Source organism: Specibacter sp. NPDC078692 (assembly GCF_040686835.1).
Taxonomy (GTDB): domain Bacteria; phylum Actinomycetota; class Actinomycetes; order Actinomycetales; family Micrococcaceae; genus Specibacter.
Genome location: NZ_JBFBLV010000024.1, coordinates 1 through 54,282 on the forward strand (window position 1 = coordinate 1; position 54,282 = coordinate 54,282).

General features: G+C 59.5%; 62 protein-coding genes (1 of these 62 only partly in view). 27 read left to right on the forward strand and 35 right to left on the reverse strand.

What is annotated here, in order from left to right; genetic code table 11:
* Positions 1 to 154 precede the first annotated feature (154 nt).
* The 3 genes from AB0O97_RS15015 to AB0O97_RS15025 form a co-directional block, all read right to left on the reverse strand.
* Entirely contained in the window at positions 155 to 286 is a 132-nt protein-coding gene (locus tag AB0O97_RS15015; protein WP_363844578.1) for a putative transporter small subunit, read from the reverse strand.
* 9 nt (positions 287 to 295) lie between these two features.
* On the reverse strand, positions 296 to 1,987 hold the full coding sequence (locus tag AB0O97_RS15020) for a sodium:solute symporter family protein (protein WP_363844581.1): 1,692 nt from the start codon (positions 1,985 to 1,987) through the stop codon (positions 296 to 298).
* A gap of 433 nt (positions 1,988 to 2,420) precedes the next feature.
* Positions 2,421 to 3,269: a PHP domain-containing protein gene (locus AB0O97_RS15025; protein WP_363844584.1), complete on the reverse strand. Its 849-nt coding sequence runs from the start codon at positions 3,267 to 3,269 to the stop codon at positions 2,421 to 2,423.
* A gap of 159 nt (positions 3,270 to 3,428) precedes the next feature.
* Here AB0O97_RS15025 and AB0O97_RS15030 point away from each other — a divergent pair, with 159 nt between their 5' ends.
* Positions 3,429 to 5,003 carry an aminopeptidase P family protein gene (locus AB0O97_RS15030; protein ID WP_363883777.1) on the forward strand — a complete coding sequence of 525 codons (1,575 nt, stop codon included), beginning with the start codon at positions 3,429 to 3,431 and terminating at the stop codon, positions 5,001 to 5,003.
* Between the two features lie 114 nt (positions 5,004 to 5,117).
* Here AB0O97_RS15030 and AB0O97_RS15035 read toward each other — a convergent pair whose 3' ends face one another.
* The 3 genes from AB0O97_RS15035 to AB0O97_RS15045 form a co-directional block, all read right to left on the reverse strand.
* Entirely contained in the window at positions 5,118 to 5,405 is a 288-nt protein-coding gene (locus tag AB0O97_RS15035) for a transcriptional regulator (RefSeq protein ID WP_363844590.1), read from the reverse strand.
* Positions 5,402 to 5,893 carry a hypothetical protein gene (locus tag AB0O97_RS15040; RefSeq protein ID WP_363844592.1) on the reverse strand — a complete coding sequence of 164 codons (492 nt, stop codon included), beginning with the start codon at positions 5,891 to 5,893 and terminating at the stop codon, positions 5,402 to 5,404. Before AB0O97_RS15040 ends, AB0O97_RS15035 begins: the two co-directional genes overlap by 4 nt.
* A gap of 210 nt (positions 5,894 to 6,103) precedes the next feature.
* Positions 6,104 to 7,027, reverse strand: a complete 924-nt coding sequence (locus tag AB0O97_RS15045) for a general stress protein (protein ID WP_363883779.1) — start codon at positions 7,025 to 7,027, stop codon at positions 6,104 to 6,106.
* 255 nt (positions 7,028 to 7,282) lie between these two features.
* Here AB0O97_RS15045 and AB0O97_RS15050 point away from each other — a divergent pair, with 255 nt between their 5' ends.
* The 3 genes from AB0O97_RS15050 to AB0O97_RS15060 are packed head-to-tail and all read left to right on the forward strand — an operon-like array spanning position 7,283 to position 10,343.
* The gene (locus tag AB0O97_RS15050; RefSeq protein ID WP_363883781.1) at positions 7,283 to 8,566 is read left to right on the forward strand and encodes a CBS domain-containing protein; all 1,284 of its coding nucleotides are present in this window, start codon (positions 7,283 to 7,285) and stop codon (positions 8,564 to 8,566) included.
* 37 nt (positions 8,567 to 8,603) lie between these two features.
* Positions 8,604 to 9,203, forward strand: coding sequence for a DUF1003 domain-containing protein (locus AB0O97_RS15055; RefSeq protein WP_363844784.1), 600 nt, complete (start codon positions 8,604 to 8,606; stop codon positions 9,201 to 9,203).
* 12 nt (positions 9,204 to 9,215) lie between these two features.
* Positions 9,216 to 10,343, forward strand: coding sequence for a P-loop NTPase (locus AB0O97_RS15060; protein WP_363883782.1), 1,128 nt, complete (start codon positions 9,216 to 9,218; stop codon positions 10,341 to 10,343).
* A 156-nt stretch (positions 10,344 to 10,499) separates the two neighbouring features.
* On the opposite strand, the gene AB0O97_RS15065 is transcribed toward AB0O97_RS15060, so the two are convergent.
* Entirely contained in the window at positions 10,500 to 10,931 is a 432-nt protein-coding gene (locus AB0O97_RS15065; protein ID WP_363883783.1) for a Sec-independent protein translocase TatB, read from the reverse strand.
* Between the two features lie 110 nt (positions 10,932 to 11,041).
* Positions 11,042 to 11,689 (reverse strand): RNA polymerase sigma factor SigE, encoded by a 648-nt coding sequence (gene sigE, locus AB0O97_RS15070; protein ID WP_363844607.1) that lies wholly within the window; start codon positions 11,687 to 11,689, stop codon positions 11,042 to 11,044.
* A 198-nt stretch (positions 11,690 to 11,887) separates the two neighbouring features.
* Between sigE and AB0O97_RS15075 the strand changes: the two genes are divergently transcribed.
* On the forward strand, positions 11,888 to 12,520 hold the full coding sequence (locus AB0O97_RS15075; RefSeq protein WP_363844610.1) for an O-methyltransferase: 633 nt from the start codon (positions 11,888 to 11,890) through the stop codon (positions 12,518 to 12,520).
* Between the two features lie 71 nt (positions 12,521 to 12,591).
* Here the strand turns inward: AB0O97_RS15075 and AB0O97_RS15080 are convergent, their stop codons facing one another.
* The 5 genes from AB0O97_RS15080 to AB0O97_RS15100 form a co-directional block, all read right to left on the reverse strand.
* Positions 12,592 to 12,759, reverse strand: coding sequence for a DUF3117 domain-containing protein (locus tag AB0O97_RS15080; protein ID WP_082634113.1), 168 nt, complete (start codon positions 12,757 to 12,759; stop codon positions 12,592 to 12,594).
* A gap of 152 nt (positions 12,760 to 12,911) precedes the next feature.
* Entirely contained in the window at positions 12,912 to 14,156 is a 1,245-nt protein-coding gene (locus AB0O97_RS15085; RefSeq protein WP_363883784.1) for a hypothetical protein, read from the reverse strand.
* A 42-nt stretch (positions 14,157 to 14,198) separates the two neighbouring features.
* Entirely contained in the window at positions 14,199 to 14,810 is a 612-nt protein-coding gene (locus tag AB0O97_RS15090; RefSeq protein ID WP_363883785.1) for a DNA-3-methyladenine glycosylase I, read from the reverse strand.
* The gene (locus AB0O97_RS15095; protein ID WP_363883786.1) at positions 14,810 to 15,319 is read right to left on the reverse strand and encodes a DivIVA domain-containing protein; all 510 of its coding nucleotides are present in this window, start codon (positions 15,317 to 15,319) and stop codon (positions 14,810 to 14,812) included. The genes AB0O97_RS15090 and AB0O97_RS15095 overlap by 1 nt, the downstream gene beginning before the upstream one ends.
* Positions 15,320 to 15,376: 57 nt before the next feature.
* Positions 15,377 to 16,150 carry a TIGR00730 family Rossman fold protein gene (locus tag AB0O97_RS15100; RefSeq protein ID WP_363844623.1) on the reverse strand — a complete coding sequence of 258 codons (774 nt, stop codon included), beginning with the start codon at positions 16,148 to 16,150 and terminating at the stop codon, positions 15,377 to 15,379.
* Between the two features lie 120 nt (positions 16,151 to 16,270).
* Here AB0O97_RS15100 and AB0O97_RS15105 point away from each other — a divergent pair, with 120 nt between their 5' ends.
* From AB0O97_RS15105 to AB0O97_RS15120, 4 genes are all read left to right on the forward strand, one after another.
* Complete coding sequence (locus AB0O97_RS15105) at positions 16,271 to 17,029, forward strand: amino acid ABC transporter ATP-binding protein (RefSeq protein ID WP_363883787.1); 759 nt, start codon at positions 16,271 to 16,273, stop codon at positions 17,027 to 17,029.
* A 155-nt stretch (positions 17,030 to 17,184) separates the two neighbouring features.
* Positions 17,185 to 18,033, forward strand: a complete 849-nt coding sequence (locus tag AB0O97_RS15110; RefSeq protein ID WP_363844787.1) for a glutamate ABC transporter substrate-binding protein — start codon at positions 17,185 to 17,187, stop codon at positions 18,031 to 18,033.
* Between the two features lie 92 nt (positions 18,034 to 18,125).
* Positions 18,126 to 18,776, forward strand: coding sequence for an amino acid ABC transporter permease (locus AB0O97_RS15115; RefSeq protein ID WP_363844629.1), 651 nt, complete (start codon positions 18,126 to 18,128; stop codon positions 18,774 to 18,776).
* A complete protein-coding gene (locus tag AB0O97_RS15120; RefSeq protein ID WP_363844632.1) occupies positions 18,773 to 19,615 on the forward strand; it encodes an amino acid ABC transporter permease in 843 nt (280 codons plus the stop codon). The genes AB0O97_RS15115 and AB0O97_RS15120 overlap by 4 nt, the downstream gene beginning before the upstream one ends.
* A 102-nt stretch (positions 19,616 to 19,717) precedes the next feature.
* Here AB0O97_RS15120 and dapE read toward each other — a convergent pair whose 3' ends face one another.
* Entirely contained in the window at positions 19,718 to 20,902 is a 1,185-nt protein-coding gene (dapE, locus tag AB0O97_RS15125; protein WP_363844635.1) for a succinyl-diaminopimelate desuccinylase, read from the reverse strand.
* Positions 20,903 to 21,100: 198 nt separating this feature from the next.
* Here dapE and AB0O97_RS15130 point away from each other — a divergent pair, with 198 nt between their 5' ends.
* The 6 genes from AB0O97_RS15130 to AB0O97_RS15155 all read left to right on the forward strand — a co-directional run bounded on the left by AB0O97_RS15130 (position 21,101) and on the right by AB0O97_RS15155 (position 26,918).
* Complete coding sequence (locus AB0O97_RS15130; RefSeq protein WP_363883789.1) at positions 21,101 to 21,787, forward strand: fasciclin domain-containing protein; 687 nt, start codon at positions 21,101 to 21,103, stop codon at positions 21,785 to 21,787.
* A 76-nt stretch (positions 21,788 to 21,863) separates the two neighbouring features.
* Complete coding sequence (sigK, locus tag AB0O97_RS15135) at positions 21,864 to 22,445, forward strand: ECF RNA polymerase sigma factor SigK (protein ID WP_363844790.1); 582 nt, start codon at positions 21,864 to 21,866, stop codon at positions 22,443 to 22,445.
* Complete coding sequence (locus tag AB0O97_RS15140; protein ID WP_363844641.1) at positions 22,445 to 23,227, forward strand: anti-sigma factor; 783 nt, start codon at positions 22,445 to 22,447, stop codon at positions 23,225 to 23,227. The genes sigK and AB0O97_RS15140 overlap by 1 nt, the downstream gene beginning before the upstream one ends.
* A 107-nt stretch (positions 23,228 to 23,334) precedes the next feature.
* Entirely contained in the window at positions 23,335 to 24,918 is a 1,584-nt protein-coding gene (locus AB0O97_RS15145) for a molybdopterin-dependent oxidoreductase (RefSeq protein WP_363883790.1), read from the forward strand.
* A 74-nt stretch (positions 24,919 to 24,992) separates the two neighbouring features.
* A complete protein-coding gene (dapD, locus tag AB0O97_RS15150; RefSeq protein ID WP_363883792.1) occupies positions 24,993 to 25,985 on the forward strand; it encodes a 2,3,4,5-tetrahydropyridine-2,6-dicarboxylate N-succinyltransferase in 993 nt (330 codons plus the stop codon).
* Between the two features lie 63 nt (positions 25,986 to 26,048).
* Positions 26,049 to 26,918, forward strand: coding sequence for a hypothetical protein (locus AB0O97_RS15155; protein WP_363883793.1), 870 nt, complete (start codon positions 26,049 to 26,051; stop codon positions 26,916 to 26,918).
* A gap of 22 nt (positions 26,919 to 26,940) precedes the next feature.
* Here the strand turns inward: AB0O97_RS15155 and AB0O97_RS15160 are convergent, their stop codons facing one another.
* From AB0O97_RS15160 to fdxA, 6 genes are all read right to left on the reverse strand, one after another.
* Positions 26,941 to 27,552 carry a hypothetical protein gene (locus AB0O97_RS15160; protein ID WP_363844793.1) on the reverse strand — a complete coding sequence of 204 codons (612 nt, stop codon included), beginning with the start codon at positions 27,550 to 27,552 and terminating at the stop codon, positions 26,941 to 26,943.
* A gap of 140 nt (positions 27,553 to 27,692) precedes the next feature.
* On the reverse strand, positions 27,693 to 28,316 hold the full coding sequence (locus AB0O97_RS15165) for a TetR family transcriptional regulator C-terminal domain-containing protein (RefSeq protein ID WP_363883795.1): 624 nt from the start codon (positions 28,314 to 28,316) through the stop codon (positions 27,693 to 27,695).
* A 56-nt stretch (positions 28,317 to 28,372) separates the two neighbouring features.
* Positions 28,373 to 28,558, reverse strand: a complete 186-nt coding sequence (locus AB0O97_RS15170; protein ID WP_363844655.1) for a hypothetical protein — start codon at positions 28,556 to 28,558, stop codon at positions 28,373 to 28,375.
* Between the two features lie 192 nt (positions 28,559 to 28,750).
* On the reverse strand, positions 28,751 to 30,034 hold the full coding sequence (locus tag AB0O97_RS15175) for a citrate synthase (protein WP_363883797.1): 1,284 nt from the start codon (positions 30,032 to 30,034) through the stop codon (positions 28,751 to 28,753).
* 219 nt (positions 30,035 to 30,253) lie between these two features.
* Positions 30,254 to 31,393 (reverse strand): succinyldiaminopimelate transaminase, encoded by a 1,140-nt coding sequence (gene dapC / locus AB0O97_RS15180; RefSeq protein ID WP_363844661.1) that lies wholly within the window; start codon positions 31,391 to 31,393, stop codon positions 30,254 to 30,256.
* Positions 31,394 to 31,454: 61 nt separating this feature from the next.
* A complete protein-coding gene (fdxA, locus tag AB0O97_RS15185) occupies positions 31,455 to 31,778 on the reverse strand; it encodes a ferredoxin (RefSeq protein WP_203313656.1) in 324 nt (107 codons plus the stop codon).
* Positions 31,779 to 31,887: 109 nt separating this feature from the next.
* Here fdxA and AB0O97_RS15190 point away from each other — a divergent pair, with 109 nt between their 5' ends.
* The gene (locus tag AB0O97_RS15190; protein WP_363844664.1) at positions 31,888 to 32,121 is read left to right on the forward strand and encodes a hypothetical protein; all 234 of its coding nucleotides are present in this window, start codon (positions 31,888 to 31,890) and stop codon (positions 32,119 to 32,121) included.
* A 151-nt stretch (positions 32,122 to 32,272) separates the two neighbouring features.
* Here AB0O97_RS15190 and AB0O97_RS15195 read toward each other — a convergent pair whose 3' ends face one another.
* From AB0O97_RS15195 to typA, 7 genes are all read right to left on the reverse strand, one after another.
* A complete protein-coding gene (locus AB0O97_RS15195; RefSeq protein ID WP_363844667.1) occupies positions 32,273 to 32,623 on the reverse strand; it encodes a hypothetical protein in 351 nt (116 codons plus the stop codon).
* A gap of 77 nt (positions 32,624 to 32,700) precedes the next feature.
* Positions 32,701 to 33,630, reverse strand: coding sequence for a PIG-L family deacetylase (locus tag AB0O97_RS15200; RefSeq protein WP_363883799.1), 930 nt, complete (start codon positions 33,628 to 33,630; stop codon positions 32,701 to 32,703).
* 139 nt (positions 33,631 to 33,769) lie between these two features.
* A complete protein-coding gene (locus AB0O97_RS15205) occupies positions 33,770 to 35,584 on the reverse strand; it encodes an ABC transporter ATP-binding protein (protein ID WP_363883801.1) in 1,815 nt (604 codons plus the stop codon).
* A 7-nt stretch (positions 35,585 to 35,591) separates the two neighbouring features.
* Entirely contained in the window at positions 35,592 to 36,599 is a 1,008-nt protein-coding gene (locus AB0O97_RS15210; protein WP_363844675.1) for an ABC transporter permease, read from the reverse strand.
* Positions 36,592 to 37,518, reverse strand: a complete 927-nt coding sequence (locus AB0O97_RS15215; RefSeq protein WP_363844678.1) for an ABC transporter permease — start codon at positions 37,516 to 37,518, stop codon at positions 36,592 to 36,594. The genes AB0O97_RS15210 and AB0O97_RS15215 overlap by 8 nt, the downstream gene beginning before the upstream one ends.
* A gap of 232 nt (positions 37,519 to 37,750) precedes the next feature.
* On the reverse strand, positions 37,751 to 39,391 hold the full coding sequence (locus AB0O97_RS15220) for an ABC transporter substrate-binding protein (protein WP_363844681.1): 1,641 nt from the start codon (positions 39,389 to 39,391) through the stop codon (positions 37,751 to 37,753).
* Positions 39,392 to 39,680: 289 nt separating this feature from the next.
* Positions 39,681 to 41,597, reverse strand: a complete 1,917-nt coding sequence (typA, locus tag AB0O97_RS15225; protein WP_363883802.1) for a translational GTPase TypA — start codon at positions 41,595 to 41,597, stop codon at positions 39,681 to 39,683.
* Positions 41,598 to 41,933: 336 nt separating this feature from the next.
* On the opposite strand from typA, the gene AB0O97_RS15230 reads away from it, so the two are divergent.
* A complete protein-coding gene (locus AB0O97_RS15230; RefSeq protein WP_363883804.1) occupies positions 41,934 to 42,071 on the forward strand; it encodes a hypothetical protein in 138 nt (45 codons plus the stop codon).
* On the opposite strand, the gene AB0O97_RS15235 is transcribed toward AB0O97_RS15230, so the two are convergent.
* On the reverse strand, positions 42,059 to 43,897 hold the full coding sequence (locus AB0O97_RS15235; protein ID WP_363883806.1) for an ABC transporter family substrate-binding protein: 1,839 nt from the start codon (positions 43,895 to 43,897) through the stop codon (positions 42,059 to 42,061). The two genes, AB0O97_RS15230 and AB0O97_RS15235, sit on opposite strands and share 13 nt — an antisense overlap.
* Before the next feature lie 204 nt (positions 43,898 to 44,101).
* Positions 44,102 to 44,647: a DinB family protein gene (locus tag AB0O97_RS15240; protein WP_363883807.1), complete on the reverse strand. Its 546-nt coding sequence runs from the start codon at positions 44,645 to 44,647 to the stop codon at positions 44,102 to 44,104.
* 87 nt (positions 44,648 to 44,734) lie between these two features.
* On the opposite strand from AB0O97_RS15240, the gene AB0O97_RS15245 reads away from it, so the two are divergent.
* The 6 genes from AB0O97_RS15245 to AB0O97_RS15270 all read left to right on the forward strand — a co-directional run bounded on the left by AB0O97_RS15245 (position 44,735) and on the right by AB0O97_RS15270 (position 48,507).
* Positions 44,735 to 45,124: a VOC family protein gene (locus AB0O97_RS15245; protein WP_363883809.1), complete on the forward strand. Its 390-nt coding sequence runs from the start codon at positions 44,735 to 44,737 to the stop codon at positions 45,122 to 45,124.
* 102 nt (positions 45,125 to 45,226) lie between these two features.
* The gene (locus AB0O97_RS15250) at positions 45,227 to 45,838 is read left to right on the forward strand and encodes an NAD(P)H-binding protein (RefSeq protein ID WP_363844710.1); all 612 of its coding nucleotides are present in this window, start codon (positions 45,227 to 45,229) and stop codon (positions 45,836 to 45,838) included.
* Positions 45,839 to 45,984: 146 nt separating this feature from the next.
* Positions 45,985 to 46,074 (forward strand): hypothetical protein, encoded by a 90-nt coding sequence (locus tag AB0O97_RS15255; RefSeq protein ID WP_363844713.1) that lies wholly within the window; start codon positions 45,985 to 45,987, stop codon positions 46,072 to 46,074.
* Positions 46,058 to 46,654, forward strand: coding sequence for an NAD-binding protein (locus AB0O97_RS15260; protein ID WP_363883811.1), 597 nt, complete (start codon positions 46,058 to 46,060; stop codon positions 46,652 to 46,654). The genes AB0O97_RS15255 and AB0O97_RS15260 overlap by 17 nt, the downstream gene beginning before the upstream one ends.
* Positions 46,655 to 46,741: 87 nt before the next feature.
* A complete protein-coding gene (locus tag AB0O97_RS15265; protein WP_363844719.1) occupies positions 46,742 to 47,326 on the forward strand; it encodes a DapH/DapD/GlmU-related protein in 585 nt (194 codons plus the stop codon).
* 131 nt (positions 47,327 to 47,457) lie between these two features.
* The gene (locus AB0O97_RS15270) at positions 47,458 to 48,507 is read left to right on the forward strand and encodes an LLM class flavin-dependent oxidoreductase (RefSeq protein WP_363844722.1); all 1,050 of its coding nucleotides are present in this window, start codon (positions 47,458 to 47,460) and stop codon (positions 48,505 to 48,507) included.
* 32 nt (positions 48,508 to 48,539) lie between these two features.
* Here the strand turns inward: AB0O97_RS15270 and AB0O97_RS15275 are convergent, their stop codons facing one another.
* Entirely contained in the window at positions 48,540 to 49,235 is a 696-nt protein-coding gene (locus AB0O97_RS15275; protein ID WP_363844725.1) for an alpha/beta hydrolase fold domain-containing protein, read from the reverse strand.
* A gap of 540 nt (positions 49,236 to 49,775) precedes the next feature.
* On the opposite strand from AB0O97_RS15275, the gene AB0O97_RS15280 reads away from it, so the two are divergent.
* The 4 genes from AB0O97_RS15280 (at position 49,776) to AB0O97_RS15295 (ending at position 52,304) form a co-directional block, all read left to right on the forward strand.
* Positions 49,776 to 50,165 carry a ribonuclease inhibitor gene (locus AB0O97_RS15280; protein WP_363844728.1) on the forward strand — a complete coding sequence of 130 codons (390 nt, stop codon included), beginning with the start codon at positions 49,776 to 49,778 and terminating at the stop codon, positions 50,163 to 50,165.
* Positions 50,166 to 50,250: 85 nt separating this feature from the next.
* Positions 50,251 to 50,943: a histidine phosphatase family protein gene (locus AB0O97_RS15285; protein WP_363844731.1), complete on the forward strand. Its 693-nt coding sequence runs from the start codon at positions 50,251 to 50,253 to the stop codon at positions 50,941 to 50,943.
* Between the two features lie 24 nt (positions 50,944 to 50,967).
* Positions 50,968 to 51,534 carry a DUF3090 domain-containing protein gene (locus AB0O97_RS15290; protein ID WP_363844734.1) on the forward strand — a complete coding sequence of 189 codons (567 nt, stop codon included), beginning with the start codon at positions 50,968 to 50,970 and terminating at the stop codon, positions 51,532 to 51,534.
* On the forward strand, positions 51,534 to 52,304 hold the full coding sequence (locus tag AB0O97_RS15295; protein ID WP_363883813.1) for an SCO1664 family protein: 771 nt from the start codon (positions 51,534 to 51,536) through the stop codon (positions 52,302 to 52,304). The genes AB0O97_RS15290 and AB0O97_RS15295 overlap by 1 nt, the downstream gene beginning before the upstream one ends.
* Positions 52,305 to 52,424: 120 nt before the next feature.
* On the opposite strand, the gene AB0O97_RS15300 is transcribed toward AB0O97_RS15295, so the two are convergent.
* The 5 genes from AB0O97_RS15300 to AB0O97_RS15320 all read right to left on the reverse strand — a co-directional run.
* A complete protein-coding gene (locus tag AB0O97_RS15300) occupies positions 52,425 to 52,910 on the reverse strand; it encodes a peptide-methionine (S)-S-oxide reductase (protein WP_363844740.1) in 486 nt (161 codons plus the stop codon).
* Positions 52,911 to 52,980: 70 nt separating this feature from the next.
* Complete coding sequence (locus AB0O97_RS15305) at positions 52,981 to 53,271, reverse strand: type II toxin-antitoxin system RelE/ParE family toxin (RefSeq protein ID WP_363844743.1); 291 nt, start codon at positions 53,269 to 53,271, stop codon at positions 52,981 to 52,983.
* Positions 53,268 to 53,501 (reverse strand): type II toxin-antitoxin system ParD family antitoxin, encoded by a 234-nt coding sequence (locus tag AB0O97_RS15310; protein WP_363844746.1) that lies wholly within the window; start codon positions 53,499 to 53,501, stop codon positions 53,268 to 53,270. The genes AB0O97_RS15305 and AB0O97_RS15310 overlap by 4 nt, the downstream gene beginning before the upstream one ends.
* Before the next feature lie 252 nt (positions 53,502 to 53,753).
* Complete coding sequence (locus AB0O97_RS15315; protein WP_363844749.1) at positions 53,754 to 54,254, reverse strand: GNAT family N-acetyltransferase; 501 nt, start codon at positions 54,252 to 54,254, stop codon at positions 53,754 to 53,756.
* Positions 54,251 to 54,282, reverse strand: the 3' portion of a protein-coding gene (locus tag AB0O97_RS15320; RefSeq protein WP_363844752.1) for a HigA family addiction module antitoxin. Its footprint extends 277 nt past the window's final position; 32 of the gene's 309 nt are visible here — the last part of the coding sequence; its start codon lies off the right edge, out of view; the stop codon is at positions 54,251 to 54,253. Before AB0O97_RS15320 ends, AB0O97_RS15315 begins: the two co-directional genes overlap by 4 nt.

Below are 54,282 nucleotides of genomic sequence, written 5' to 3' on the forward strand. Positions count from 1 at the left end.
GGGGATTATCCAGCACTTTTGCCGGCACCAAATAGCCCAGTAACTTAGTGGCGTAAGCCAATACTGCCGCAACCAACAGACGGAAATGCCAGGGTTTGAACTATGGCATTTCCGTCAAACGGCGGCATTTTTGTTGAGCCGTTCATCGATCGCACTAAATCAGCGGGCGGCCTTCACGTTTGGCTTCACGGATCTCCAGCCAGAGGGCCCGTCCCAACACGTAGATCACGCCGGTGACGATCACGGGACAGATGAGGACATACAGGGTCAGAAAAAATACGCTCACGGCTGGGTCCTACGCTTTCTCTTCAAGAAGTGCACCGGTGCCGTCATGGCTGGCTTCCGCTCGGTTGTCGAAGTCGCCAATGCGCTCCTGGATGCTGTCAAAATCAAAGGTTGCCTTGTTCCGGAAGCACATGAAATAACACACCAGGGTGCTGACGGCGTAGGCCACCAGCGAGCCTGAAAGTACGGCGTAGTCATGTAAGAATCCGATGGCGAATGGGGCCGCAGCCAAGATGGCAACAGCTGCCACGATCTTGGCGATCTTCAGACCGAAGAAGCCGAAAGCCATCAAGCCGAGTACAACACCTATGCCAATCACGGCGAGCATGTCGACGACGATGCCGGTAGCTCCATCCATGGCAATCCATCCGAAACGGACAGGCAGGAAGCAGGCAAGTGCGGCCAATACGGAGACGGTGAACGCCTTGTTCGTGACCTTTTCCCAGTAGAAGCTGGCAATGACAGGGAACACCAAGGCACCCCAGAGTGCTCCAACAAAGACCAAGAGGTCAAGGATGTTCAGCTTTCCGCTGGCAAAGTACAGCCCTGCTCCAGTGGCAACAACCATGGTGATGCGGCCAATGAGCAGCATGGTCTTGGGGTTCGCTTTATCCTTTTTGGCAATGTTTTGGCCATAGACGTCGGCCATCATGATCGAGGACATGGCGGAGAGGTCCGAGTCCGCGGTGGAGGACAGTGCGCTGACAATCATGATCAGAAAGACGCCCAGTAGGATCGGGCCCAAATACGTTGCAGCCATCTGCGGGATCAAGTTGTTCGAGTCCCCATCCATCGGCGCAATTCCGGCGTATAGAGCCATGACACCGAGCATGCCAACACCGATGATGGTGGCGCCGTAGCCCACTGTGGCCGTGACGAACGTCTTCTTGATCAAGTCCTCGCGTACAGCAAAGAGGCGCTGGGCAATGGTCTGGTTACCAATTGCATAGGCCAGGACTGCGGCAATGTACGGGGCACCTTGATTCAGGAAGGCCTCGGAGGAGAAGAAGTTGGACTGCTGCGGGGTCAGATTGCTAGCACCTGTGGCAAACATATCTGGGCCGCCGGCAGTAAAGAACACCACGGGAACGATGATGACGACGGCACCGAGCAGAGCGAATACCTGCACGGCGTCTGTCATGACCGATGCCCTAAAACCAGACCACAGTGAGTACAGCAAAATTCCGCCACCCATGAACAAGATGCCCTGGGTGAAGTTGAAGGGCGACAACAACGCAATGAGCGCGCCACCGGCAATGAAGTTGGAGGTGATGCTGATGAGCGAGCCAACAATGTTGGAACCTGCCAGCATCAACTGGCTGGATTTTCCGTGCCGGGCGTACATGATCTCGGCGAGCGTGTGGGCCTTGGGCGCCACGGCTCTGATTCGTTTGCCGAACGGGTAGATGAACAAGATCATCAACGCGCCCCACAAGCCGTAGTGGATGGGCCCGGAAATCCCGTACGTGTAGCCGGAGGTGGCCGAGGCATACATCGAGGATGCCCAGATCCATGTGGCCGTCATGCTTCCGGCCGAGATACCAAAACCAACCTTGTTGCCCGCTGTCATATATCCGTCAGCGTTTTCATTCTTGCGACCAATAAAGAAGGTCATCAGCAACGTGCCACCGTAAAACAGCACTAATAGTCCAATGACTGTCCAACTTCCCAGTTGGTTCAGCCCTGCGCCATCCGGCACCATATCTGTCCTCTCGCTAGGACGGAATTCACCGGCATTCCGCCAAAAAACAGCGTGCGCCGCCCAAAAAAGAGGTGCTCAAAGTAATCCGGTGAAGGACTTCGCGGCGCACTTTCCCGCCCGGGACCAGCCACCACGGCAAGCAGATGTTTCTGCGCAGGCGGCCCAAAGTGAATCGCGTACAAGGCGACTATTCACTACCGGAAGTTCAACGGCTGACGTTCAGCCGGCAACGGGACTACAACAGGTTCTAGACAAGATTTAGTTGCCCTTTCGAACCAATCAACTCTGCCTACAATAACAGGCTCCGGATGATTCAACATGGCTGTTACGTGCTTCAAGAGATAACAATGGCGCAACCATCGGCCCTTTGTAGGGCATAGGCGGGCCGTAGAAGGAGCGACTGCGAGCGCTATTGCAAGAGTTCCAGCACGAGTTATGGCAGGTAGGGCGTGCTTCCTGTTCCCAACGCCAACAACCGTTCCAGAGCCTCGGGAGAGGTAGTGTTTTCGCCTAGCAAATTGGGCTTTCCGGCTCCGTGATAGTCAGAAGAACCGGTGATGAATAGTCCCCGCTCATGAGCCAATTGCCGTAGCCAGGCGCGTCCTTCGGGAGGATTGTCCCGGTGGTCGACCTCCAAACCGAGGAGTCCGGCGTCGATCATGTCATGGAAGATTTCCGGGGCCACCACCCTCCCCCGGCTCGATGCCACGGGGTGGGCAAAGACGGGCACTCCCCCGGCTGCGCGAACCAGTTCCACGGCCAGCGCCGGCTCCACCGCGTAGTGGCTGACAAAGTAACGCGAATGGGAAGTCAGGATGCTGGCGAACGCCTCATTGCGGTCAGCCACGATGCCGGCGGCAACCAAGGCGTCGGCAATGTGCGGGCGGCCCACAGTGGCGCCGGGGGCAACATGGGCGCTGACGTCGTCCCAGTTCAGCGGATAGTCCTCGGCCAGGCGCTCCACCATGCGTTCGGCGCGGGTCAGTCGAGCGTCCTTGGCCTTGGTGATTTCCTCGAGGAGGTCCGCATTGAGCGGGTCGTGCAGATAACTCAGCAGGTGGACGCTGACGCCGCGCGAGGTTTTGCACGAAATTTCCATGCCGGGCACCAGCCCCACACCGTGGCGCCTGGCGGCCTCGAGCGCGCGATCCCAGCCATCCGTGGAATCGTGGTCGGTCAGCGCCATGACATCAAGGCGCGCGGCGGCGGCTGCGGCCACGAGTTCGGCCGGAGCCTGTGTACCGTCGGAAACATTTGAATGCGTGTGCAAATCGATCCTCACGCCCCCAGCCTACGTCCGTTCCCCAGCAACCGGCGCCACGGCGCACACAAGTGCGGCGGCAGCCACTGCGGCGTCTACGGCCGTGCCGCAGCGCCTGCCGGGAGCGAACGGCACGCCACCACCTTTGTCCCTTTGCGCAAGCGGTGGGAGACTTAAGGGGTGAATCAGACTGAGCAATCCTCCGCGAACCCCGACCACACCAGCGAACTGCCCCTTGAGGAGCGTGTGAACAACCGTTCGCATCGCCCCGACTCGGATGCTTTCCGTACCTTTATGGCCTCCAATTGGGCGCCCTCATCAGCGCAGCTGCCGGCCCGGGCCGAGGTGGCAGACCACGCCGCGCGCCGCCGTCGTGCTATTTCCGAGCAGTTCCCCGGCGAGCGCCTGGTGATTCCTGCCGGACCACTGAAGGTTCGCTCCAACGATTGCGACTACCGCTTCCGCCCGCACTCCGCCTTCGCGCATCTGACGGGCTTGGGCGTGGACCATGAGCCCGACGCCGTGCTGGTCTTGGATCCGGTTACAGAGGGTGAAGGGGACGACGGCGGTCATCACCTCGCCACCTTGTACTTCCGTCCCATGTCGGGCCGGGACACGAAGGAGTTCTACGCCGATTCCCGAAGCGGCGAGTTCTGGATTGGCCGCCGCCCCACCCTGCCCGAGTTCCAGGCTCAGCTGGGACTGCCCACCGCCGATGTCACCGACCTCGAAGTGGGCATCACCAAGAATGTTGGCGAGACGTCCGTGGGCGGCACCTCCATCCGCTTGGTGCGCAAAGTCGACGAGAACATTGACGCGCTCGTAGACACCGCCCGCTACAACACAGCAGCAAACCCTGACACCATGGACTTTGGTGCTTTGGATGCTCTCGACGCCAAGCTGACCGAGGCACTCTCCGAGCTGCGCCTGATCAAGGACGTCTGGGAAATCGAGCAGATGAAGGTTGCTGTCGCAGCGACCATCAACGGTTTCGAGGACATTGTCCGTGCCTTGCCGCGTGCAGTTTCCCACAAGCGCGGCGAACGCGTTGTCGAAGGCGCGTTCTTTGCCCGTGCCCGGGAAGAGGGCAATGAGCTGGGCTACGACACCATTGCCGCCGCAGGCAACAACGCCACGGTGCTGCATTGGAATCGCAACACAGGCACCGTCAACGAGGGCCAGATGCTGCTCGTGGACGCCGGTGTCGAAGCTGATTCTCTCTACACCGCTGACATCACCCGCACGCTGCCAGTCAACGGCACGTACTCGCCAGTTCAGCGCAAGATCTACCAAGCAGTCCTTGATGCCGCCGACGCCGCCTTCGCCGTAGCCGTTCCCGGCCGTAAGTTCCGCGACGTCCACACAGCGGCCATGGAAGTTCTGGCAGACCGTCTCGCAGCCTGGGGCCTGCTGCCCGTGACGCCCGAGGTGGCACTGTCCGCTGACGGCCAGCAGCACCGCCGCTGGATGCCGCACGGCACCAGCCACCACTTGGGCATGGACGTGCACGATTGCGCTCAGGCCCGCGCCGAGCTATACCTCGATGGCATCATCACCGAGGGCATGGTCTTCACGATCGAGCCCGGCCTGTACTTCAAGGACGAGGACCTGGCCATCCCGGCCGAGTTCCGCGGCAACGGCGTGCGCATCGAGGACGACATCCTCATCACCGCCAACGGCCCCGTCAACTTGAGCGCTGCGCTCCCCCGCACGCCCGAGGACGTCGAGGCCTGGATGGCGAGCCTGTCCAACTGATCTGTCCGTAGCCGGCTTTCGGCTATGAAGCACGACGACGGGAGATCACCTTTTGCGCAAAGGTGACCTCCCGTCGTCGTTGTTTCCAGCGCCGGCCCCTGCTGAGGTCCAGGCTCAAACTCCGGCGATCAAGGCCTTCAGCACCGCCACGTGCTCCGCGTAGGCACGGCTACCTTCCGGCGTCAACGCGGCCCAGGTCTTGACCCGGCCCTTCCCCGTTGGTTTAGTCAGCACCACGTATCCGGCTTCTTCAAGAACTTTCAAATGCTTGCTGGTCACGGAGTCTGCCACACCCAGCATGTCCCTGATGGAACCAAACTCTGCCTGCGTAACACCGCTGAGAAATGCGCAGATCTGCAGCCGGTTGCTGGCGTGGATGACCTCGTTTAGCCCTGCGCTCATAGCTTGTGCCGTAATTGGCTGCGCAGAGCCACGTCAAAACGCCGGCCAAAAACATTCACGGCAACAAAAACAACGACGCCAACCACCCATGCCGGCCAGTCGAGCCCACGTTCTGCGTGCAAATAATAGGCCCCGCCCATGCCGGCAACCATGATCAAGGCCAGGGGAAGCGTCCACCAGCTGGCCTTACCCGCTGTCAGTCCGTTGATCCACATCCCCGTCTTCTTCTTGTAGGTTCCCACCAAGATGCCGATGCCAACGAAAAATACCAGGAAAGCAACAACCATCACCACTATGCCGCCGATTGTGTAGGCAACCACAAAGGCGCCGGCCAGCAGCCCCAAGATCGGGTGGTACCACCACGGCGTGACGAGACGGTCGGCCGCATTGGCCCTAGCCCCTTCAATAGCAGCCACCGCAATTTGAGCTTCCTGAGCTTCCTGAGTTTCATGTGCGTGCTGTGCGTCCTGAGCTGAATTACTTTCCATAACGGAAAGCTAATCACTTTCCAAGCGGGAAAGTCAATAGTTGACTTGCTGCCACCTCTGATGTCCCGCCCACGGCCTGTGACCATGCCCGCCGACGATAAGCAGCAGACGCAAAATGCCACCTCTCCCGTCTATTGCCGTGGGGTTACTGGCGGCACTGTGCAAGGGGGCGGCGGCATTTTCAGCTGCTACTGAGAATCTTACGGAGAGTTACTGCTCCGGGTTAGCTCCATGAGGCGGCTTGGCCGGGGCTGCGGGCGCATCCGGGTCTACAGGGGCAGGCGCTGGCGTGGCTGACGGGGCAGGCTGCGGGGACTCCACACGAATACCATACTGTGGCCGGCCATCGGGCAGGTCAGGGAACTGACCGCGGCGCGGACCATCCAGAGGGGCCTGACCTGGGCGGTCATTCTCGGTTGGTGCATGAATCGATGGCTCGTTGCCGGCAGCTTCTGCCGCGGCCGGATCGGCTGGGGCGTAAGGATCGTGCCAGCCCTCGGGGCGGGTCGGTGCCGGCCCGGCAGCAGGCGGCTGAACCGGTGGTCGGTATCCCTGCGATCCTTGGCCCTGGCCCTGGAAGCCCTGACCTTGCGAGCCTTGGCCTTGGTAGTTCTGGGGGCGCACAGCATTGGAATTCATGGGCAGTTGCGCCAGGAGGCGCCGAGCTTCCATAGCCACATCGGGGGTGACAATGACGTCGTAGCTAGAAGCCAGCACCTGATTCGTGGAAGTGAAATCACGCTTGCCCCGCTGGGCCGCATAGCCGATGATCGCAAACAACATCCACAGCGCAGCACCCAAGAATACGGCGGTGATGACATTGATGTACGGCGCGCCGGCGTTGGTTGCCGAGTCGAAGAAGCTGAGCATCACGCCAATGAACAAGCCGAACCACGCACCTGTCATAGCCCCCGTCAGGGCTACTCGAGGGTAGCTGAGCTTGCCGGTGACGCGCTCCACCATCTTCAGGTCATTGCCCACAATGGAAACGTGCCGGACAGGGAACTTCTCATCTGCCAGGTAATCAACCGCCTTCTGGGCATCCAAGTAGGAAGTATAAGAGCCGATTGTTTCCCCAACGGGAACAATGCGGGCCTCATCCAAGGGTCGGGTCCGTCCAAAGAGGTTTGCCATAGCTTCATTCTCTCGCATGTTCCTGCACATTGGCTGGAGTATCGCTGGCAGTGAAATGAACAAAGCCTCCGCGACCCCACTCAGCGACCTAGTACAACTGCTCAATATCACCCCTCCGTTCCTGACAATATTCCGTGCAGGGGTGCGCTGCTCTGCAACGCACCCCTGCGCTGCTCCGCAATGGTTCTGCAACGCCCCACATAACGTTCACTTCAACGTTGCGTCATTGTCCGGCAGGCCAAGTAGCCTATATACGTGAGCACTCAACCAACGCGCATCTTTGTCGCCCGCCTTCTGGGCCTTGACGTCTTCGACCCCTTGGGCGATAGGCTCGGCAAACTGCGAGATGTGGTGGTCTTGGGCCGTGGCCCACAAACAGCACCGCACGCCGTGGGCATTGTGGTGGAAGTCCCTGGCAAGAAGCGAGTCTTCGTGCCCATGACCCGGCTGACCTCCATGGACCAGTCTCAGATCATCTGCACCGGCCTGGTGAATTTGCGACGCTTTGAACAACGCGGCGCTGAACAGTTGGTGTTGGGTGGCATTTTTGACCGCAAGGTCACTCTGGTTGACGGCAGCGGCTTTGCTGTCATTGAAGACATTGCCATGGACAAGCAGCGCAACGGTGACTGGCTCGTGACCAAGCTGTTCGTCCGCCGCGGTTCCTCCACCTCCCGTCTACGTGGGCTGCGTCGTGGCCACACCATGCTCATCGACTGGTCTGAGGCCCGTGCCGAAGATGTTGCGGCACCGCAAAGCGCCTCTGTTTTCGTGGCCACCCACGAGGACCTCAAGCCGGCCGACTTCGCTGATGCCCTCCAGGAGATGAGCGATAAACGCCGCGTGGAGGTGGCCAGCGAACTTCAGGATGAGCGTTTGGCTGACATCATGTCCGAGCTTCCCGAAGACGATCAGGTCACTTTGTTGTCGGCGTTGGATAATGAACGTGCAGCCGATGTGCTCGAAGAGATGGACCCCGACGACGCCGCCGACCTCCTGGCCGATCTTCCCCAAGCCAAGGCCGAGGAATTGCTGCTGCTCATGGAGCCGGAGGAAGCCAAAGACGTCCGCCGCCTGCTCCAGTACGAGGAAGGAACCGCTGGCGCCCTGATGACACCGGTTCCGGTCATCCTGCCACCGGAAGCCACGGTCGCCGAGGCCCTGGCCCATGTACGCAGTGAGGACCTCTCCCCCGCATTGGCCTCCTCCATTTTCATTTGCCGACCACCTCTGGAAACACCCACCGGCCGCTTCCTCGGCGTCGTGCATATCCAACAGCTGTTGCGCAGCGCTCCGCCGGAACAACTGGGCACCATTGTGGATAAGAATCTGGAGCCCGTGTCCGATCAGGATGACATCTCCGTGGTCAGCCACACCATGGCCTCCTATAACCTGAACTCGCTTCCTGTTGTCAACAAGGAGGGCCGCCTGGTCGGCGCCGTCACGGTTGATGACTTGTTGGATCATCTTTTGCCCGAGGATTGGCGTACCCATGAGGACGGCGCACCCATCAGAAAATTAGGAGGACGCATTGGCTGAGCGGCACCACGCCAAGGACGGCGGTCTCGACACACCTATGGAGCTGAAGTCGCGGCTCCTGCCCAACCTCGCAGGAGATCCGGACCTTTTTGGCCGCTTCGCCGAACGGTTCGCCCGTTACATGGGAACCGCCAACTTCCTGTTGTACATGACAATTTTTGTGATCGTCTGGATCGCCCTGAACGTCATTGGTCTCTTTGGGCTCAAGTGGGATCCCTATCCGTTCATCTTGTTGAACCTGTTCTTCTCCACCCAAGCCTCCTACGCTGCCCCGCTAATTCTGCTGGCCCAGAACCGTCAGGATGATAGGGACCGCGTCCAGATCGAGCAGGACCGCTCCCGCAATGAACGCAACCTGGCCGATACCGAGTACCTGACGCGCGAAGTGGCCGCCTTGCGGATTTCGTTACGTGAAGTGGCCACCCGTGACTTTGTGCGCTCAGAATTGCGCAGCCTGCTCGAGGAACTTATCGCAATCCAAGATGATGACGAGTCCGACGGCGATCTGCCCGACGGTGCCGATCATCAGAAGGAGCCAAGCGCCTCAAAACGGCGGCCCGCCACCAGCTCGTTGAAGACCGTCTCCCCCAAAAAATCTTCCAAAGGCGCCTCCGCCAAACGTTCCACCGACTTCTAAGGCCCGCATTCCATGACCACCCCGTCCGATTCCGCCTTACTCGCCGCGCTGGCCACTGTCATCGACCCCGAGCTGCGCCGCCCCATCACCGAGTTGGGGATGGTCGCCTCGGTAGCAGCGTTCGACGACGGACGGGTCCAGGCGCTCATCCGGCTCACCATTGCTGGCTGCCCCCTGCGTGAAACCATCACCCGGGATGTTAGCGCTGCACTATCAAAGCTCGACGGCGTCACGGATGTAATCGTGGACCTCACCGTCATGACAGCGGAGCAACGGGCCGAGTTGAAGGAACGTCTCAAGGGAGGCGCCGCTGAGCGCGGCATCCCGTTCAATGATGAGAACTCCCTGACCCGCGTCTATGCAGTCGCTAGCGGCAAGGGTGGTGTGGGCAAGTCCTCCGTCACCGTCAATCTGGCGTGTGCTTTAGCGGCCAAGGGGCTGCGTGTGGGCATTGTGGATGCTGACATCTACGGTTTCTCCGTGCCCGGCCTCATGGGCATTACGCAAGCACCCACGCGTGTGGACGAGATGATCCTTCCGCCGGTGGCGCACGACGTCAAGGTCATTTCGATTGGCATGTTTGTGGCCGGCAACCAGCCGGTGGCGTGGCGTGGCCCCATGCTGCACCGGGCCCTTGAACAATTCTTGGGCGATGTCTACTTCGGAGATCTGGACATCCTGCTGCTTGATCTGCCACCTGGCACCGGTGACATTGCTATTTCGGTGGGGCAATTGCTGCCCAAGGCTGAAATCTTGGTGGTCACCACCCCGCAGGCGGCCGCGGCCGATGTGGCCGAACGTGCCGGCGCCATTGCGGTGCAGACCGGGCAGAAGGTTGCCGGCGTCATTGAAAACATGTCATTTTTGACGCTGCCCGACGGCAGCACCATGGAGCTCTTTGGTTCCGGTGGCGGCGAAATCCTCGCCAAACGGCTGAGCCAAACAGTGAACTCGCCTGTGGAACTATTGGGCCAGATCCCCCTTGATGTAGCTTTGCGTGAGGGTGGAGATTCCGGGCTGCCCATTGTGCTCTCAGATCCGCGGTCCGCTGCGGCACAAGCCTTGCTGGGGATCGCCGATAAGCTGGCAGTGCGCCCGCGAGGCTTGTCCGGCCTAAAGCTAGGCGTCACCCCCCGCTAATCACGGCGCTCGCTAATCACAAGGCTGGCTGACCACAGCACTCGCTGATCACGACGCTATCGCAGCAATGGTGCCAAAAACTCAAACGCTATCGCAGCCAGGTGGGATAGCATTCCGAAAAATCCAACCATTGCTGCGAAAGCGTCTGCTGTGGGGCTAGGTTGCTTCGATGTCGAACGGGGCCAGCTGGCCTTCGGCGAGGCGTTCTATAACAGGCGCTGCTGGAAGATCAGCGGCAGGCTGAGCTGCTTTCTCTTCCTTGGAATCTTTGCCCATCATGCTGGCGATGGCCGCGCCGGGCGCGGTCTTGAGGGACTTGAGGGACTCAAGTTCGTCGTCGTCAATCAGCGCTTCGCGGATGATGCGGCGGGGATCGTACTGGCGAGGATCGAGCTTCTTCCAGTCAATATCATCGATATCAACCCCGGCCTCTTCCTTAATGGTTTCGCGCGCGCCAGAAGCCATCTTGCGCACCTCACGGATGAGGTTCTTCAGCTTGTCCACATAACCGGGAAGCCGGGTAGGCCCAATCACCAATACTGCCAACAGAAGTATCAGGAGGAGCTCAGGGGTATTGATACCAAACACGTTAGGAAGATTACCCTCTCAGTACTCAAAGCAACGATTCCTAGCGATCACGCTTGAAATTTTACGAACTTCCACTGTGTGTCCGACAGCACATCAGCATCCCAAAGAGTCTAGCGTGCGCCAGCTATGCGTGGCAGCGAGAGCAACGGCTTACGCGCTGGGCGGAGCTCCTGAGGCTGGCGCGGTGCCCGATCTGCCAGAGATTCGCGCAACATGGCCCGGCCGCGATGGATCCGCGAACGCACGGTTCCGAGCTTGATGCCCAGTGCGTGCGCCACCTCATCGTAGGACAGGCCCTCCATGTCACACAGTACGACGGCGGCACGGAAGTCAGGCGGCAGCGCCTCCAAGGCGGCAGCGATGTCCAGGTCCAGGTTATTGAACTCAAAAGTTCGCTCAGGTCCGGGATCGTTGCCCGCCAAACGTGCCGTGGCATCTTCGGAGAGGGCATCGAAACGGATGCGCTGCTTCCTACGGGCCTGGTCCAGGAACAAGTTGGTGGTGATGCGGTGTAGCCAGCCATCTAGCGTGCCGGGTTTGAAGTTGGCCAGGGACTTGAACACGCGGACAAAGACCTCTTGGGTGAGGTCCTCGGCGTCGAACTTGTTCCCTGTCAGACGGTAGGCGAGCCGGAAGACCTTGGCGGAGTGGTTGGCCACCACTTCATCCCACGACGGCGTCACCCAGTCGGCGGTGGCGGCAAGCTGGCCCGGGGCTACTTCTGCAGGACGGGCTGCCGGGGTAGTGGCTGAACTCATCGCTGCACCTCACTTCAATGGCTGTTTCGCTTCCCTATTCAAGGGAACGGCGCAAAGGAAGGTTTCCTTTTAGTCTCAACAGTCTGCCAAACAAAGCTGACATTTTGCTGAATGATGACACTGATGGCGCCCGGCCGACAGGGGGTGCAGGCAGTAGGCTATATACCAGTCAACGCAACAGTTTAGGAAACAACACCCATGAGTGCCGATAAATCCACCAGCTGGTCCTACACGGAGGGCCTTCCCGTGGAAGACGTTGTTCTGCGACGCGCCCGGGAACGTTCGCACGAGCTGGGTTTGTTCCCTGTGAGCCCCGGCGTGGCTGCTGCCCTGACCGTCTTGGCGGCAACCTCCAAGGCACAGACAGCTGTTGAAATCGGCACCGGCGCCGGCGTTTCAGGTGTGGCACTTTTGCGCGGTCTGGGACCCAAGGCCGTGCTGACCACGATCGATCCCGATGTGGACCACCTCAAAGCTGCACGCGAGGCCTTCGTTGAGTCCGGTTCCCCTGCCAACCGCACCCGAACCATTTCCGGCCGCGGCCAAGACGTACTACCCCGCCTGACCGACGGCGCCTACGATCTGGTCTTCATTGACGCCGACAAGCCCAGCTTCCCCGAGTATGTCCAGCAGGCCATCAGACTATTGAAGACCGGCGGCCTTCTCATCATCAACGATGCCCTGGATAAGGACCGCGTCTCTGACCCGGCCATCCGCGAAACCAGCACCGTTGTGTTGCGCCAAGTAGGCAAGCTGATCCGCGAGCACGACTCACTGATCTCTGCCATGCTGCCCACCGGCGACGGCCTGCTGCTGGCTGTCAAGCGCTAAGAAGCGCTAATGAAACAGGCGGGGCAGCTTTCGCCGCCCCGCCTGTTTGAAACTTAGAGTTAGTGAAAAAGCTACTCGGTCACGCCTGCAAGACATTCCTTGAGACTAACTGCCTCGTCTGCATTCATCTCTACGACGAGACGTCCGCCGCCTTCCAATGGCAGGCGCAAGATCAAGCTCCGACCTTCTTTAGTCACTTCCATTGGACCGTCTCCGGTTCTAGGTTTCATGGCCGCCATCAGGAGTTCCCCTTTTCGTAGTACAAATCCGCATCTGCAGGGATTTCCCCTGCCAAGCGTTGATGTTGTATCGCTCACAACCCATTATTCCGTATGTGAGCGTCCGGGTGCTAATCGCCACAGACACCCATTGACAAATGTCTCGACGATCCTTACGGCGGCCACGCCTGTCCGGTGCTGATGGCGGTGAGTTGCCACAGCCAGACCACCCAAACAATTTGCAGCACACTAAACATCACCAGCACGCTCACACGGTAAGCCCTTGAGGTGGAAATGAACGCCGCCGCGAGGGCCAGCGGGAACAATGGCAGCAGCATCCTGAACGTGCTCGACTGTGGATGCAACACAGCCATGAGGTACAGCAGGTACATGCCGCACCACATCTGCATCTCGACGCCCAGACGCCGCACAGCTTTGGAATTGAGGTACAGCAGGACAAGTGCCACGAAAATGAGCGGCAGCAACGGCCCCCACAACGGACCTACCAGGTCCACACCGGCGTCGAACCATGGTTTGAAGAGCACCAGTTCAGTGCCCCGCCAAGCCGTCTCAGTATCGGTGTAAGCGGTGCGCTCCCCCGTCACCCACCAGGCGATGAGCATCCAGGCAAAGGCCATCACTGCGCTGACCACCAGCAGCACCGCGCCCCACACCATCTCAGCGGCCGGGAACGGATCGCGCTTCCGGTGCCACCAGCGCAGCACCAGATGCAGACCAACGACGGCGACAAAGGGCACCCCCGTTGGCCTCGACAGGCACAGCAGGATCACCATGGGCACAGCGGCACTATAGTTCCGTTTGAGAAGTAGATGCAGGGCTGCCGCCAGGAAGAATATGCCCAGAGACTCTGCGTAGGGAACCTGCAAGACCGGGGAAACGGGGAAGCTGGCAAAAAAGACCACACCCCACAGGGCGGTCCCCGGTGCAGCAAAATTCCGGAACAGCACATACACCATGAGCGCGGCCGCCAGTCCGGCTACCGTGGCAACGATGGCGCCCGAGGCCGCCCATTCCAACCCTGTTACGGCGCTTAAACCTCGTGCCAGGACTGGAAAGAGAGGGAAGAACGCCCATTGATTGGGGTAGGCAACGCCGTTGTCGTGGCGGGGAATGGTGGTGGGGTATCCGGCGTCGAAAACCCGCTCGTACCAGCCGGCATCCCAGCGGTTGATGAACGTCAGATAGTCGGGCTGACGTCCACCCCACGGCGATTCTTCAGCATGCCAGGCCGCCCCGAGAAAGACTGCGAAGGAGAACAAACGCGTAGCGGCATAGAGCAGGCCGACTTGGAGCCACCACGGGGCCCGCTGCAACGGAGCTACCCAGCGGCGAAGTGCGGCGTAGATTTCCTCGTTGATGGAGGGCTTGGCTGCAGAGCCCGAATCGAGCTCACTCATATGTTGGGTCACTCTTGAACTGGTCACTCTTTGACTGCTCACTCAACGTTCGGGGCACTCACGGTCGAGGTTATTCGCACCAGCGGCAAGCCAGCAACCGGGTTGGTGATCGTTGACTACACCGACTGCCTGCATCATGGCGTACGCCGTGGTGGGGCCAACAAAAGAAAAGCCGAGCTTCTTTAGCGTCTTAGCTAATTGCGCAGACTCCGGTGTCTGGGACGCAACCGGTGCGTCTGGAAGCCGAGAATCTTGCGGAGCATGGTCGGCCAGTAGGGAGGCTAGCGTGATCCCCTCTGGCAGGGCCAGCAGGGCTTTCGCGTTTGCCATGGTGGCGCTGATTTTGAGCCGGTTGCGCACAATGCTGGAATCGTTCATGAGCCGTTCAAAATCGGCCTCGTCGAACGCGGCCACAGCGCCCGGGTCAAAGTTTTTGAATGCGGTCCTGAATGCTTCACGTTTTCGCAGGATCGTCAGCCAGCTCAGACCCGATTGGAATGCCTCTAGGCTCAGCCGTTCAAAGAGTTCGCGCTCCACGGTCTCCGGATCCCCGGACACAGGCTTGCCCCATTCCGTGTCGTGATAGAGCTGGTACTGCGCATCGCCTTCCATCCCGCCCCATGCGCAGCGGACCTTGCCATCACTGCTCGCCATCACAGCCAGCCGTCATTTCCATCCACGAGCCCGGAGCCCGAGCCTGCTCGTGAGTTCGAGCCCGAGCTAGACCCGGCTCCGGTGCTAGAGCCAGTTTCCGTGGCGTTGCCCGACTCGAGCCCAGCGTTTGCCGCCGTTGCAGCTAAGGGTGCGGCACCGGCGTCGTCCGCGTCTGAGCCAGTTGCCATGTCCGCAGCGGGGACGGCGGGGTTGCCGGACTCCAATGCAGCGATTCGCAAGTCCTTGGCCGCCAATTCATCGCGCAGCCGGTCTAACACCTCATCCACCTGATCCATGCGATAGCCGCGCAGTCCCAGTGAGAAGCGCAGTGTGTCTACGTCAGCCGGCTGAGGCGCGCCCGGCAGCAACACCGGTGGCAGGTTGGCCACAGGCGCACCAAGGACGTCATCGTACACCTCGATATTGGCCTGGGGCTTGTTCAGACCCACCACATAAAGCGCAGCCGCAGCAGCCACCATCACGGCAAGAAAGATCAGGAAGTAAGTCACTACACCATGGTGCCAGATGCACGGCGCGAAAGGGGGTTCATCTCCTAGAGTCAGCCCCTAGCCGCCGGCTGCAACTCTGGCGCCAGCTTTTCCTTCCATGACAAGCTGCACGGCCTCTTCGGCGGTGTCGACCAGTTGCACGATGTCCAAGTCGCCAGCTGAGACCAGGCCCTGTTCCACCATGACATCCCGGATCCAGTCCATGAGCGGGGCCCAGAACGCCTTATCCACCAGCACTATGGGGAATTGGCTGACCTTGCTGGTCTGTACCAAAACCATGGCCTCGAAGAGTTCATCAAGGGTGCCGAGCCCGCCGGGCAACACCACAAAACCCTGGGCGTACTTGACGAACATGGTCTTGCGGGCGAAGAAGTAGCGGAAGTCGACACCGAGCCCCACCCATTCGTTCATGCCCTGCTCGAAGGGGAGCTCAATTCCCAAACCAATGGAGAGCCCGCCAGCCTCGGTGGCGCCGCGGTTCGCAGCCTCCATGGAGCCCGGGCCACCGCCGGTGATGACAGCTACACCGGCTTCCACCAGCAGCCTGCCAACCTCCATGCCGGTGGCGTAGTACGGGGAATCCGGCTTGGTGCGTGCCGAACCAAACACGCTGATGGCCGGGCCAATCTCGGCCAGCGCGTCAAAACCTTGAACGAACTCGCTTTGGATGCGCATGACCCGCCACGGGTCGGTGTGCGTGAAATCGGAGCTGCGCGGTGTTTCCAAAAGTCTCGCGTCTGCGGTGTCCGTGCCGAAGCCGTTTTTGCGCCAAATCCCGAATCGTCGTAGTTCGGGGCGGATGGGGCGGTTAGATCCTGTGGGTGCACTCATGCCCCTAGGGTACGTGAAAAGGGGCAGTGGCCTGCCTCACATTGTCTCGTTACCGTTACGATCCGGGAGGATGTTGGTGATTTCGCGCACTGAGCTCCGGAATTTGGATAGGTTAAATGCATGACAAATCCCGTACCTGCTCCTGCGCTCGTGGAACTCAAGGCCGTTAACAAACATTACGGCCCGCTCCACGTGCTTCAGAACATTAACTTGCAAGTTCCCAAGGGTGAAGTTCTGGTTGTCATTGGTCCTTCCGGGTCCGGTAAATCGACACTGTGCCGCACCATCAACCGGTTGGAAACCATTGACACTGGTTCCATCACCATTGATGGCAAGGAGCTTCCCAAGGAAGGCAAGCAGCTTGCTAATCTGCGGGCCGACGTTGGCATGGTGTTCCAGTCCTTCAACTTGTTTGCGCACAAAACCATCTTGGAGAATGTCACGCTCGGGCCCATCAAGGTCAAGGGCATGTCAAAGCCCGACGCCGACAAACTCGCCTTGAGCTTGTTGGAACGCGTTGGCGTGGGGCACCAGGCAGCAAAGTTTCCAGCCCAGCTTTCCGGCGGACAGCAGCAGCGCGTCGCTATTGCACGAGCTTTGGCAATGAAGCCCAAGGTCATGCTCTTCGATGAGCCCACCAGCGCCTTGGACCCGGAAATGATCAATGAAGTCTTGGACGTCATGGTTGAGCTCGCCAAGGAAGGCATGACCATGGTGGTGGTCACCCACGAGATGGGCTTCGCTCGCAAGGCTGCTGACCGGGTCATCTTCATGGCCGATGGCCAGATTGTTGAAGAAGCGACTCCGGATGATTTCTTCACGAACCCACAAACTGACCGGGCCAAAGACTTCCTCTCCAAGATTCTCACCAACGGATAACTTGCACCCCTATTCTTCTGAACCTCGACTTTTGACCCTTGAAGTCATCATCACTCCGGCCCACACGGCCGACTATGAAAGGAAACCCCTTGAAAAATTTCTTTAGCCGAAAGAGCCTCAGCGTTGTGGCCATTATGGCTGCCGCAACGCTAGCCATGACAGGTTGTGGCGGTGGCGATTCCACCGGCGGCGATACTCCAGCCGGTGGCGATGCTGGTGCTACCGGCCTCACTTTTGAAGTAGCCAAGGATGTTGCCCTGACCGGCAGCCCCACCTTTGACAAAATCAAGGCCGACGGCGCTATCCGCATCGGTGTGAAGGAAGACCAGCCTGGACTAGGCTTCTTGGACGCCGTTACTAATGAGCGCAGCGGTTTCGACATTGAGATCGCGCGCTGGATGGCTGCTAGTTTGGGCGTCGCAGCTGACAAGATTGAATTCAAGGCCATTCCGTCCGCGAACCGCGAGTCGGCACTGGCCAACGGCGACGTTGACCTCTATGTAGGCACTTACTCCATCACCGACAAGCGTAAGAAGCTCGTTAACTTCGCCGGACCGTACTTCGTCACCGGTCAAGGCATTCTGGTAGCCAAGGACAACTCTGACATCACCAGTGAAAAGGACCTCACGGGCAAGAATGTTTGCTCGGCCACCGGATCCACGCCCATCCAGAACATCAAGGAGAACTTCCCGGGTGTCAAGACAACCGAGTTCGATGTCTACTCCAAGTGTGTAGATGCCTTGATCAGCGGAAGCGTCGACGCAGTTACAACCGATCAGGCTATCCTGCTTGGTTTTGCGTCAGAGCAGCCTGATGAGCTGAAAGTTGTAGGCGAACCCTTCACCGTAGAGAACTACGGCATTGGTTTGCCGCTCGGCGACACCGCCCTGCAGGACTTCTTGAATACGACTCTCACCGACGGTAACGCCACCTGGACCAAGATCTTCGATGCCACCTTGGGTAAGTCCGGTACAAAGGTTGAACAGCCCGCTGTTGAAAAGTAACAACCGTCCCTAGTGGGTGGTGCAGCACGGCAGTTTCTCGTGCTGCACCACCCACTTCGTCCTCTTTAATTCACTGAAAGCGACACTGCCCTGTGAATGTAATTATTGACAATCGCGATCTGTTCCTCACGGGGTTCAAGAACACCGGGATCTTGTTCATAGTCTCCGCGTTCTTTGCACTCATTCTTGGAACCATCGTTGCAGGTATGCGTGTTTCTCCCGCACCTGCCATGCGCGCTGCAGGGACTCTGTATGTCAACGCTGTGCGCAATACACCCCTGACCTTGATTTTGGCTTTCTTTGCGCTGGGATATCCCAGGCTGGGGTTGCCGCATATCGACTTCATGGTGGCCGCCATTATTGGACTCTCGCTCTACACAGCCACCTACGTTTCTGAAGCCATCCGGTCAGGTATCAACACTGTCTCAGTGGGCCAGTCCGAGGCTGCCCGCGCCATTGGTTTGCCTTTCATGCAGACCCTGACTCTGATTGTTTTGCCGCAGGCGTTCCGCTCAGTGGTGCCTCCGCTATTTAGCGTCTTTATCGCGTTGCTCAAGAACACCACCGTTGCAGCGGGCTTCTCCGTAGCTGAGGCGGGAGCCATCCGCGCCAATCTCAGTGAACGTGGTGAGGCCCTATTGCCGGGGCTGCTGTGGGTTGCCCTGATTTTCATTGTGCTAGTGCTAGGCATCATGACCCCGTTGCAACGCTACCTTGAGAAGAAGTGGAGGGTTGCGCGATGAGTGCAGTACTTTTTGATGTGCCGGGCCCCAAAGCCCGCACACGCAACGTATATTTGAACGTTCTCACCGCCGTTGTGGTGGCTGGGATCTTGGGATTTGTCATTTATCGGTTCTACGAATCGGGACAATTCACAGCCAAGAAGTGGGAGATCTTCACCTACTCGCAGGTCCAGCAGGAGTTCCTCAAGGCCATCTGGGCCACGGTGAGCGCCTTTGGAGTTGCCGCCATCGGCAGTTTGATACTAGGTATCATTTTGGCCTTTGGCCGCTTGGCACATACAAAGTGGCTCAGCGTGCCGTGCTACTGGTTCACCGAGCTGTTCCGCGCTGTGCCGCTGCTGATTCTCATGATGATCATGTACTACGGGCTCCCCTCCGTGGGTGTCGCAGGCATTACGCCGTTTATTGCCGTGGTGGTTGGTTTGATCCTCTACAACGGTTCTGTCTTAGCGGAAGTATTTCGCGCTGGCATTGAGTCGCTGCCGAAAGGCCAGGGCGAAGCTGGATTGGCTATCGGCCTCTCAACCGGCCAGGTTTTGCGTGGCATTTTGTTGCCGCAGGCAATCCGCGCCATGCTGCCGGTGATTATTGCCCAGCTTGTAGTCATCATGAAGGATACGGCGTTGGGCTTCTTGATCACGTACGACGAAATCCTCAAATACGCCAACTTCCTCGGGTCCCAGAGCCAGTATGGTTCTCCCGTGGTTCCTGGCCTCATGGTTGCGGCGGGGATTTACATCAGTTTGTGCTTGATTCTCTCCGGTATTGCCAGATTCACCGAGTACAAGATGTCCTCGCGGGTGAAGGTGGTCAAGGCTAAGGCTGGCATCGCTGGCTAAATGCAACATCCACTACCTCAGCAAACGGGCCGGTGGTCACCTTTCATGGTGACCACTGGCCCGTTGGTTTCCAAGAACCAGCGCGTCAGCGCTGCAAGCGACTTAGCTCAACCACCGCGTCAGGGCGGCGAGGCACTCCCGAATGGCCGATGCCTCCACATGTTCGTTGTCAGAATGTGCAAGCAAGGCATCACCCGGGCCAAAGTTGACGGCCGGAATGCCCATTTCGCTCAGCCGGGCAACATCAGTCCACCCGTACTTGGGCAGCGGTTCGCGTCCCACGGCTGCCACAAATGAGGCGGCAGCCGGTGCATTCAGCCCAGGCCGCGCGCCAGCCGAAGAATCCGTACAGACCAAATCAAAACCGTCCAGCAACGCACGAACATGCTCTTCGGCCTGTGCTGGCGTTTTGTCCGGGGCAAAACGATAGTTGATTTCGACCACGCACTGATCGGGAATCACATTGCCGGCGGTACCGCCATGAATCTTCACAGCGTTCAGTGACTCGCGGTATTCCAGCCCATCAACGTTGATCGTGGCGGGCTCGTAGTCCGCGAGCCGGGCGAGAATTGGGGCCGCTGCGTGGATGGCGTTCTCACCCATCCAGGCCCTGGCCGAGTGAGCTGCCAGGCCGCGGGTGGTTGCTTCGAAGCGAATCGTGCCGTTGCAGCCGCCTTCCACCGTCCCATTGGTGGGCTCAAGCAGAATGCCGAAATCGGCGTCGAGTAGTTCCCGATTTTCCCGCACCAGCCGGCCCAGCCCGCTCTTGGACGCCGCAACTTCTTCGTGATCGTAGAAGATGAAGGTGATGTCCTTGCTCGGATTGGGCATCGTTGCTGCCAGCGCCAACTGCACGGCGACTCCGCCCTTCATGTCGGTGGCACCGCGACCATACAGCACCTCGCCGTCCCACGAGCTGGGAACCGTGCCACGCGAACCTTCGGTGGTGGGCAGCGGCACGGTATCTAGATGCCCCGCCAAGATCACCCGCTCGGCGCACCCCAATTCGGTGCGAGCCACGATTGCATCCCCATTGCGCGTTACGGACAAATGCCCCAGCGCACGAAGCGCCGCCTCCACAGCATCGGCGATGGCACCTTCATTAGCTGAGACGCTTTCAATATCCATCAGTGCCGCCGTCAGCTGCGCCACGTCTTGATGCAGATCGAGCACGGCAACGCCCGCCTCACCTTTTTGGCCACCCGTCCGAGCCGGCCCATGCGACTCACCCGAGACGCGCGGATCAGTGGGATCAGAAGAATCAGTGGCGTGGCTGGGTGTGGTCATTGGTCCATTTTACCGGCGTAATGACGTACAAAAAACTTTCTAATTTCTTTCCACTCCGATCCAATCCAATGCTCCGATGGCTCCGAAGTACTATCTGACAGCCCACAGCAGCAGCTCAAAAGATCAGCTGATCTTTTGACAAGCGGCACGGGAGAAGCACAACGGAATCCTTCCGATTTCACACTACGGAGAATCATCATGAACACCACCTTGAAGTTTGGAACCCGTAAGAGCCTCACTATGGGACTTGGCCTCCTAGCGGTTGCAGCATTGGGCATGACCTCTTGCAGCTCAGCTGACACGGCAGCAGATCCCAGCTCAGCTGCCCCGATGACTTCTGCTGACGCATCCATGACTCCCAGCTCCTCAGCGGCTATGGACCCGGCCGCCGAACTGGTTGGCGCTGGCTGTGCCGACTACGCTGCAGCTGTTCCCGACGGTGCAGGCTCAGTGGCTGGCATGGCTGCCGACCCGGTTACGACCGCAGCATCAAACAACCCGTTGCTGAAGACCCTCACCGCCGCGGTCTCCGGACAGTTGAACAAGGACGTCAACCTGGTGGACACGCTCAACTCCGGCGAATTCACTGTCTTTGCTCCGGTCGATGACGCTTTCGCCAAGATCCCGGCTGACACCATTGAAGGCCTGAAGACGGACAGCGCCACCTTGTCCTCCATCCTGACCTACCACGTGGTTCCCGGCCAGATCTCACCCAGCGATCTCCCCGGCGATCTGACCACTGCTGAAGGCGGCACGGTCAAGGTCACCGGTAGCGGTGACAACCTGATGGTCAACGATGCAAAGGTCATCTGCGGCGGCGTCAAGACTGCCAATGCAACGGTCTACCTGATCGACACCGTTCTGATGCCGCCGGCCAAGAAGTAGTACTTCTAGCCAACAGATTGCAACACCCAACGAAGGAAATGTGCTCATTGGTATAGACCGTGACAAAGTAGACCCTATGCGTTTACCTTGGATACGGTCCGTCGAACCACTGGTTCCACCGACCCATGAGGACTTGATCCGCCTCGTCGCCTTGGGCGACGAGGCGGCCTTCGAAGAACTTTATGATGCCGTTGCACCACGAGTGTTTGGACTGGTCAAACGCATTGTCCGAGATCAGGCACAAAGCGAAGAAGTCACACAAGAAGTTTTTGTGGATGTATGGGCGCAAGCGTCTCGATTCGATGCCGACCGAGGCAAAGCAATGTCCTGGATTCTGGTAATTGCCCACCGCAGAGCCGTAGACAGAGTCCGGGCTAGCCAGGCAAGTTCCGATAGGGATCTTCGTCAGGGAATCAAGGAGTATCAAGAAAGCTACGACGACGTCGCAGACACTGTGGAAAACCAGATGGAAGCCGCTCGAGTTCGCGAAGCACTTGAGACTCTCACAGAGTCACAGCGAGAAGCAATCAGTTTGGCGTACTACGGTGGGTATACACATCAAGAAGTGGCCGAGTTACTTAAAATCCCCATAGGTACAGTAAAAACAAGAATTCGTGATGGCATGATCAGGCTAAGAGAAAAGTTAGGGGTGGCGTGATGGAAGAGCAACTGCATCTACTGACCGGCTCCTACGCTTTGAATTCACTCTCCGACGGGGAGCGAACTGCCTTCGAACGGCATGCACTGAACAATGCTGAAACGTTGGAAGAGGTTCGTGGCCTCAGCGAGACTGCCGCGCTCTTGGCATTCGGAACCGCCGAAGAAACACCTCCGCCGGCTTTGAAAAACAGTGTCATGGCTGCCATCCGCAACACTCCCCAACTTCCTGCCACGGCAGTGGTCCGCGATATTTCCTCAGCACGCAGTTTGTCCGCGCCCCATCGCGGAAGCAGTACCCGGCGAAACCGTTGGGCACCAGCTCTGAGCGCCGCCGCAGCACTGGCAATCTTCGCCGGAGTGGGAGTAGGCGGCTGGGCCATTGGTCAAAATTCCTCTGATCAAGAGGCACAGCAACAATTGGCTGCTGCCCAGGCTCAACAACAAACCATGCTGAGCATCATGAACTCACCCGATTCCAAAATTGCCACTGCGGAAATGGATGATGGAGCAACCGTCACTGTCGCATCGTCAAACCAAGCAAATAGGGCTGCCGTCATGGTCAATGGGATGCCACCAGCACCACAAGGGAAAATCTACGAACTTTGGTTCATCTCGGCAGGCGGCGCAGTTTCCGCTGGACTGATGGACAGCAACCGCGAGCCTGCCATGCAGATACTCAATGGCGAAATCGGTGCCGCTACTCATATAGGCATCACCGTGGAACCAGCGGGTGGCTCTGAACAGCCAACCACCACGCCGATCCTGGTACAGGAAATCTAGACCCATGGCCCTCCGGAGCAATCCGGAGGGCTTTTGGCTCCGAAGTACCAGTATGTACTTCTACCAGCTACTTCAGGTAGTCATTTCAGAGCCAAAAGGAGCCTCCCATGGGCAAGCGCACTAAAGCTACACAGCGAGACTTCTTGCGCGGAAATCTCTTCGGTGCCCTAGCCGGCGTCATCGCGGCGGGAGTTCTCTTTGCTGTCGCCCAATTCGTCTCGGCGTTCTTTGGCCCCGCATCCTCCCCGATGACCTCAATGGGATCCACCTTCATCGACTTCACACCTGCATGGATGAAGAACTTCGCCATCGCCACCTTTGGTACTAACGACAAATTTGTTTTACTCCTCTCCATGGTCATCGTGGCTACCGTGTTGTCGGCCGTCGCCGGAGTCGTAGCCCGCAAGAAACTCGCCGCCGGCGCCACCTTGGTTGTCATCTTCGCCGTCGTGATGGGCGCCTGCATCATCACCCGGGCCAGCGCCGGACTCGCCGATCTCTTCCCTCTGCTGTTGGGCACCTTGGCCGGCCTCTTTGCCCTTCGCTTCCTCAGCCAGGACACGAGCGCCAGCACCACCACAAGTACGACGACGAACCTTTCTACCGCAGACGAGCTGGCTCCCAGCCGGCGCACCTTCTTGGTGAGGTCGGCGCTGTTGGCGGGGGCCGCCGTCGTGGTTGGCTTGGGTGGCACTGTCATCAACGGTGCTCGCAACACCGCCATTGCCGTTCGCGAAGCGCTGAAGCTCCCCTCCCCGAAAACTCAGGCAGCAGCGTTGCCCGCCGGGGTGCAGGCGCCCGTGGATGGGGTCACACCTTTTGTGACACCCAATGATGATTTCTACCGTATCGACACCGCTCTTTCCGTGCCGGACGTTGATCCGGCCAAGTGGCAGCTGCGCGTGCATGGCATGGTGGAGGAAGAGTTCACGATCGGCTTTGATGAGCTGTTGGCCCAGGATCTCATTGAGTCGTATGTGACCCTGACCTGTGTATCCAATGTGGTGGGCGGAAATCTGGCCGGCAATGCCAAGTGGCTGGGTTACCCCCTGCGCGAGGTGCTGGCCCGCGCCAAGCCCAAGGCCGGGGCCGATATGGTTCTCTCCACCAGCATTGACGGTTTTAGCGCCTCCACTCCCCTGCCCGTGTTGCAGGATGACCGCGACGCCATGCTGGCGGTGGGCATGAATGGCGAGCCGCTGCCGCTGGAACACGGCTTTCCGGTGCGTATGGTGGTGCCAGGGTTGTACGGATTCGTCTCCGCCACCAAGTGGGTGGTTGATCTGGAAGTGACAACCTTTGCCCAGGCCTCCGGATATTGGACCTCCAGAGGTTGGAGCTCCCACGGCCCCATCAAGACCGCCTCACGGGTAGAGGTTCCCCGGGCGCTGGGCCGGGTTCCTGCCGGGACAGTGGCCGTTGGCGGCAGTGCGTGGGCTCAAACCAAGGGTATCTCCAGAGTTGAAGTCCAGATTGACGACGGCGCTTGGCAGGAGGCCACGCTGGCTGCCGAGGCCTCGGTGGACACTTGGCGGCAGTGGTCGTACATGTGGGACAACGCTCCGGCCGGAACTCACAAGGTCCGGGTGCGTGCCTACGATGCCGACGGCACCCTCCAAATTCAGGACCAGGCTCCCCCGGAACCAGATGGTTCCACCGGCTGGCACTCCATCACGTTCAACGTGACGTGAGCTACGTTCACATCAGCTGTCCACGGAATGTGTCAGATGTTGGGGACGCGTACCGCCGTCTATAGACTTGATTCATGACTGAAACTGCGCCGTTGACCGACCGTTCCGCCCATGGCTTCGGCCTCGCCACAATTGCCGATTCAGGCGCAGTGCTCGATGTCTGGTTCCCGACGCCAGCACTTGGCACCGGAACCGACATCGTGGGCAACGTATCCACGGCCGGCGAGGAACTGACCGCCCTGGCGCAGAACGGAACGGACACCGATCGCGGCGTCACCCAGAGTGTGGTGTTCGCCCAGATTAACCTCGACGGCGAACCCGCCGATGCTGCCGACGCCTACCTTCGCGTGCACTTGCTCTCGCATCGTTTGGTGACGCCCAACAGCATCAATCTCGATGGCATCTTCGGCAAGTTGAACAACGTGGTGTGGACGAACTTCGGCCCCGCCGCCGTGGAAGGTTTTGAATTGACCCGGGCCAAACTGCGTCGCCGAGGACCCGTCACGGTGTATTCGGTGGATAAGTTCCCGCGCATGGTGGACTACGTGATCCCTGCCGGCGTCCGCGTGGGCGATGCAGACCGCGTCCGGCTCGGCGCGTACCTGGCTGAAGGCACCACGGTCATGCACGAAGGATTCGTCAACTTCAATGCCGGAACCCTTGGCACCTCCATGGTGGAAGGCCGTATCTCTGCAGGTGTTGTGGTGGGCGACGGCACCGATGTTGGCGGCGGCGCCTCGATCATGGGAACACTGTCAGGCGGTGGCCGGGAACGGGTTGCTTTGGGCAAACGCGTGCTCCTGGGCGCCAACTCGGGTGTGGGCATCAGCATTGGCGACGACTCAATCGTCGAGGCAGGCCTGTACGTCACCGCCGGCACCCGGGTCCGGGTTCTGGGCCCCAAGAACGACGACGGCGAGGACACCACTGTGATCGTCAAGGCCAGCGAGCTCTCCGGTGTCGCCAACTTGTTGTTCCGGCGCAATTCAACCTCCGGCGAGGTGGAAGTACTCCCCCGCAAGGGAGCCTCCGCCGTGGCCCTCAATGACAGTCTGCATGCGAACTAACTTTTCGATCCGCGCCTTAAGCCCGGCATCGCCCCGTGCCTTGATCCGGGCAGGCGGTCCACGATGAGACGCAAAGCCACGTTCGCGTGGCTTACCGTGGTGGTGGTTGTGGCTGGCCTGATCGTTGGCGGTGGCGCATGGTTGCTGAACTCAGTGCGTGGTGCTTTCGTCCCCAGCCTTGCCGTGGGATGCACGGCCACGGTTGGCGAGAGCAGTTACTGGCTCGCCGTGGACCAGAGTGAAAATGCTGCATTGATTTCCGGATTGGCTATTCAGCGCGGCATGCCGGCGCGGGCCGCCTCCATTGCCTTGGCGACGGCGTTGCAGGAATCGAAGCTGCGCAACATCGATTACGGTGATCTGGATTCTGTGGGATTGTTCCAGCAACGGCCCTCTCAGGATTGGGGCACCGTTGCGCAGATCATGGACCCTGTGTACTCCGCCAACGCGTTCTACGACGTCCTGGCTCAGGTCCCTGACTACGTTAATTTGCCCATCAACGACGCCGCCCAGATTGTTCAGCGCTCCGGTTTCCCACACGCCTATGCCCAGCACGAGCCGCTATCGCGGGCTTTTGCCTCCGCATTAACAGGGCAAACCCCGCAGGGATTGAACTGTACTCTGCCGCCAGCAGCTGCAGGCTCCCACCCTGAAACGGTGATCGCCACTGCCCAGGTGGCTCTGGGCCAACTACCCATGCACGCCGGCGAGAGCAACACAGTGGTGATCGACGCCGGTGACGCCTTCGGCTGGATGGCAGCGCATTGGGCCTTGGCCAATGCCCAGTCTTTGGGGATTGTGCAGATCGATTACGAGGGACTTCGCTGGAACCGGGCGGCCACTCAGGATGGCGAGAATCTGGGCTGGCAGCCCACCGATGCTGCCGGAACCGGAATCGTCACGCTCACCCTGGCGCCGCCGGCTGTTGCCTAGAAAAGTCGCCTAGCGAAGTTGGCTAGACCAGTAGTTCCACAACAGGCTGAACATAGCTGCGGAAGTTTACCTGATCATCGAGCAGATGGGAGCTCATGATCAACCTGTTGGGTTCAATGAACCACGCCCTTGGCTCAGCAAGGGGAACCTCCACAATGGTCAAGGTGAAATCCCGGGCACTGCGGCCCAGCTCCATTTCTCGGTTCTGCACCAGATCCGCCAGGATCTTGTGTCCACCCATGGTCTCGCGCTGCGCGGCCATGCTGGAATACACCTGTTTCTGCTCATGGGACCAGCTCACGGCGGCACCAAAGTGGGCGTGTGCCACCCGTTGCAGTGCTGGCATACCAGCCAGCTCGGGGAAGTCCGGAGGGCTGAGATTTGGTTCATTGCTGGGGTAAGAATGTAGCAGCTGGCTCCACCAAAACTCCCATTGGTCCCGCAATGCACCTGTTCCGCCCACGCCAGCCACCAGCATTGAATGGTCGGCCGCCCTCACAGTCGGGGCTACTTGGGACAGTGCGGGATTTCCGGCACCCGATAACCCCGCCACATCGCGGAAATACAGTGCCATGAGCATGGGGGTGTAGGTATCCATCGTGATCCTCCACCCTGGGCCACCGGTGTGATGCATGGTTTGTTCCTCCACCTGCCGCATTGATGGTGCGGCCATTTTGATGGCCCACCATTCCCACTCCCAAGATTACTCTCAAGCGCACCAGCGCGGCACTGTCTCGAGAATAATCCGGTCGAGCACCTAGCCGGCTCGAGACCTCAGCTGGCGAGGAGGGCCTGCAGGTGGCGGCGCAGTGTGGCCTGACCCTGCTCTGGTGCGGCCCAGGCAGGCTGCAGCACCATCCGCAGGCTCAGCCCGTCCAGTAAGCCGATGAGGCGTTCTGCTTCATCCACGGGAACCAGCCCGGGCGCCGCCAGCGGGCTTTCCATCAACTGCAGCACCACCCTGCCCACTACTGCTCCGGTAGCCCGGTAGTCGTCCTGTGCGGCATCGACCAGAGTTTGATTGGTGCGGGCGTCAAGCATGAATTCCATGTGCACCACGGCATCGGCGCTGCGTGATCCATCGAGCGGCAGCAGCTCTTCCAGAACCACTGCGCACTTCTCCAACAAGGCCTCGGCCTCGGTGGGCAGATCCTCATCTTCAAGTACTTCGAGTTTGTCCAGTGCCCGCAGGTGGATCCGCTCGGAGTTGACCCGGAAGGCGAACTCCATCAGCTCGGCCTGATCGTCAAAATAGTGCCGCACCGAACCTAGGGCAAGACCGGCCTCAGCCGCCACGTTACGTAGCGATGCTTGTGTCAAACCACGCTCCCGAATTACCCGAAATACGGCATCAGCAACAAGTTCTCGGCGGTCATCCGCATTCACAATTTTCGGCACACATCTTTTTTAGCACAGATGTCTCACGAATGCCCGCGGCACGGCGCAGCGTGAGATTATTTGCCCGCTGCGGTGGACTTTTTCCTGTCCATGTACAGCAGCACCAGCAACACAATCATGATGACCAGCGAAACAATAAAGAAGGGCAGGAAAACTGTCTTGCCCACTAGGACCAAGATGCCAAGGACCACAACAACAATGGGGAACGCCATGGAAAAGGTGTGCAGCAACAGCGTTGACATTTTCATAATTTTATTCTCGTCCTAGGTCTATCGAAAGGGCTAGCAAAAGGGGCTCACATAAGAAAAGCGGCGGGCGACTCTCCCAAGGGAAAGTCTCCCGCCGCCGTCGTACTTGGTCCGGGCGGAGTCAGGTTTCGACCAGCGAGGGTCTCGACCAGCTTGACCACCGGGGCTCGACCACCGGGCGCGCTGTTAGCGCGAGGGGTACATGCGCTCCGGTTCGCCTGTGTACAGCTGGCGCGGGCGGCCAATCTTGGTTTCGGGGTCCTTCATCATTTCGCGCCACTGGGCAATCCAGCCCGGCAGACGGCCGATGGCAAACAGAACCGTGAACATCTTTTCGGGGAAGCCCATGGCTTTGTAGATCAGGCCGGTGTAGAAGTCCACGTTCGGGTAGAGCTTGCGTGAGATGAAGTATTCATCTGTCAACGCAACTTCTTCCAGACGCATGGCGATGTCGAGGAGTTCGTCGTTGCCGCCGAGCTTTTCCAGGATTTCGTGGGCCGTGGCCTTGACGATTTTGGCACGCGGATCGTAGTTCTTGTAGACGCGGTGTCCGAAGCCCATGAGCTTCACACCGTCTTCCTTGTTCTTGACGCGCTCAACGAACTTCTCAACGGGCTCGCCGCTGTCCTGGATCTGGCGGAGCATGTTCAGCACTGCCTCGTTGGCGCCGCCATGCAGGGGGCCGAAGAGTGCGTTGATGCCGGCCGAAACCGAGGCGAACATATTGGCGTTGGCGGAACCTACCAAGCGCACCGTGGAGGTGGAGCAGTTCTGCTCGTGGTCGGCATGCAGGATCAGCAGCAGGTCAAGAGCCTTGACTACAATCGGGTCCATCTCGTAGGGCTCTGCCGGCAGGCCGAAGCTCAGACGCAGGTAGTTTTCCACCAGGTTCATGGAGTTGTCCGGGTACAGCATGGGCTGACCGATGGACTTCTTGTACGCGTAGGCGGCGATGACGGGCATCTTGGCCATCAGGCGGATGGTGGCCATCTCAACCTGCTCGTCGTCGAACGGGTCCAGGGAGTCCTGGTAGAACGTGGACAGGGCCGAGACAGCGGAGGACAACACCGGCATGGGGTGGGCATCGCGCGGGAAGCCGCCGAAGAAGCCCTTGAGGTCTTCGTGCAGCATGGTGTGGCGGCGGATGCGCTGATCGAAGGCGTCCAGCTCTGCCGGGGTGGGCAGGTTGCCGTAGATGAGCAAGTATGAAACTTCTAGGAAGCTGGAGTGCTCGGCCAGTTCTTCGATGGGGTATCCGCGGTAACGCAGGATGCCTGCCTCACCGTCAATGTAGGTGATCGCCGAGGAGGTGGCGGCGGTGTTGACGAAGCCGGGGTCGTAAGCGACGTTGCCGGTGGTCTTCAGGAGCTTGGAAACGTCATACCCGTCGTTGCCTTCAACAGCTTCGAGGAGCGGAAGATCAAGCTCTCCGCCGTCATAGCGCAGCGATGCGCCTGTAGAATCAGACATGGAGTCCCCTTCATGAGGTTGCCTTCAAAAAAGGCTTTCAATGGATCTAAAAACTTCTCAGCCCGCGATGCACTCGCATACCGGACCGCAAAAATCCCCAATAAGTCTTGGCAACACAAGCATGCAGCGGCCTGGACGGCTACCTACGAAACTACCGCTTCATGTGCCTTCAACACTAATCCAGAGGGCATTTTGTGTGGAATATGTGAGAAAACTGGGCTATTTTGCGCTCAATCGACGCACGGCGGCCGCTATGCGTTCATCGCTGCCTGTCAGTGCAACCCGGATAAAACCGTGGCCGGCTTCCCCATAAAAGGTGCCAGGTCCAGCCACAATGCCACGTTCGGCGAGCCTGCCAATGGTGGTCCAGGTGTCTTCACCGGCAGTGCACCACAGGTACAGTCCGGCCTCTGAATGGTGGATGGTCAGCCCGAAGGCTTCCAGCGCCCCCACGAGCTGTTCACGACGGCGGCGGTAGAGCGCTTTCTGCTCCTGCACATGGGTCTCATCCGCGAGGGCAACCCGCATGGCTTCTTGGACCGGGTATGGCACGATCATGCCCGCATGTTTGCGGCTGTTGATCAGATTGGCCATGATGGCGCCATCGCCAGCCACGAAAGCAGCCCGGTAACCAGCAACGTTCGACTGTTTGCTCAACGAGTAAATGGCCAACAAATTCTCATTCGAACCACCTGAGACCCGCGGGTCCAGGACACTCGGCACGGCTTCTCCACCGTTTTCCACGTCCCATTGTCCCCAGCCCAACTCGCCATAGCATTCATCGGAAGCCACGACGGCGCCAATCTCCCGCGCCGCCCGGACCAGCTCGGCAAGATCATCCGCGTCGCGCACAATTCCGGTGGGGTTGCCCGGGGAGTTAACCCAGACCAGCCGCACCCGGGCGAGGGTCTCAGCGTCGAGCTCGTCAAGGGAATCCGCAGCGACGGAGGTAGCCCCGGCAAAGGTGGCGCCCATGTCATAGGTGGGGTAGGCAACGGTAGGCCGGACAATCACATCACCAGCGCCAAGCCCCAGCAACAACGGCAGCCAAGCCACCAATTCCTTCGATCCAACGGTCGGCATGACGTCCGCCGGGGCAAGCCCCGGCACGTTCCGGCGCCGGGCAAACCACTCCACAATGGCCTGGCGCAGGGCCAGGGTGCCGTGCGTTGTGGGGTATCCCGGCGCATCGGCCGCAGCCGCAAGGGCCTCCCGAATCAGGGCAGGCGTGGGGTCCACGGGCGTGCCGATGGACAAGTTGACGAGCCCGTCGGGGTGCTGGCTGGCCGTTTGAAGATACGGCGCCAGCGCGTCCCACGGGTAGTCGGCGAGCTGCAGGCCAAAGGGCTTGTGATTCACAGGTTCCTTGCTGTTCACAGGGTGCGGCCGGGATTAGGCGGACGGGAATATGAGCGCTGGTTCAGTCTTGGTTCTGCGGCGGCAGTGCGGCAATCAGCGGGTGATCCGTGTGCGTGTTCCCGATCTTTGCGGCACCGCCAGGGGAGCCCAAAACGTCAAAGAACTCAACGTTGGCCTTGTAGTACTCGGCCCACTCATCCGGTGTGTCGTCCTCGTAGTAGATGGCCTCGACGGGGCACACAGGTTCACAGGCACCACAGTCAACACATTCGTCGGGGTGGATGTAGAGCGAGCGTTCACCCTCGTAGATACAGTCAACAGGGCACTCCTCAACACATGCCTTGTCCTTGACATCCACGCACGGCTGCGCAATTACGTACGTCACGAACCCCAACCTTCCTCACAAGTCTTCTCCGGCACAATTCGACACCGGTGCACCCATTATCCCCCAAGGGCGGCGAGCTGCGCACCTTAGCGCGACCTAGTATGAAGTAATGAACACTGCACTGACACGGCTCGCGCAGCTTCCACTGGGCACCCGGATGGTGGTCCGCTACCGGATCGACGGCGGATCCACCGACGCTCTTGGTGATCTGAGTGCCCGCGACTCTGGTTCTTGCACCATCACCACCCGCACCGGTCCCGTCACCATAAAGTACGACGACATCCAACTCGCCAAGGCTGTTCCCCCGCCGCCGGCACCCCGAGCGCGGCGTGTGCAGGGATAGATGAGGCTACTGAGGGCAGCTTCGGGCTGCTGACTGGCCGTTGCCGGAACTGACACTGAAGCTGCGTTCGGTTGCGGCTGAATGGCACGCAGCTCAAGCAGTGGCGCATCGTTACGCCGTAACCGTGCCCGGGCGCAAAGTCGGCCGGATATTACTTGCGTGATTTCAGCAGCACATTGACCAGCCAGGCCGTGAGCGGTGTGGCGACGGCAATGCCGTACAGCCAGACATTGCCCTGCATATTGCCGGTAATGATGCCCACTGATCCCAGCTGCAGGGACAGCACGCCTGCCGTCAAGTAGGCTGCGGCTCCGCACAGCACCACGATCCAAGCGCTCCTACTCCACAGCCCCACAAACAAGGCCACGGATACCAGCAACAGCAGCGCTAAGGCCGCGCCGAAGGGGACGACGGTTTGCCCGTTGTTGAGGAACCACGCGTGGCCATGCAGCGAGGTCCCCAGCAATCCACTGCCAATTCCAGCCCCGGCGGCTGCCGCCATGATGGCCCAACGTCGTGGAGGGGGAAGGCTGAATCGAAGCTTGCCCGCTGGCTGCGGCTCCGGCGGCTGAGACCCAGTCACTGTGCTGGATAAATAGCGGAGGGAGGAACCGCCACGAATTCTTCGACGGCGGAAATGTCCCTCCACACGTCATCGGAGAGAGCAAAGCGCCCGCCGTCCACGGTGATCTGAGTCCGGTGGGCTTCCATGGCGGCCTTCTTTGCCGCCAAATCTCCCACAACTTGCAGCCGCGGGGTGTCAGCGTCGAGTGCGCGTTCAGGCCGGTCACTGACGATCGTGTAGACAGCCGGGACCTTCCAGCCAGTCACCACAACGGAAGCATGCGCTGGCCCGGCATTGGCTGAGCCTGCCGATGCCGCCAGCCGCAGCGCAGCCATGGTGAGCTCGTGAGTGCGGACATGGTCAGGGTGCCCGTAGCCGCCGTCGGCTGCGTAAGTGATCACCATGTCCGGGCGCAGCTCGCGGATGGCGTGTGCCAGCAACTCTGCGGTGCCCTCCAAGGGCGCCCTCGAGAAGGAGCCGGGCAGCACAGTAGCTGCTGCTTCAGCACGGCCATCAGCACCCCACTGCATTCCGGAATCGCGGAACGTCACGTCTCCGCTATCCGTCGCGGTAACTCCCTGGCCCAACCAAATGTGCTCATGGACGCCCAGCGCGGCCAAGGCTGCCGCCAGCTCACGTTCTCGTTCCAGAGCCAGCCCGGCGCCAAGTGCCGCTTCCTGCTCAGGGAGGTGTCCGGCGTCGTCCGGGTCAGTGGCACGCGGGAGGGCGAGGTCTCCCGCTTTGACCTCCAGATGGGCCAACTCTGGCGGAATGACCTCGCCCAGCTCTCCGCGTGTGCAGGTCACCAAGACAACTCGAGCACCTGCGGCGGCCGAGGCAGCCATGGTGGCCCCGGTGACAATGGTTTCGTCATCGGGGTGGGCATGCACAAAGAGCATGGTGGTCCTGGGTCCGGTGCCGGGCAACAAAGTAGTTGAGTCCATGGTGCCTAATCTACCTGCCTGCTGAGAGCACGCCCTAGAGACCGCACCTAGCTCTGCCCACGGCGAAACCCACAAAAAGGCCGGCGCCTAAGAACGCAAGGTCCAGAGGCGCCGGCCGAGAAGCAAGGAAACGCAGAAACTACACCAAGAGCGAGGCTCCCGGAATAGCGCTCAGCAGATCCTGCGTGTAACGCTTTTGCGGGTTGTTAAAGACCTCGTCCGTGGTGGCTTGCTCCACGAGACGGCCCTTCTGCATGACGGACACGTCATCGGCGATCTGGCGCACAACGGCCAGATCGTGGGTGATGAACAGGTAGGTCAGGCCTAGTTCTTCCTGCAGTTCGTTGAGCAGGTTCAGCACCTGTGCCTGCACCAGAACGTCCAAAGCCGAGACGGCCTCATCACAGATGATCACATCCGGGTTCAGTGCCAGTGCACGCGCAATAGCGATACGCTGACGCTGACCGCCGGAGAGCTCGTTCGGGAAGCGCTGCATGGTGGAGGCAGGCATGGAAACCTGATCCAACAGTTCACGAACCTTCTTTTCCCGCGACTTGGCATCGCCGATCTTGTGGATCTTCAGCGGCTCTTCAATGGTGCGGTAAATGTTGAACATCGGATCCAAGGAACCGTACGGATCCTGGAAGATGGGCTGCACGCGGCGGCGGAAGTTGAACAGTGCCTTGCCCTTGAGGCTGGTCACATCCACTCCGTCGAAGTTGATGCTGCCTTCGGTGGGCGTCAGCAAGCTCAGCGCCATCTGTGCCACGGTGGACTTGCCGGAACCCGACTCCCCCACAATCGCCATGGTGGTACCACGCTTGACGTTGATGGAGACATTGTCCACGGCCTTAAAATCAGTGGACTTGCCCAGTGCGCCACGAAGCTTGAACACCTTGGTCAGGTTCTTGATTTCCAGGATGGTGTCGCCACGGCCCGCAGGTGTCTGAGGCTTGATCCCGCCCGTGTGAGCAGACTTCTGGACCTGAGCAACGTGTTCTGCCTGTTCCACCTTCTCAACCTTGAGCACGTCTGCCTGATCCGTGACCTCAACAGTCCCGGCAGCGGCAGCAGCTGCCAAAGCCTCTTTGGCCTTGCCAGACTGCAAACGCTTGGAAGCGAGCGACGGCGCCGAGTTCACCAAACGCTGCGTGTACGGGTGCTGAGGGTTGCGCAGGATCTCCAGTGCGGGACCCGATTCAACCACCTGCCCCTTGTACATCACTACGAGCTTTTCAGCGCGCTCGGCAGCTAGGCCGAGGTCGTGAGTGATCAGCAAAACGGCCGTGTTCAGTTCCGTGGTCATACGGTCAAGGTGATCAAGGATCTGACCCTGCACGGTGACATCCAGAGCCGAGGTGGGCTCATCGGCGATCAGCAGCCGCGGACGGCAAGCCAAACCAATGGCGATCAGCGCGCGCTGACGCATGCCACCGGAGAATTCGTGCGGGAATTGCTTGGCCCGCGCTGCAGCATCCGGCAGTCCGGCTTCGGAGAGCACCTCGGCAACGCGTTCGTTGGAGTTGGACCCTGCCAAACCGTTCGCCTTCAGGGTTTCCTTGACCTGGAAGCCAATTTTCCACACCGGGTTCAAGTTGGACATGGGGTCCTGTGGAACCATGCCAATGGAATTTCCACGCAACTCGATGATGCGCTTTTCGCTGGCGTGAGTAATATCCTCGCCATCGAAAATGATCTGGCCACCGCTGACCCGGCCATTGGAGGGCAACAGGCCAATCGCGGCAAGCGCCGTGGTGGACTTACCCGATCCGGACTCGCCAACAATGGCTACGGTCTCGCCAGGCATGACGGTCAGATGCGCATTGCGCACAGCGTTGACCGGGCCACCCTGAGTATCAAAGGTGATGGCCAGGTTCTTAATTTCCAGTAGCGGAGCATCATTGACGCCCGGAACCGCCGGCTTTGCGGACTTGTTCAAGTCAGGAAAGGACATGCGCTTCTCACCTCTTCCTTGCTTTGGGGTCCAGGGCATCGCGCAGTGCGTCACCGAGCATGATGAAGCTCAGGACGGTGACCGACAGAGCAACAGCCGGCCAGAGCAATACGCCAGGGTTGTTACGAACCTGTGGTTGAGCGGCCGAGATGTCATTTCCCCACGACATAACACCCGGCGGCAGACCCAAGCCCAAGAAGGACAGGGTTGCTTCGGCAACGATGAAGGTACCGAGAGAAATACTCGCAACCACAATAATCGGCGCCAGAGAATTGGGGATCACATGCTTGACGAGTGCGCCAAACCTGGACAGGCCCAGAGCCTTTGATGCGGTTACATAGTCAGAGTTGCGGTTCTCAATGACAGCACCACGGGTGATACGGGCAATCTGCGGCCAGCCGAAGGCCACAAGGGCCACCACCACTGTCCAGACGCTCTTGTTGTCGCGGAAAGCAGGCAACTGGTTGATGATGATGGCGCCGAGGATCAGCGGCAAGGCAAAGAACACATCGCCAAGTCGGGCCAAAATGGCATCCAGCCAGCCACCGTAGTAACCGGCAAGGGCACCCATGATGCCACCGATGATCAACACACCGATAGTGCAGAAAATGCCGACTGTCAGCGAGGCTCGCGTGCCATGGATCATGCGCGCATACACGTCACAGCCCTGCAGCGTGAAGCCCAAGGGATGTCCCGCGCGGGCCCCCTCTGCAGAGTCATCCAAGGTACAGCTGGTGGGATCGACGCTGGCAAACCACTGCGGGAAAATTGCCACAACAATGACGAGCAGGATCAGCAATGCCGAAATTATAAAGAGAGGCTGTTTACGCAAGCTGCGCCACGCCTCTGCCCACAAACTCAGCGGAGTTCCGCCTTCAGACACCGAGTCAACGGCGGCCAAGGGGGTCTCCTCCAAAGGGGCAACAAAGTGTTCTATTACGCGGGTTGATTTCTTACCGAGACGCGGGGCTGCCGGCGTCCTCGGTTCATTTTCAGGTGTCAGGTTCTCAGACATAGCGAATCCTCGGATCAAGCACGGCGTACAACAGGTCTACCACCAGGTTGGCCACAACGAACACAATGACGAGGACGCCAACCACGGCAACAACCGTGGCGCTCTCGCCCTTCAAAATGGCCTGGTAAAGCAAGTTGCCAACACCGGGCACGTTGAAAATACCTTCCGTGACGATGGCTCCGCCCATAAGCGAGCCCAAGTCAGCTCCGAGGAACGTCACCACGGGAATCAATGAGTTACGCAGAATATGCACAACCACTACGCGGCGCCGGCTCAAGCCCTTGGCTGTCGCCGTGCGAACGTAATCCGCATTCATGTTCTCGCTGATGGATGCACGGGTCAGCCTGATGACATAGGCCAAGGAAACAAGTCCCAGCACCATGGCGGGCAGAACCAATTCATTCCACGGTGCCGCACCGCTCACGGTGGGCTTGGCCCAACCGAGCTGGACACCTACCACCAGCTGCAGCACGAAGCCGAGAACGAAGGTGGGAATGGCAATCACGACGAGCGAAGCGACCAAGACGGTGCTGTCAAATAGTTTGCCCTTGCGCAGGCCAGCTATGACACCAAACAAAACACCAAACACAGCTTCAAAGATCAAGGCCATGATGGCTAGGCGTGCAGTTACGGGGTAGGCACGGCCAATGACTGCCGCGACTTCCTGTCCCGAGAAAGTCTGGCCCAAGTTCATCGTGACTAGGTTCTTCAAGTACAAACCGTACTGAACCCAGAAGGGTTGGTCCAGGTTGTACTGGGCCCGCAAGGCAGCCTCAACGGCTGGTGCCATGGGCTTGCCGCCGGAAAGTGCGGCGATGGGGTCACCTGGGGTAGCAAACACCAGGAAGTAGACCAGAAGAGTTGCCCCGAAGAATACGGGGATCAACTGTAAAAATCGGCGGAGCGTGAACATGACCATTACGGTGTCACCACGCCCTGCAACCGGAGGTACATCTCATTCATGTAATTACCTGTTCACTAGCTGTCTTGGCGGTAACAATAGCGGCCCTATGGACCTGAGCTATTGACGTCGCCTAGACGCATTGTATGTGTGCAACAAAGAAAGCAGCATTAGAAACGCCAAAATAGGGGAACCCGGTTTGAGGCCAGGTCCCCCTACTTCACGTTATTCCACGCCGGAACTTATGTCCCTACTTGGCGGTTACTTCGTAGTACAGCGGTACGCCGTTCCAGCCGAATTCAACCGTGTTGACGTTGTTGCTCCATACACCCTGGACTGCCTGGTACCACAGGGGTACAACCGGCAGGTCCTTGAGCAGGATTTCCTGAGCTTCGTTGAACTTCTTGATGCCATCTTCAACAGTGGTAGATGCCAAGCCTTCCTTCAACTTTGCGTCGAAAGCGGGGTTGGAGTAGTCGCCATCATTGGAACCTGCACCGGTGCCATACAACGGACCGAGGAAGTTGTACAGCGACGGGTAGTCTGCCTGCCAGCCGGCGCGTGAGGCACCGGTCAGCTCCTTCTTCCCGACCAGTGCACGCATTTCCTTGAAGCTTGCGATCGGGTTCAGCTCAGCCTTGATACCCAGGTTGGTGGCAATCTGGTTGGCCATGGCCGTGATGTATTCCTTGTTGCCAGCACCATCAGTATTTGAGGTGATGGTGAAGACCTGATCTTTCGGCCACGGCTTGATGGCGTCGGCCTGAGCCCAGAGTTCCTTAGCCTTGGCGGCATCGAACTTCAGAACCTCAGAGCCGGGCAGAGCGGCCTCGTAGCCGTCAATGACGGGTGAGGTGAATTCCGTGGCGATCTTCTTGTTGCCGTAGAAGATCTTGTCGATGATCTGCTGGCGGTCAATGGCCATGGAAATAGCCTGGCGACGCAAGGTGCCTGCTTCGCCTTCGAACTCAGGCAAGTAGGACGGGATCACCATGGTCGCGTTACCAGCGTAAGGCTGGTTGACGTTGCGGCCCTCAAAGTCAGTCTTGAAGTTCTGCAGGCCGCTCGGCGGTACCTGATCCAGAATGTCCAAGTCGTCGGACTGAACCTGCGTGTAAGCAGAATCCGGGTTGTTGAAGATCGTGAAGGTCACGCCGCCGTTCTTGGCCTTGCGGGGTCCCTCGTACTTCTCGTTGGGGACGAGTTCGATGGAAACGTCGTGCTTCCAACCGTCGGCAGCCAACTTGTACGGGCCGTTACCAATGGGGTTCTGGCCGAATGCCTTGGGGTCATCGTAGGCCGATGCGGGCAGCGGGTAGAACGCCGTGTAACCGAGGCGCAGCTGGAAGTCAGATTCGGGCTGAGCCAGCTCGACGGTGAAGGTGGTGTCATCAACAACCTTCAAGCCTTCCATCTTGTCTTCGGTGGCACCCTCAGCGGAGACCTTGTCGTAGCCCTTGATGGACTCGAAGAAGTAGCTGTTCAGCTGTGCGTTCTTGGCAGCAGCACCAAAGTTCCAGGCGTCAACAAACGACTGCGCAGTGACTGGCGAGCCATCACTAAACGTCTGGCCGGTCTTGATCTTGATGGTGTAGCTCTGGGAATCCGTGGTCTCAATGGAATCCGCGATCTCGTTGACCGTGGCACCCTTGGCGTCGTAGCTCACTAGGCCGGTGAAGATGAGGTCCATGACCTTACCGCCACCAACTTCATTGGTGTTGGCTGGCAGCAAGCCGTTCTGCGGCTCGGTGTTATTGGCTGTGATGACCTTGGTGGTATCGCCGGCTCCGTTGGAGCTGGTGTTTTCACCGGCGCCACCGCCACATGCGGTCAGGGACATGGCAACAACTACTGCCAGGCCAAGTGCTTGGGAAGTACGCGACAAACGCATTTCCGCCTCCTATTGTGTGTTTTGGATTCGAGCAACGAGCCCGCAAGCCCGGATCCTTGTCTGGCCGGGGGCAGTGACTCAACTCATACCTCTAGAGCCTAGTCGCTATATATTACCGACAAGTAAACAAGCCCACATTCTGGATACATCGTAATAAAATCGAGACCTAGAACACAGGACAACTAAAATACAGAGCAATCTGCCCGTGAAGGCAAAAAAACCCGCCCCAGCAAATGCTGGGGCGGGTTACTTGGAAGTAGCTAGCTTGCGGCTAGTTCTCGGCTAGACCTTAGGCCTTGGCGCGGGCGCGGTACTGCTTGGCACGGTCTCCGGCGTTCAAGATGACCTTGCGGATGCGGATCGCCTCGGGGGTAACCTCAACGCACTCATCTTCACGAGCGAATTCGAGGGACTCTTCAAGGGTCAGGTTGCGCGGCGGGGTCATGTTCTCGAAGGTGTCCGAGGAAGCTGCACGCATGTTGGTGAGCTGCTTTTCCTTCGTGATGTTTACGTCCATGTCATCGGCGCGGGAGTTCTCGCCGACGATCATGCCCTCGTAAACCTCAGACGTGGGCTGCACGAAGAAGTTCATGCGCTCCTGGAGCTTGATCATCGCAAACGGGGTGACAACACCTGAGCGGTCAGCCACGATGGAACCGTTGTTGCGGTATTCGATCGGACCGTGCCACGGCTCGTAGCCTTCGGCCAGCGAGGCGGCAATACCTGCACCGCGGGTGTCAGTCATGAAACGGGTGCGGAAACCGATCAGGCCACGGGCCGGAACGATGAATTCCATGCGGCACCAGCCGGTACCGTGGTTGGCCATGTTGACCATGCGGCCCTTGCGTGCGGCCAGCAGCTGGGTGACGCCACCCAAGTATTCTTCGGGTACGTCGATGGTCATGTGTTCCATCGGCTCATTAACCTTGCCATCAACCAGCTTGGTGACAACCTGCGGCTTGCCCACGGTCAGCTCGAAGCCTTCGCGACGCATCTGCTCAACGAGGATGGACAGAGCCAATTCGCCACGGCCCTGTACTTCCCAAGCGTCGGGACGCTCGGTGGGAAGAACGTTCAAGGAAACGTTACCGACCAGTTCCTTGTCCAAGCGATCCTTGACCTGGCGTGCGGTGACCTTGTGGCCCTTGACACGGCCGGCAAGCGGGGAGGTGTTGATACCAATGGTCATGGAGATCGCGGGCGGATCAACCGTGATCAGCGGCAGGGGCTGCGGGTTTTCAAGATCGGTCAGAGTTTCACCAATGGTGATGTCTTCGATACCGGCAACAGCAACGATTTCGCCGGGACCGGCAGATTCTGCGGGAACACGGGTCAGAGCCTTGGTGGCCAGCAGTTCGGTGATCTTCACGGACTTCATGGTGCCATCGGCACGGGCCCAAGCAACGGTCTGGCCTTTGGTCAGGGTGCCGTTGAAGATACGCAGCAGAGCCAAACGGCCCAGGAACGGGGAAGCGTCAAGGTTGGTGACGTGCGCCTGCAGGACACCTTCCGGGTTGTACTTCGGAGCCGGGATGTGCTCAATGATGGTCTGGAACAACGGCTCCAGGTCTTCGCTGTCCGGGGCGGCACCGTTGTCGGGCTGCGTCAGTGAGGCGCGGCCCAGCTTGCCGGATGCGTAGACAACCGGAACGTTCAATACGGCGTCGAGGTCCAGATCCGGAACTTCGTCAGCCATGTCCGAGGCCAGGCCCAGCAGCAGGTCCATGGACTCGGCAACAACTTCATCGATGCGAGCATCGGGGCGGTCGGTCTTGTTGACCAACAGGATTACGGGGAGCTTGGCGGCCAGTGCCTTACGCAGCACGAAGCGGGTCTGCGGCAGCGGGCCCTCGGAGGAGTCCACGAGCAGTACAACGCCGTCAACCATGGACAGGCCGCGCTCGACCTCGCCACCGAAGTCAGCGTGACCGGGGGTGTCAATGACGTTGATGGTCATTTCCAAGCCATTGGCCGAAGGACCGTTGTAGGCAACGGTGGTGTTCTTAGCCAAGATGGTGATGCCCTTTTCGCGCTCCAAGTCACCGGAGTCCATGACGCGCTCAGCAACGTCGCCGTGTGAGGCGAAGGCGTGTGTCTGCTTGAGCATGGCATCGACCAGAGTGGTCTTTCCATGGTCAACGTGCGCCACAATGGCGACATTGCGCAGGTCATTGCGCGAGGCAGTATTGAGGGAAAGATCGCTCATGCGTGAAGACTCATTTCAGTTGGGCCCGGCTGCAGGCCCGGAAGGGCTAAAGCAGAAAGTCACATTGATGGTTGGCCGCGATTATCGGCAGATAACACCATTCTAGACGAAGTGCCAAATGCGGCCTACCCACTTTATCCCATTGTGGGCATGTTTTCTAACACTCCAAACAGGCAGTTCTGCGCGATCCTGCCCGTTCTTTCGGGAAAAGTACGACGACGAGAGGTGAGCCTGGTGACTAACGTCACCTCCCGCCGTCGTCCTTTTGGCAATCTAAAGACCCTGCGCGCCGAGCCATGCGGCATAGAGAGTGCTGCGGCGTAGGGTGGCCCGGATGTGAACCAACACCGGGAGAAGGCCGGCGGGGAAGCCGTCGAGCGTGGGCACCAAGGCGAGCTGCTCACAGGACGCCGCTCCTTGTTGTCCTGCTCCATGGAGCTGGCGCAAGTTATTAGAGCAAACTATTTGACGTAGGCCCATGCGGCGATGCTTTGCCACGGCCCGATATCCAGTGGCGAATACTTCACCCCGGCGACGTGTTTCCCGGCCGCACTCAAGGTAGTGCGTTGGAACAGCGGCAACCCATAACCGGCTTCGACAACGAGCTTGTCAATCTGCATCTTCAAAGCATTCTGCTTGGCGTCGTCGGGGTTCAGCGCCAGTTGCTCGGTGAGCTGATCTACCACGGTGTTGGAGAAGTTGTTGAAGTTAGAGACTGCGCCGGTCCGGAAAATCTGTGGCAGCTGAACGGACCCGGTGGGGTTGCTAATCCAGCCGTAGAGCGCCACGTCAAAGGCACCTGCTTTCAATGCCGCAACCCACTCTTTGGAGTTCTTGCCAGCATCGGCCACGGTAAACCCGGCCTTGGCCGCGGAGGCGGCGATCAATTGGAATTGGGCCACCCGCTCAGGGTCATCCTGGTTGTAGAGGATGCGGACAGTTGGCTTGGCGCCGTCCAGCAGTTCCTTGGCTTGCTCGATTCCCTCCGTTTCCACCAGGTCGGGAGCAAATTCCTTGGTGCCGTTGCTGCCCGAGGACTCCCGATAAGGGGCCTGCCCGGGGCGGAAGACGAAGGAATTGAGTACCTCGGCGTTGGCATCTGCGTCGGCGTCGGCGTCGGCTATTAACGGCTTGGCCACCTCGTCTATGATTTCTTGGCGAGGCACCGTATGGAGGAACGCTTGGCGCAGTTCCGGCGGGGACAGGACACCTTTAAAATTCAGCACTACCTGATCGAAGCCGAGTCCCTGGCCCTGCTGAATCTGCACGCCGTCGTCATTAAGCGCGTCGAGGGCGCTGATCCGCGCAGCCGAAATCTGTGTCGTGGACAGAGAAATGACATCAGCTGCGCCAGCTTGGAGAGCTGCAATCTGCTTGTCCGTGTCGGATTCGTACTTGACCGTGAGTGTATCCAGCTTGGGCATCTCACCCCACGCATAGTCAGCATTGCGGGTCAGCACAAGCTCCTGATCGGCAGTGATGCCCTTGACCAGATAGGGGCCATTAGAGAGGGCCAGTGAGGGGTTAGGCATGCTGCGGCTATCAAAGCCGGTATTCCAAAAATCAGCCACCTTGCGCAGTGTCGGGTCCGGCGGCGCCTGCTTGGACGGGTCCCCCCGCTGCACGCTTTGCAGAACACTGGACAGGGCCGGCGCATCCGCCAGCCCTGCCCGGACGGCAACAATATGGGCGGGAATGGACACCGTGGAACCTAATGCAGTCTCCCAGTCGGAGTAGGCGGTGGTGTACGTCAGTGTCAGCGATTTTCCGTCGTCGCTGATGACGGGCCGCTCCGTTTGCGCCAGTCCAGAGTGGTCACCAGCGGCATGAAAATATGCCGTGCCAGAGGTGATGGAAAAGTTCTCATCCAAGACGGCGTCGTTGTACCATCCGGACAAAGCTGCCCACTGGAGCATCAGGTCATCGGCGGTGACGGGTGCGCCGTCGGACCATTGAACTCCGTCGTTGATGGTGTATTTGACGGTCAGGGGGTTGTCCTTGACCTTTTCATACGTGCCGAACTGCTCATTCTTGACGATCTTCAGATCGCTATCCACGGTAGTGAAGCCAGAGTGGGTGGCCGCATCAATTCTGGTGTTGGTAGCAGTTTGTCCGGTGACACTGGCGGCGTTGAATGAGGTGAAAGGCGCCGCTTCGAGCACGGTGACATTGCCGCCCTCGATGGCTGTTGGGGCGGCGCTAGATTCTTCGGGCGCAGGGGGCGTTCCCGTGCAAGCACTCAGGGCAAGGGCCAAAGCTGCCGCGGCAGCCACTACTTTGGAAATGCGTCCGGGCCGCATTCCACCTCCAGGTTCTTCGCTTCAACATGACCTCCGGGACTCCAATGGCTTCGAGCCGGTCCCGGGAATAGTCCTGTTTGCTAGGGTACCGCAGCGGTATGGACCCGAGCCGAACTTCAGCGCACGGAACCGCAGCCAGGTCACGCGGAACCGCAGCCAGGTCACGCAAGGTGATCTCCGGCGTCGAACATTACTGGGTAGGTGCTAGTAACCAGTGGCGCCGTCGACGCTTTCACGCAGCAGGTCCAGATGGCCCAAATGACGGGCATATTCCTCAATCATGTGCGTGTAAACCCAGCGCAAATTCAGTTGCTGGCCGTGCCGAAGCCCCGGCAATGCGGCATCGAGATCAGTGACCTTGGCCGCCAGCTCTCGGACGTGGATCAGCTCCTGGCTGTAGGCGGCAACGTCGGCAAGAGCTGTGGCTTCGGTGGCACCGTTGAAGTCAGCATCGGGATCTTCCGCCTTGTAGCGGGCGGGCTGATCGGAGCCCGCCACCGCAGTTGCGAACCAGTAACGCTCCACGTCGCACAGATGGCGAACGATCCCGGCGATGCTCAGGCTCGACGGCGGAACGGCAGCCCGGCACAGTTGCTCGGCAGTCAGACCACCAACCTTGATGGGCAAAGTGGCGCGGTAGAACTCCAGCCACGCCTCGAGCGATTCCCGCTCCCCCGCCATGAACGGCGGGCGGCTCCTGGCATCCGGAATTACAGGGGTACGCTCGTGCAACTCATTTTTCAGGTCCATGGGACTACTGTTCCACACCCGTCAGGGCCTGTGTCTAGTCAGGGCCTGTGTCTAGTCAAGGTCTGTGCGGGACGGCAGAATAGCGCCATGGCCTTACGCATAGAGAACTTTTCGATTGATTCCGCTTCGCCGTCTGAAACAGCCCGCTTCTGGGCTGCGGCGTTGGGCTGGAATATCGTGCACGACGACGGCGAGGAAGTTACGCTTCAGCCACCCGTTGGCAGCCCTGAAGCCGGGATCCTGCCGGATCTGTTGTTTTTGAAAGTGCCTGAGGGCAAGTCTGTGAAGAACAGGTTGCATCTTGACCTGCGCCCCAATGATCAGCTCACCGAGATCGCCCGGCTGGAAGCGCTGGGCGCTACCCGCGTGGACATCGGGCAGGGCTCCTCCCACACATGGGTGGTTATGGGTGATCCCGAGGGCAACGAGTTTTGTGTGCTGCGCACCCTGCCGCAGGCAGAGCGTTCGGCGCAGTAGTGTTGTAGCTTTTGAGCTGGTTCCCACTCCTGCTCGCCAATGTAAGATGCACTGGGCCGTTAGCCGTGCTCGATGACGAACTCGATGAAAAAGGGGAATTCCGTGAAGATCGCTATCATTGGCGGCTCGCAAGGCACAGGCGCTCAACTGGCATCACTGGCACAACGAGCCGGTCATGAGGTGACAACTGTTTCACGCAGTGGCGTCACACCGACTGGTACGCGTGTGGTCATGGGTAACGCGATGGATCCAGCTGTAGTTACAGAAGCCGTTGCCGGAGCCGACGCCGTTGTCGTCACCGTCGGCGCAGCAAAAGGGGTCCGCAATCATCGCGCAGCGGTCACCCAGGCAGTGGTTACAGCCATGGCGAAAACAGGCGCCCGCAGAATTGTGGTGCAGTCTTCACTGGGAGCAGGCGATTCCGCAAAGCAGTTACCCGCTTTCCTCCGCCCAATCATGACGGTCCTACTCGCCAAGCCGCTGGCAGACCACAACGCACAAGAATCGGCCGTCACCAGCGCCGGACTGGACTGGACCTTGGTCCGCCCCACCGGTTTGAGCAACAAACCGGCCACCGGAACATGGAAAGCCCTAGAGGTAACGAGCCCCGGGCGGCTGGGCGGATCAATTCCGCGCGTCGATCTTGCAGCCTGTCTGCTGGAAATCCTGGAAGACGACTCCACCATCGGCAAGGCTCTAGGCGTCAGCGCTTAATCAGGGCTGGTTCCCAAATACTTTCACAGCCTTGTCGCTTTGTTGGTGTCAAAATATAGTGTCGACAGGACAGTCCCCCACCTCCACTCGGCAATGAAACGCTACTGCCGCTGAAGCCCGCCTCCGCGTCCAAACACATTGTGATTGTGGGCGCCGGACCGGCCGGCCTAGAGAGCGCCCGAGTCCTCACCGAACGCGGGCACTATGTGGTTCTCCACCATGACCACCCCGGATAACGAGCGGCTCTTGCGCTGGTTCAAGGCTGAGGTCAAGCGCCTGCGCATTGCGGTGAAGCTCAATACCGTGGCCACGGTGGAGTCCATCCACACGCTGAATCCCGATCATGTCATCGTGGCTACCTATGCCGTGCGCCCCATGCCTGATTTCCCCGGCGGAGACCTGCCCAACGTACAGACCGGCGTCACGCTGCGAGCCATGATGCTTGGAACCGCGACAGCACAAGAGGCTGGAGCGGCTTTGAGTACATTCGGCAAGCTCTGCCGCCTGTCCGGGGTAACAAAGAGCCCGGAATTCGTCCGTCAGTTCACCAAGTACTGGCTGCCGATGGGCAAGGACGTTGTGGTCATTGGCGACTCATTGGTGGGACTTGAACTTGCGGAGTTCTTGGCCGAGCGCAGCCGGCGAGTCACCCTGCTGCACGATAGCCAGCCGTTGGGGTTGCTGCTGGTCATGCATAGGCGTTGGACCGCAGTGAAGCTACCTTCTATGCCCCGGCCGACATGGTGGTGTACGCAGAGGGCGCCATTCACTCCTCGTGGAACGTCAGCACCAAACTCTAAACGGATTCCTGACTGAACAACTGCGCCGCTCGTGTCGATACGAGATACGGGCGGTGTTGTTGATTCAGCTCACAGAAGCAGCTGTCCACGCTATCGTGAGCCTATGGCCAAAATTCAGGGACTCGAAGAACTACTGACCGCACTCAACGCTGGGGAGAACATTCCTGGCGGTTCGCCGCATCACGCAGCGATGCATGCAGCGAGTCAGGAGTCACTGCGCATCACGGCCGAACTCAATGGGCGTTACCACTCCCCAGATGAAGTGCGCTCCTTGATGAGTGAACTGACCGGGAGCCAGGTTCCCGAGTCCTTTATGCTCTTCCCGCCGTTCTCCGCTGACTTCGGCAAGAACATTCGCTTCGGCGAAAACGTGTTCCTCAATAGCGGCTGCCGGTTCCAGGACCAGGGCGGAATCGACATTGGCGCTGGTTCGCTGATAGGCCACAACGCCGTCATCACCACGTTGAACCATGACATGGTCCCAAGCCGGCGAGCCGATATGCACCCGGCCCGCGTGGTGATCGGCAAAGGCGTATGGTTCGGGGCCAACGTCACGGTGTTGCCGGGAGTGAGCATCGGCGATGGGGCTGTGGTCGGAGCGGGAGCGGTGGTGACCAAGGACGTGCCGGCGGGAGTCGTCGTCGTCGGCGTTCCGGCAAAACAAGTGGGCACGGTGCCGGAGGGCTAGTTCCCAAGAGCGCTCGCAGGACGTTCGACGGCGACGACTCGCAGAGTAATCTCACTCCGTTAGCAGTGGCAGCACCGGTTGCCTCGCACATAGTGTGAGAAGTGGCCGCACCCGCTCACCAAAGGAAGCCCATGCCTGACTCATCACGTCCTTTGCGCAAGCTGGGATTCCTCACCATTGGCCTGTTCGATCCGGCGGATCCGGCTGCCGGGCACGAATCCACGTTGCAGGTTATCGAATTGGGCGAGCGCCTTGGCTTCGACAGTGCCTGGCTTCGCCATCGCCACCTGCAGTTCGGAATCTCCTCCCCCATTGCGATCATGGCAGCAGCCAGCCAGCGCACCTCGCGCATCCAACTTGGTACGGCCGTCACCCCGATGGGCTGGGAAAACCCGTTGCGGCTGGCAGAGGATCTGGCCACAGTGGATCTACTCTCTTCAGGCCGCATCAACCCTGGTCTGAGCGTGGGCCAGCCAATGCACTACGACACCGTTAAGCATGAGCTGTACCCGGATACTGCCAAGCAGGAAGACTTCAGCTATGCCCGGGTTGACCGGCTTGCCCGCTTGATCGCCGGGGAACCTGTCCGTGAATTTTCCGGCAGGCAGGGTGTGGTCGAAGAATTTTCCAACCGTGTCGAGCCACATTCTGCCGGGCTCAGGGATCGTCTTTGGTATGGGGCGGCGAGCAGGAAATCGGCCGTGTGGGCTGGTGCAAATGGGTTTAATCTGCTGACTAGCAGCGTGATGTTCGCCGAATCTGATGAGGCGCCGTCGTTTGCCGACGTCCAGCGATCGCAGATCCGGGCCTTCCGCGAGGCTGCCGAGGCGTCGACGGGAACGCGCCTCCCGGCCAGGGTTTCACAGGGTCTAGTGGTGATTCCCACCGATTCGGCTACGGCGCAGCAGCGCGAAAAATATCAGCGCTACGTCGATGAACGGACGCCGCGAACCCTGACACCGCAAGGGCCAAAAGGGATGCTGTTTGCCCCGGATCTCATCGGCAGCAGCGAACAGATTGCCGAGCAGCTGCATGCGCACGCCGGGTTCCAAGAGGTCGACGAAGCGGCGTTTGCCTTGCCGTTCAGCTTTGCAAACGAAGACTATGTCCAGATCCTGACGGACATTGCCACCACACTGGGCCCAGCACTGGGTTGGACTCCGGCGGCAGACGCAAAATAGAGAGCTATCGATCCACCTCGCTGGAGTTGTGGCTACTGTGCAGCAGTGGCAGCGTGTGTCGACGTCACTTCGACACCAGCGGCAGGTCGAAGGCTATCCACAATCACCCGAGTACCGTCTTCGCCAGCCTTGGTGGGCAGGAGCGCGTAAACATGGAGCTGTTCCGCTGCCTCGTGCCATGCCACCGACACCCCTGCTGCTTGCGCCTTGTCCCGCAACAGGTGCGCGTCGGGGTTCAGGACGTCGCGCGTTCCGACGAGAACTGTTAGCGGCCCAAGCCCGGACATGTCACCGAACAACGGACTGACCACGGGGTCCTCGATGGGGTCCGCACCCCGCCAAGCCTGGGCAAGAACACGTCCTCCAGGGCGCCCCAGCCACGGATCGCTAGGCTGCACGGCGTCGATCCTCGGGTTCTTCCAGGTCAGATCCAAGGCGGGTGATAACAGCGTGGTGGCAGGAAGCACCACCCCTAGGTCGCGTAGCTCCAAGGCGACCGAGAGCGCAATCTGACCGCCGGAAGAGTCACCGGCCAACCGCACCTCATGGCCAGCCTCCCGTTCAGCTTGAACCAGTCCGACAATGCCATCGCGCACCTGCCGCGCGGCGCCCAGCGGAAGCAGTGGATGGATGGGCACTAAAACGCGCTGGCCCGTATCCCGGGCGATGCGGGCGATCAGGCGCCAATGATGAGCTGTAATCTCGTTGACCCATCCGCCGCCATGCACATAGATTACAACTGACCCTTTTGCTCTATGCTTCCGTACTGCTCCATGCTTCCGTGCTGCGCTGACGGGCTCCACGTCATAGACGGGCCAACCGGTCGGGTCAGACAATCTGCGCTCGACCCGCACACCTTTCAAACGCGCTGGCGGTCCATAGGACACGGGACGCAAGAAGCGCTCGCGAATTCGATCGTGTGCCCCAGCTTCAGTGACGAATGGCCGATTCGCATGCCTGGCTTTAAGAAGTAACGGGATAAGGGAGTCTGGCAGGCTAATGGGCAACTGGTTCCTTCCGGTCGTTCGGCAGTGCATTGTGGTCAGGATACAGCGCCCCAAATGCCGATGGGCTTTTCCAGAGTCACCTAATCTCCTGCGGCAAACCCGTCCGAAGAAACCAACAAATTGTGTACTCTCGCCCGGGCCATGGCATCTCCTTGAGTGATGGGGATCTGGAATCAAGCGTTGGACTTAGATTCAACCACGTCGCTGCGGCACAAATCGTGGTCTATTCTCGTGAACAGATAAGGGGAAGGACTCCAATCAATGAAGCAGTATCGAATCGACGGCGCCGAGGTGCAGGGTATCTCGGACCTCTATGAGCAATTCAACCGCGAGCTGATGAATGACCAAGACTGGCGCCTCGGCGATAGCCTGGACGGCTTCAACGACGTTCTCTACCGGGTAGATGGCGAGATCCGCGAGGGCGAGCCTGCTACATTCATCTGGATTGACCACGCCCATAGCCGTGAAGTGCTCGGGTTTGAAGAAACACAGCGGTGGCTGCACAACAAGTTGTCAAAACCGGATTCCTTCAACCAGCAACGTATCCAGTCTGATCTTGACGATCTGCGGAACGGACTCGGGAAGACGTACTTCGAGCTCATACTCGAGATCTTCGCGGATCACCCGCTCATCGAGCTCCAACTACGCTGAACCGAGTGGCTGTGCTTGGCAATCCCGTTCGTGACATTCGGCCTCTGGGCTGGGATTGTCGACGGCGGGTGGCTAGGCTGGCGCAATGGCAACAGTTATTCTCGTGCGGCACGGCCGCTCCACAGCCAATGTCACTGGTCTGCTGGCTGGCCGGGCTGCTGGCATCAGCTTGGACCAGGTTGGGCGGGACCAGGCGGCCCTGACCGGGGATCGACTCGCGCCCGTGCCCCTCGTCGGGGTGGTGTCGAGCCCTCTCGAGCGTTGCCAGCAGACCGCCCAGTTCATCTTGGCTCGCCAAACTGGCTCGCCCTACGCGCCAGTTGAGCCCGATCTCACCGAGTGCGATTACGGCCAGTGGCAAGGCCGCATGCTCAGTGATCTCTCGACCGAGGATTTGTGGCCAGTCGTGCAGTCCCAACCGTCCGCCGTCGTATTTCCTGGTGGTGAATCCATGGCTGCGATGCAGGCTAGGTCAGTGGCAGCAATTCGACGCCACGATGCAGCATTCGAAGCCGAACACGGTCCAGAGGCTGTGTGGGCGGCAGTGAGCCACGGTGACATCATCAAGTCAATCCTCGCTGACGCCCTCGGCATGCACCTTGACCTTTTTCAGCGAATCAATGTGGGACCCGCCTCTATTTCGATCATAAGCTACGGCGCTGGCCGGCCAAGCGTCCACGGGATGAACACCGATGGGGGTGATCTGTCGTGGCTCTCGAAAGGTATCCACGCTGGCGATGCGCCGGTGGGCGGCGGTGCGGGGCAACAGACGCCGTGAACCTCATGGGCCTAGAATACTGACATGTCTACACGTGTTCACGATTTTTCTTGGCCTGATCGGGTCGTCATTGGCACCCTTGGCATTCCGGGTGCGCGTACGTTCTATTTGCAGGTGCGCTCAGGGAAGCAAATAGTGAGTGTTGCCATGGAGAAGCAGCAGTCAGCCCTGCTCGCGGAGAAGATCGAGGAAGCTCTCGACCAACTCATCACCGTCAAGGGCAACCCCTTCAGTGTTCCCACGGGCACTCCCATTGAGCTTGTGGACAATGACCCGCTCGAGGCCGTCCAAGAGCAGTTTCGCACTGGGGCCATGACCTTAGGGTGGGACCCAACCACAGCCCAGATCATCGTTGAGGCTCATCCTCTCACCGAAGACGATTTTGACGCTGATGCTGATGACAACGACGGATTGCTTCATGAGGACGAGGCTGACGAGCCCGAAATGCTGCGTGTGCGTATGCCGGTCGGCACTGCCCGCGCATTCGCCAAGCGAACCCGCGAGATTGTGGGTGCTGGGCGTCCGGCGTGCCCGCTCTGCGGTTATCCCATGGACGCTGACGGACACATCTGTACCCTTCCCGAGGTCTGATGCTCGTGCTGCCTGACCTTCTGACCGCCGAATTGACACTCACCGGCCGTATCACGACGGCATCAAACGCTACATTTCTTGGCAGCATCGGCGACGTGGAGGTGGTCTATAAGCCGATAGCAGGAGAAAGTCCGCTGTGGGACTTTCCTCACGGAACGCTAGCCCACCGGGAGGTGGCCGCCTATCTGGTCTCGCAGGCCATCGGCTGGGACGTGGTGCCCCAAACTTGGCTGCGTGATGGTCCATTGGGCGAAGGAATGGTGCAGCTCTGGCAAGAGCAAGATCCCGCCCAAAACGCCGTGGACTTGATCGCGGCGGACCATGTGCCGCAGACGGGTTGGAAACAAGTCCTCAAGGGACAAGATGAGAACGGGGAGATAGTTGCCCTCGTTCACGAGGATTCGCCAGCGCTTCGGCGCATGGCGGTGCTCGACATGATCGTCAACAACGCCGACCGCAAAGGCAACCACATCCTCGCCATGACTAACGGCCACCGGTATGGGGTGGACCACGGACTCACCTTTCACAGTGACAACAAGCTGCGCACGGTGCTGTGGGGGTGGTTGGGAGACGCTCTAAACGCGGAGGAAAAAGCCGGCATAGATCGGGTCAGCGAAGGGTTGCAAGGCGGGCTGGGCCAAAATCTGGCGGAATTGCTCAGCGCTGAAGAAATCGCATCCCTTGCTGATCGCTGCGACCGCTTGCGCTTGGCAGGGCGGTTTCCGGCTCCGAGCGGTGAAATGTCAGCGGTGCCTTGGCCGCTTTTCTAAGGCGATTACAGAAGATCTCAGGAGGTCAGAACCCACACACTAAACCTGAACTCCACCGAACTCCGGCACCGGACAGCTTATAGATGATTGCCACGGGCAGCCACGAAAATCTACCTCGCCCTAGTACTTAGTCAGCAGTTCCGCGGGAAGGTGACAGGAGTCCTCAGGGAAACGTGCGAGCCGATGCTGATGTTCTTCGGCGCTTCGTACATAGTTGGCCAGTGGCACTACCTCGACGGCAATGCGGTCAGCGTCATCCCTCGCTGCGATGAAGGCCCGAGCATCTTCCAGGTGGCTCAGCTTGTTGGAGTACACACCAGTGCGATACTTCTGACCGAGGTCTGGTCCCTGCTTGTTCACGCTGTGTGGATCGATGATTTCAAAGAAGTACTCCATCAGCTGCCCGACACTAACAACCGTCGGATCGAACCGTGTTCGCACGCATTCCGAATACCCGTCGTAGTCGCTGTCGAGACGATGGCTGGAGCCGTTGGCCCTTCCAGCCTCTGTGAACGTCACCCCGGTCAGCGTCGCGATGAAAGCCTGCACACCCCAGAGGCAGCCGCCCGCGAGATAAAGCTCCTCAACCTCGCGCGCCGCATCCATATTCCGATCCTACTGGTGACTGCGCGACGTTCCGGCACATAGCAACCTCTCAGCCAGCTACCGGAACCACCTACAAGTGCCGTGTCAGATCCATACGTTGATGCAGGATGCGAATCACATCCACGCTGTCGTTCTTCTCGATATAGAAGATCAAATGGCTCCCGATGCCGTAGCGACGGTATCCCTCACGAATCTCGTCGCAGGCCCGTCCCCGATGAGGGTCAGCAGCGATGCGCTCGATCGCCGCCCTCATCTCGGATATGTAGATCTCAGCCTGCTTCTCATCCCATCGCTGCTGACTGAAGTCCCAGATCGATGACAGGTCTTGCTGCGCAGCCGGTGTGAGGCGAATGCTTTTCATGACCTCTTCGACTCGATGAAGGTTTCGAAGTCGAAGTCCTCCGGCTGGCCGCTCTCTTCGCCCGCAATGAGCGCGGCCCTCAGCGCTGCCATATGCGTCTCTTGGTCTTCCAAGAGTCGAAGTCCAGCACGGACTACTTCGCTGGCAGATCGGTACCGCCCGGCTTCGACTTCACGCGACAGGAAGCCCACGAAGTGGTCGTCAAGACTGATTGATGTGTTCTGAGCCATACTTACATGTTACCAAAGATTGGTAACTGCAGGCGAGAGTAGTAGTCGCAATCGTCGAGACTTCTACGCGTTGTTCGCTCGGTAGCGTTTGCCGCTAGCAGACACGTATGTCGCAGCCAGATAGACAACTAATGCCGTTCGCTGCTCTATCCCTGTCGCGCTGTTACGGCCCCGGTTGCCAAAGCAAGCGGGGCCGGATCAGAAACGCCAGTGATTAGACGTTGAAGCGGAATTCAAGCACAGAGCAACCTTTCACACGGTCCGCGTGCGCTTCAGCGTCGCTCGCATGGCCGGGAATCGATTCAGCTCGAATCCTTCTCGCTCATAAATGCGCCGCCCGCCGTCAGTCGCCATCAGTTCGGCCCTGCCGACACCCGCCTTGCGCGCCCAAGCCATGACGGCGGCGAAAGCGGCACTTCCATGTCCCGCTCCTCGGTGCTCGGGCAAAGTGCACACGTTGCTGATCAACACATCTCGACCGGCGGGGCATGTGGGCGAAGGAGCGGAATCTCGGATTGCTCCGACCGCTGCCGCCACGACATCACCACCCACGTCGACGACGAAGATGCCGTAGTCAGGATCCTCAACACGCACCGCGAACCAGGTGCACGCGGAATCTTGCCACGGACGAGAGTCCACATCTCCTGCGCCCATCGCGCGAAACATCTCTGCTCGCAGGGCGACCAGAGCGGAAACGTCATCGAGGGTCGCCGGACGGACCGACAATGCCCCAGTATCGCCTCGCACTCTCATGCGATCTTCAGCGGGGTGATGGCCGCAA

What these genes read in the sequence shown, in the direction of transcription:
- AB0O97_RS15020 (WP_363844581.1), bottom strand. Translation starts at nt 1,987, where the DNA reads ATGGTGCCGGATGGCGCAGGGCTGAACCAACTGGGAAGTTGGACAGTC.
- AB0O97_RS15035 (WP_363844590.1), bottom strand. Translation starts at nt 5,405, where the DNA reads ATGAGCGCAGGGCTAAACGAGGTCATCCACGCCAGCAACCGGCTGCAG.
- AB0O97_RS15040 (WP_363844592.1), bottom strand. Translation starts at nt 5,893, where the DNA reads ATGGAAAGTAATTCAGCTCAGGACGCACAGCACGCACATGAAACTCAG.
- AB0O97_RS15045 (WP_363883779.1), bottom strand. Translation starts at nt 7,027, where the DNA reads ATGGCAAACCTCTTTGGACGGACCCGACCCTTGGATGAGGCCCGCATT.
- AB0O97_RS15055 (WP_363844784.1), top strand. Translation starts at nt 8,604, where the DNA reads ATGGAGCTGAAGTCGCGGCTCCTGCCCAACCTCGCAGGAGATCCGGAC.
- AB0O97_RS15060 (WP_363883782.1), top strand. Translation starts at nt 9,216, where the DNA reads ATGACCACCCCGTCCGATTCCGCCTTACTCGCCGCGCTGGCCACTGTC.
- sigE (WP_363844607.1), bottom strand. Translation starts at nt 11,689, where the DNA reads ATGAGTTCAGCCACTACCCCGGCAGCCCGTCCTGCAGAAGTAGCCCCG.
- AB0O97_RS15075 (WP_363844610.1), top strand. Translation starts at nt 11,888, where the DNA reads ATGAGTGCCGATAAATCCACCAGCTGGTCCTACACGGAGGGCCTTCCC.
- AB0O97_RS15080 (WP_082634113.1), bottom strand. Translation starts at nt 12,759, where the DNA reads ATGGCGGCCATGAAACCTAGAACCGGAGACGGTCCAATGGAAGTGACT.
- AB0O97_RS15085 (WP_363883784.1), bottom strand. Translation starts at nt 14,156, where the DNA reads ATGAGTGAGCTCGATTCGGGCTCTGCAGCCAAGCCCTCCATCAACGAG.
- AB0O97_RS15090 (WP_363883785.1), bottom strand. Translation starts at nt 14,810, where the DNA reads ATGGCGAGCAGTGATGGCAAGGTCCGCTGCGCATGGGGCGGGATGGAA.
- AB0O97_RS15100 (WP_363844623.1), bottom strand. Translation starts at nt 16,150, where the DNA reads ATGAGTGCACCCACAGGATCTAACCGCCCCATCCGCCCCGAACTACGA.
- AB0O97_RS15105 (WP_363883787.1), top strand. Translation starts at nt 16,271, where the DNA reads ATGACAAATCCCGTACCTGCTCCTGCGCTCGTGGAACTCAAGGCCGTT.
- AB0O97_RS15110 (WP_363844787.1), top strand. Translation starts at nt 17,185, where the DNA reads ATGACAGGTTGTGGCGGTGGCGATTCCACCGGCGGCGATACTCCAGCC.
- AB0O97_RS15120 (WP_363844632.1), top strand. Translation starts at nt 18,773, where the DNA reads ATGAGTGCAGTACTTTTTGATGTGCCGGGCCCCAAAGCCCGCACACGC.
- dapE (WP_363844635.1), bottom strand. Translation starts at nt 20,902, where the DNA reads ATGACCACACCCAGCCACGCCACTGATTCTTCTGATCCCACTGATCCG.
- AB0O97_RS15130 (WP_363883789.1), top strand. Translation starts at nt 21,101, where the DNA reads ATGAACACCACCTTGAAGTTTGGAACCCGTAAGAGCCTCACTATGGGA.
- sigK (WP_363844790.1), top strand. Translation starts at nt 21,864, where the DNA reads ATGCGTTTACCTTGGATACGGTCCGTCGAACCACTGGTTCCACCGACC.
- AB0O97_RS15140 (WP_363844641.1), top strand. Translation starts at nt 22,445, where the DNA reads ATGGAAGAGCAACTGCATCTACTGACCGGCTCCTACGCTTTGAATTCA.
- AB0O97_RS15145 (WP_363883790.1), top strand. Translation starts at nt 23,335, where the DNA reads ATGGGCAAGCGCACTAAAGCTACACAGCGAGACTTCTTGCGCGGAAAT.
- dapD (WP_363883792.1), top strand. Translation starts at nt 24,993, where the DNA reads ATGACTGAAACTGCGCCGTTGACCGACCGTTCCGCCCATGGCTTCGGC.
- AB0O97_RS15155 (WP_363883793.1), top strand. Translation starts at nt 26,049, where the DNA reads ATGAGACGCAAAGCCACGTTCGCGTGGCTTACCGTGGTGGTGGTTGTG.
- AB0O97_RS15160 (WP_363844793.1), bottom strand. Translation starts at nt 27,552, where the DNA reads ATGCATCACACCGGTGGCCCAGGGTGGAGGATCACGATGGATACCTAC.
- AB0O97_RS15170 (WP_363844655.1), bottom strand. Translation starts at nt 28,558, where the DNA reads ATGTCAACGCTGTTGCTGCACACCTTTTCCATGGCGTTCCCCATTGTT.
- AB0O97_RS15175 (WP_363883797.1), bottom strand. Translation starts at nt 30,034, where the DNA reads ATGTCTGATTCTACAGGCGCATCGCTGCGCTATGACGGCGGAGAGCTT.
- AB0O97_RS15190 (WP_363844664.1), top strand. Translation starts at nt 31,888, where the DNA reads ATGAACACTGCACTGACACGGCTCGCGCAGCTTCCACTGGGCACCCGG.
- AB0O97_RS15195 (WP_363844667.1), bottom strand. Translation starts at nt 32,623, where the DNA reads ATGGCGGCAGCCGCCGGGGCTGGAATTGGCAGTGGATTGCTGGGGACC.
- AB0O97_RS15200 (WP_363883799.1), bottom strand. Translation starts at nt 33,630, where the DNA reads ATGGACTCAACTACTTTGTTGCCCGGCACCGGACCCAGGACCACCATG.
- AB0O97_RS15205 (WP_363883801.1), bottom strand. Translation starts at nt 35,584, where the DNA reads ATGTCCTTTCCTGACTTGAACAAGTCCGCAAAGCCGGCGGTTCCGGGC.
- AB0O97_RS15210 (WP_363844675.1), bottom strand. Translation starts at nt 36,599, where the DNA reads ATGTCTGAGAACCTGACACCTGAAAATGAACCGAGGACGCCGGCAGCC.
- AB0O97_RS15215 (WP_363844678.1), bottom strand. Translation starts at nt 37,518, where the DNA reads ATGGTCATGTTCACGCTCCGCCGATTTTTACAGTTGATCCCCGTATTC.
- AB0O97_RS15220 (WP_363844681.1), bottom strand. Translation starts at nt 39,391, where the DNA reads ATGCGTTTGTCGCGTACTTCCCAAGCACTTGGCCTGGCAGTAGTTGTT.
- typA (WP_363883802.1), bottom strand. Translation starts at nt 41,597, where the DNA reads ATGAGCGATCTTTCCCTCAATACTGCCTCGCGCAATGACCTGCGCAAT.
- AB0O97_RS15235 (WP_363883806.1), bottom strand. Translation starts at nt 43,897, where the DNA reads ATGCGGCCCGGACGCATTTCCAAAGTAGTGGCTGCCGCGGCAGCTTTG.
- AB0O97_RS15240 (WP_363883807.1), bottom strand. Translation starts at nt 44,647, where the DNA reads ATGGACCTGAAAAATGAGTTGCACGAGCGTACCCCTGTAATTCCGGAT.
- AB0O97_RS15245 (WP_363883809.1), top strand. Translation starts at nt 44,735, where the DNA reads ATGGCCTTACGCATAGAGAACTTTTCGATTGATTCCGCTTCGCCGTCT.
- AB0O97_RS15260 (WP_363883811.1), top strand. Translation starts at nt 46,058, where the DNA reads ATGACCACCCCGGATAACGAGCGGCTCTTGCGCTGGTTCAAGGCTGAG.
- AB0O97_RS15265 (WP_363844719.1), top strand. Translation starts at nt 46,742, where the DNA reads ATGGCCAAAATTCAGGGACTCGAAGAACTACTGACCGCACTCAACGCT.
- AB0O97_RS15270 (WP_363844722.1), top strand. Translation starts at nt 47,458, where the DNA reads ATGCCTGACTCATCACGTCCTTTGCGCAAGCTGGGATTCCTCACCATT.
- AB0O97_RS15280 (WP_363844728.1), top strand. Translation starts at nt 49,776, where the DNA reads ATGAAGCAGTATCGAATCGACGGCGCCGAGGTGCAGGGTATCTCGGAC.
- AB0O97_RS15285 (WP_363844731.1), top strand. Translation starts at nt 50,251, where the DNA reads ATGGCAACAGTTATTCTCGTGCGGCACGGCCGCTCCACAGCCAATGTC.
- AB0O97_RS15290 (WP_363844734.1), top strand. Translation starts at nt 50,968, where the DNA reads ATGTCTACACGTGTTCACGATTTTTCTTGGCCTGATCGGGTCGTCATT.
- AB0O97_RS15295 (WP_363883813.1), top strand. Translation starts at nt 51,534, where the DNA reads ATGCTCGTGCTGCCTGACCTTCTGACCGCCGAATTGACACTCACCGGC.
- AB0O97_RS15300 (WP_363844740.1), bottom strand. Translation starts at nt 52,910, where the DNA reads ATGGATGCGGCGCGCGAGGTTGAGGAGCTTTATCTCGCGGGCGGCTGC.
- AB0O97_RS15305 (WP_363844743.1), bottom strand. Translation starts at nt 53,271, where the DNA reads ATGAAAAGCATTCGCCTCACACCGGCTGCGCAGCAAGACCTGTCATCG.
- AB0O97_RS15310 (WP_363844746.1), bottom strand. Translation starts at nt 53,501, where the DNA reads ATGGCTCAGAACACATCAATCAGTCTTGACGACCACTTCGTGGGCTTC.
- AB0O97_RS15315 (WP_363844749.1), bottom strand. Translation starts at nt 54,254, where the DNA reads ATGAGAGTGCGAGGCGATACTGGGGCATTGTCGGTCCGTCCGGCGACC.